Genomic DNA, 56,187 nt, shown 5'->3' with positions numbered 1-56,187 from the left:
CGGCGTGCGGCTGTCCGGCTCCCTCGAGTTCCATCACCAACGGCTCGACTACACCCATGTGACGACCGAGGTCAGGGTCGACGTCGACAACACGTGGCCCTTCAGCGCGGATCTGCTGTTGCGCCCGGGCACGCCGGCGTATGTCCATGCGATGGGCTGCCTGCTGCGTGGCACCGGCTACGCCGAGGCTGACCGGCCTACGGAGTGGCGTCGGGCGTCCCCGACCGTGCTGACCCGTGGGCGCGCGGGCGTGAGCGTCGACTACCAGGCGGAGGACTGGCTCAACGGTGACTCGGACGTCGACATCGGTTTGTGGCACCTGAAGTTGGTGGGTACCACCCGCTGGACCGCGGAGCTCGTTCCGCCCGACACCCTGCGTGGCGGGGTGTGGACCAGCGTGCGCGTGGATCTGGGCGGACCTCGTCCGGACTACGCCCGGCCGCGACCGTCCTCGGTCACCGACCGCGACACGATGGGGTGGTCCTGGGCCGGTCCGCTGTCGGGTTCTCGGGCTGTGGAACCGGTGAGCCTCGGATTCCGGCCGCCCAGGGCGCAGGCCTACGCAGCCGCCGGTTCGAGCGATGACATGCAGTACATCGAAGGGGCGGCCGGTGCACTGTGGGATGTCGCGGCCCTGGGGGTGGTCGCCTTCGCGCTCTGGCCGTTGCGTCGTCGGACCCCCGGCAATCACCCCGCCATGACTGACGGTCAGCGGACGGCTGTCACCGTGACGCGGCAGTGGGCGATCCTGGTGGCTGTCGCCGCCGTCTTCGTCTACCTCAGCCACCCCCTGTCTCTCGTGGCACAGAATTACCTCCCGGACGGGAACGACGCGCGGGGGGTGCAGCGATGGGTGTGGGTGTGGAGTTCCGAGGAAGCACGGTGGACGGCCCTCCAGGCCGCGGTGCTCGGTCTGGCGCTGTGCCTGTTCGGCAGGCCGCGGCGCAGTGTCCTGATCGCAGCGGCCGTGACGGCGGTGGGAGTGGCAGCGGTGGCCGTACGGCCGTCGTTGGCGGGCCTGTCGCCTGACTTCTCGCTCCCCGATGGAGCGGGGGAGGATCCGGCGATCGCCTGGCTGCTCGCCGTCGACGCCGGCACGGTCTTCTTGTGGCTGATGGCCCTGACGGCCTGCATCCAGCGCGTCTGGTGCGCTGCGCGGGTCGAGGGCCTGGAGTGGCGGAACCGGAAACGGATGGCGACCGGGCTTCCGGTGCCCACGTCGGCCGCCGAGGAGGCCCGCAACAGGCGGTTCCGGCTACGCGGCACCGGGCTGGCATTCCTCGCTGTGGCCGGGGTCGTGGCCTTGTGGGCGTGGGTCGTGGCGGAATGGAACTGGCGTCGCTTGGCGTGGCTCGATGACACGTCCGCGGCTGACTACGGCCAGCGCCACGCGCAGCAGGTGATCGGGGACATGGGCTGGTTCGCCTGGGACTGCCAGGACTGGCTCTTCGGCAACGACTGGATCGTCACCGGGCTCGCCCTGGCAGCGGTACTCGCCGTCTTCGGGACGCCGGTGGATGCGGACGACGCCACCGCCACCGCTCCCGCGCCGCCTTCGGCTCCGAATCCAGGGCTTCCGGCGACGGCAGAGCAGCCGTGGCCATTGACCCGGGTCGCCGTAGCATTCGGAGCCGTGACATTCGTCAGCTATTTCGGTCCCTATCTGGGAATTCCACTGGGCTGGGTGTCACTGCTGCTCGCGGCAGGGGTTCTGTCCCTGCTGCTTGCATGGGGTCGCAAGCGGGCCGTGCTCTGCACCCCACTGCAGCCGCGCGGGCCACGGGTCGTGAACGTGATACGCGAGTCCGACCGCCGCCGCTGGCTGGAGGCCGCGCGTAGCCACCTCGAACTCCAGCAGGAACTCGGTAGGCTGGATCGCGACGGGTCGGAAAACGCGCTGGAACGCAAGCGCCGGGTGCAGGAACTCATCACCCGCCGGCACCGCTGGAACGTCGGTTCTCGTTACCCGCGTCCGGCACTGCGGCTGCCCCCGGGCGTCACGCCGGTGGATGTGGCTCTCGCCTGGGGGCCGCGGCCGACCTGGTTGGGGAACGCCCTGTACGCGGCCCGTGTCGCCGCGGTCGCCGGGATTCCCGGTACCCTCCTGGTCCTCACGGTGGCCAATACCGACGCCTCTGCCTGGAGTTCCCTGCTGGGTACTCGGTTCCAGTTGCCGGAGATCCCGATCGACTTCATCGCGTGGGAGTTCACCTGGGCCTCGGTCGGGTTCTTCTTCGGCGCCATGCACCGGGCGCTTCCCGGCCGGCGCGGCTACACGCGCGCGTTGGCCATGTGGTTGGCGCTGCTCCTGCCCGTGGTCGCCGACAGTTGCATCACCTATGTGCTCGCGGAGGATCCGGACCGCTCCTGGTTGCTGAGCGTGGCGGCCTTGCTGCCGATACTGACGGTGACCGGTATGGCGATGGACCGAGAGACCTTCAAACGCGATCGACCGTACTGGCGCTCCACTCCCGGCCTGCTCCTTTCGGTCTACCAACTCCGGTCGACATCCGTACAGGCCGCGTTCGCCCTCGCGCAGGTGGCCGCCGTGGTCGGCCTCTGGCAGCAACTGAAGGGCGGAGGTTCGCCGCCGACGCCCCCCAGCCCGAACTGACGCGAGCGCATGTGGGCGACTGGACGGCGGCCGGCCTGGCCCCCCGGAGCGGGGGGGCCAGGCCGTGAGGGGTGCGGGATCAGCGGCTCAGCATGCGCCGAGGTCCTGCCAGACGCCCCATTCGCCCGTGGTGCCGGGCTCCTCGCCCTGCGTCCACCACTTCGCCTTCCAGTTGTGGCCCTTCCAGGAGACCGTGTTGCCGCCGGTGTAGATCTGCGAGGAGCTCCAGGAGGCGGTGGTGCAGGTCCCGCCTCCGCCGGTCGTGCCGCCGCCGGTGGTGGTTCCTCCGGTGGTGGTTCCGCCGGTCGTGCTGCCCCCGGTCGTGCTCCCGCCGGTGGACGTCCCGCCCGTCGTGGTGCCGCCCGAGCCGCCCGTGTACTGCAGGAACGCGTCGGTGAACGCCAGGCTGCTCTGGCTGATCTGCGTGCATGTGGACAGCGAGTTGGCGGTACCGCTGCACGGCTGGTCGCGGTTGACCGACCAGAACGCCAGCCGTCCGACGCCGTGCTGGGCGGCGAAGCTCTCCACGGTCTGCGCGTCCGCGAGGGTGAAGGTCGAACCGTCGTCGTTCTTGCCGATCATCGGGGTGATCCCGAGGTTGGCGTAGGTGTAGCCGGAGTCGACGGACTGCATCTGGGACAGCGTGGCCTGGGCCGCCGCGACCGACCCCTGGCCCATCTCGGTTCCGGTGCCCGAGTAGTAGTCCATGGTCATGATGTTGACCACGTCGATCTTGATGCCGGCGTTCTTGGCGGCCTTGACGATGTTCACGCCGTCGTTGGTCAGTCCGCTCGCCAGGACCGGCAGGGTCACCGAGAACTTGAGGCTGGGGTTGGACGCCTTGAGGTCCTTCATCGCCTGCATCTGGCGTGCCGCGGCCGCCGTGTCCGCGACCGCCGCGCCCTCGATGTCGAAGTCCAGCTGGGTGACGCCGTAGTCGTTGATCAGGGCCTGGTAGCCGGCGTCGATCGAGCTCTGGGTGGAACAGGTCCACGCCAGCGGCAGGCCGCTGGCGCCGCCCGACGAGATGATGAGGGAGGCGCCCTCGGACTTGGCCTTCGCGATCAGCGGGTCGGTGAAGGAGTCGTTGCCGATCGGGAGCGTGTCGCCCCAGATCTGGTTGCAGCCGGAACCGAGCACGAAGGCCGCGGTGTAGGCCTTGAGGCCGTGCCCGGTGATGGCGGTGTCGAGCATGCCTTCCTGGCTGTTCGACATGTCGACGTAGGGAGCGACGGAGTAGGCGCTGGTCGCGGCGGCGTTGCCGTCGGGGGCCAGGGCGAAGACCGCACCGGCGGTCGCGAGGGTGAGCGCGGAGGCGGAAGCCGCCCATTTCGCAAGGTGCATGAAAGCCCCTCAAGCGTGAAGTGGTGGGGGGAGCGTGCGTCGTCTCGGGCCTGAGTTGGTACGTACCAAACAGCGCGGGGGCCTGCCGCGTCAAGAGGACTAGACCAACTTCCCCATTTCCCGCACGCGTTCCGCCTCCGGCGCGGGAGGGCCGATCGCGTCGCAACCGTGTGCCCGCGCACACCGATCAGCGAGGCCGGTGAAGGCGATGAGGTCTGCCCGCCCGCCTTCGACCGCTACGGCCGGCACGAGGCGCGATCAGAGCTCGGGGAGGCCCAGCGCCTCGCGGAAGTACGGGGCTTCGGCCGGGAGCAGCGCGATGTCGACCAGATCGTCGTCCGTGCGCAGGCGATGAATCACGAGGTCGTGGCGGATGGTCCAGGATTCGCGGGCGGTGGGGGAGCGGACCGACAGCAGCCTGACGCCGTCTCGTCGCAGGACGATCTGTGCGTTGCCCGCCCTGGCGCGCCAGACGACCGTGCCCTGATCGGTTGTGGCTCGGCCCTGTCGCCAGCGTGCCTTGTCCCCGTCGACGATGCGCAAGGCGCAGGGCGCGGAGAGGCTTCCACCGCGACGCAGATTGCGCACGCGTGCTCTGCCTCGCCACTTCAGGAGCAACTGCGCACCGCCGGCCGTCGCCAGCCCGGTGATGAGATCGCTCACCCTGCCCTCCTTTCGATGGCACCGCCCGAGACTCAGGGAATCGTCGCACGTCGGCGACGCGAGGGGATGACGAGGTCCCACGCCGTCAGCTGATGCGGACACCGCCGGACAACCCGTCGGCTCGGGCTCGCGTACCGACGGCGTCTCGTCCCCGGGCCAGCCGTCAACCGGGGCTCACCAGCTGATGGTGGCCGCCACCGGCAGGTGGTCGCTGCCGGTGGCGGGCAGCACCCACGAGTCGTCCGGCCGTACACCCCGGACCAGGATCTGGTCGATCCGGACCATCGGGAAACCGGCGGGCCACGTGAAGCCGAAGCCCGCACCCGCCGCGTCCTGAGCCGAGCGCAACTGTGCGGTGAGGGCGCCGAACGCGCGGTCCTGGGTCGTGCCGTTCAGGTCGCCCAGCAGGACGACCCGCCTGTTCGGATCGGCGGCGACGGCCTCGGCGAGGGCCTGCGCGCCCCGGTCCCGCTGGCCCGCACCGAAGCCCGCCCTGGGGTTCACCCGGACTGATCCGAGGTGGGCCACGTACACGGCCAGCGGACCCCGCTTCGTGGCCACCGTGGCGCGCAGCGCCCGGGTCTCGGCGAGTTTGACGTCGGCCGGCTTGGTGGCCGCCAGCGGACCGTAGTCCATCGCGACGTCGACCGGCCGGATGTCCGACAGCGGCAGCCTGCTCCACAGCCCGACCGTGCCCAGCACCACGTGATATGGGTACGCCTGCGCCAGCGCTTTCTCGTACGTCCCCCGGGCCTGCCCGCTCACCTCCACCAGCGCCAGTACGTCCGCCCGGGACGCGGCCAGCTTGCGAGCCGTCCCGGCCGGGTCGTGGTTGCCGGCGTCGACGTTGTGCTCGGCCACGGTGAGGTCGCCGCCCGGGTGGGACCTGTCGCCGAACACCCCGCCGAAGAGGTGCAGCCACACCACGACGGGCAGCAGCAGCGCGGCTACCGCCGAGGCCGATCGGCGCCACAGCGCCCCCGCCAGCAGCACCGGTACGAACACGCCGAACCAGGGCAGGAACGTCTCCACCAGGCTGCCGAGGTTCCCGAACCCGTTCGGGATCCCGGCGTGGACCATCATGCACAGGCCGAGCAGCAGTGCCAGCGCCGCGAGCACCGGCCCGCGCTTCCACGGCTCGGGCCGGGTGAAGACGCGGACCGCCCGGCGGACACCCGCGCGCCACGCCCGGATGGAGGTGAGCGGGCGGACGGCGTCACCCCGTGCGGTGTCGCGGCGGCTCGTTGTCTTCGGCGAGGGCGGGGCGATCTTCATGGGGCGAGTCAACGGGACGAGCTGTTGCCGGCGCGTATGCCGTTTTCGATACGCCGACGATATGCGGCGGCTCGTAGCATCGCGTGCATGCGTGTGCTGATCGTCGAGGACGAGCCCTATCTGGCAGAGGCCATCCGCGACGGCCTGCGCCTGGAGGCGATCGCGGCCGACATCGCGGGTGACGGCGACACCGCCCTGGACATGCTGACCACCACCGCCTACGACATCGCCGTCCTCGACCGCGACATCCCCGGGCCGTCCGGGGACGAGGTCGCCGAGCACATCGTCGCCTCCGGCAGCGGCATGCCGATCCTCATGCTCACCGCGGCCGACCGTCTCGACGACAAGGCCTCCGGGTTCGAACTCGGGGCCGACGACTACCTCACCAAGCCCTTCGAGCTCCGGGAACTCGCGCTCAGACTCAGAGCCCTCGACCGCAGGCGCGCGCAGAACCGGCCGCCGGTGCGGGAGATCGGCGGTCTGCGGCTCGACCCGTTCCGCCGCGAGGTGTACCGGGACGGCCGCTACGTGGCGCTCACCCGGAAGCAGTTCGCCGTGCTCGACGTCCTGCTCGCAGCCGAGGGCGGTGTCGTCAGCGCCGAGGAGCTCCTGGCACGGGCGTGGGCCGAGAACGCCGACCCGTTCACCAACGCCGTGCGCATCACCGTCTCGGCGCTGCGCAAACGGCTCGGCGAACCCGGAATCATCACCACCGTGCCGGGCGTCGGCTATCGCATCGACGCGCACACGTCGCCCGGGCCCGCGGGCGAGGGCGGCGGGCGTGGCTAGGGCCGGCGAGCATGGCTAGGGCGACGGACAGCGGCCCGGACACGGCATCGGACGGAACGCCGGACCGAGCCCCCGGGATGAGTGTCCGCCTCAAACTCACCCTCAGCTACGCCGGCTTCCTCATGCTCGCCGGCGTCCTGCTGCTGGCCGCGGTGTGGCTGTTCCTCCTGCGCTACGTGCCCGACCGCGCGCTCATCGTCCGTGCCGACACGCCCCTGAACGGTGTCTTCCCCGTCCGCTCCAACCTGCTGCACGTGTTCGCCCCGCGCGCGGCCGCGGTGCTGGCGTTCCTGCTGGTCTTCGGCGTCGTGGGCGGGTGGTTCCTCGCGGGCCGGATGCTCGCCCCGCTGACGCGCATCACGGACGCCACCCGGCGGGCCGGGACCGGATCGCTCGGGCACCGGATCCGGCTTCCCGGCCGCAAGGACGAGTTCCGCGAACTCGCCGACGCCTTCGACACGATGCTGGCACGGCTCGAAGCACACGTCGCCGAACAGCGGAGATTCGCTGCCAGCGCGTCACACGAACTGCGCACCCCGCTGGCGATCTCCCAGGCGCTCCTCGACGTCGCCCGCGCCGACCCGCACCACGACAGCGGCGAACTCGTGGAACGCCTCCACGCCGTCAACACCCGGGCCATCGCCCTCACCGAGGCCCTGCTCCTGCTCAGCCGGGCCGAGCAGCGGTCGTTCACCCGGGAACGCGTCGACCTGTCGCTGCTGGCGGAGGACGCCACCGAAACGCTGCTGCCGCTCGCGGAACAGCGCGGCGTCACCGTCGAGACCGGCGGCGACATCGCCCCCGCCACCGGGTCACACGCACTCCTCCTGCAGCTGACCACGAATCTCGTGCAGAACGCGATCGTCCACAACCTGCCCGATCAGGGCATGGTGTGGGTGCGTACCGGTGCAGGTCCCGACAGGGTGAGGCTCACCGTCGAGAACACCGGCGAACAGGTCACGCCGGAGCTGGCCGCGACGCTCACCGAACCCTTCCGGCGCGGCACCGACCGCATTCACACCGACCACGCGGGCGTCGGCCTCGGCCTGGCCATCGTCACGACGATCACCCGCGCCCACGACGGATCGCTCACCCTCACCCCGCGCCCCGCCGGCGGCCTCCGCGTCACGGTGGAACTCCCGGCGGCGGACGCGCCCGCCGAGCATTAGTGCCCTCGTCCGGCCGTTCCGGGCTCGGCACCGCCGGCCGGCGCCCCGGGAAAAAAGCACGGGTGGCGTGCAACGCGGAGAAGTCCCCGCTCCGTAGAAGGGGTGACCGAGGGAAGTACCGACGCCCGGAGGGTGCGTGTCCGTGAAGCAGACTCCTGAACGCGACCAGGAGTTCACCGAGTTCGTCAGCACACGACGGGCCCAGCTCGTCCGCGTGGCGGTGCTGCTGCTGTCGGGTGACCGGGCCGGGGCCGAGGACGTGGTGCAGACGGCGCTGACGCGCCTGTACCTGGCGTGGCCGCGGGTACGCCTCACCTCCGTGGACGCCTACGCGCGCCGCTGCGTGGTGAACGCGGCGATCGACGACCGGCGCAGCGTGTTCCGGCGGCGCGAACAGGTCCACGCGGAGGTGCCCGACATCACCGCGGTCGAGGCCTCCTACACGGACCACACGACCCTGCTCGCGCTGCTGGCCACGCTGCCCGCACGCATGCGGGCGGCGGTCGTGCTGCGGTACGTCGAGGGGCTCGACGTGGCGACCACCGCCGAGGCGCTCGGCTGCAGCGAAGGCACCGTGCGGAGCCAGAGCACCCGCGGGCTGGAACGGCTGCGCGCGGACTTCCCCCAGCACGCCCACCGATTCGCCAGTTGAAGGAGACGTTGATGGAGGATTCCGAGTTGCACGACGTGATCGAGGCGCTGGGCACGCTGCGCGGCGCCGATGAGCAGACGCGGGTCGGCCCGGACACCGTCGCCTCCGACCTCGACCGCGGACGCCGCGCACTGATCGTCCGGCGCCGCCGCAGGACCGTACGCACGGGCGTCGCCGCGGCCCTCGTGCTGACCGCCGTCACGGTGGCGGTCGTCAGCCGCCCCGGCGGCAGCGGCACCGGCGTGACGGCCCACGCTCCCGCCTCCGCGTCCGTGCACACCGTGCCCACCGTGCACACCGTGCAGTTGGTCGCGTACACCGGCGCCCAGCCCACCGGCTTCCGGGTGGACACCGTCCCGTCGGGCTGGACGGTGAGCTGGTCGGACGCGTTCAGCTTCGTCGCCGTCCCGCCCGGGACCTCGGTCCACCAGAGCGCCGACGACGTCCGTCTGGTCCCCGGCATCTCGGTCTCGCTCCAGGGCGACGCCCAGTTGGACCCGAACGCCGCCGTCACGCGGGTGACGGTGCACGGAAAGCCCGGCCGGCTGGCGCTCACGTCGGACAAGTCAGCCAAGTGGCTCGTCTTCTCCGGCACGAAGGGACAGGACATCCTCGTCCAGGTCCCCGTCGATCTCGGTCTCACCGACGACCAGATCGTCCGCTTCGCCGAGGGCGTCACCGCCACCGGCGAGGCCCGCGCGGCCCTCGGCTGACCTGCCGCCGGGCCGGGCCGCGCACGGCGTCCGCCCCTCCGGGGTGCGCTGTGCGCGGCCCGCGGCGCCTGCCCGGCTCGACGCATCGGTCGGCCGGCGGACTCGGGCCGGGGCCTGTCCGCGACGGGATGCCTTCACGTCTCGGCGCGGCGGAACTCACGGTTTGTGGGTCACCCAGAGCAGTTCCGCCGGCCAGCGGTGGGCCCAGTCGGGTGGGTCGGTCTCGTTGTAGCCGTTGAGTGTTCCGAGTCCGGGCCGCGGCTCGATGAGGTCGTCGATGACGAGACCCGCGCCGCGCAGCACCTTGACCCAGCCGCCGTAGGTGAGCTGGTAACTGGTCGCACCGTCGCCCTCGGCGATGGTGCCGAGCCCGAAGTAGTCCTGCTGCAGCGTCGTGGTCACACGGCCCGCCGCTTCGTCGTAGCACGCTTCGAACCATGGGCTGGCGACGTTGAACACCAGGCGCCCGCCTCGATTCAGGACGCGTGCGGCCTGCGGGACGGCCAGGTGCGGGGGCGCCCAGCTGAGCCCGCCGAAGTCGCAGAACACCAGGTCGAAGCTCTCGGCGGCGAAGGGGAGTTGTTCGGCGCTGCCGTGCACCAGCGGGTAGCGGTTCGCTCCCATCGCGCCGGCCGCTGCGTGGAGTTGGGCTTCGGACAGGTCGAGTCCGACCACGGCGGCGCCCTCGGCGGCGAGCGCCCTCGACCACTGGCCGGCGCCGCAGCCGAGTTCGAGGACGCGCTTGCCGGTGACGTCACCGAGGGCCCGCAGGTCTGCGTCGGGGATGGAGTACATGCCCCACAACCGCGGTGCGGCGCCGATCCGCTGGTCGTGCTTGTGCTGGTAGGCGCCGCTGATCTGGTTCCAGAGCCGCCGGTTGGCCGGGATGCTGTCCACCGGCCGACTCCAGCACTGCCTGCCGGGGGCGGTCAACAGATTTAAGGTCACTTCCAGGGTCACTGCCCGGCCTCAGCCCGGCTCGGCCCGGCCCGGCTCGGCCCGGATCGGTCCGGACGAACTCTAGCGGAAGGCCCGGACGTTGCGTCCGGCCCACGCCGTGAAGGTGGCCGCAGGGCGGCCGAGGACCTCCCGCACGTCGGGGCTGATCCGCTGCTCCGCGGCGAGGGGTGTGCCGAGGACGTCGAGTGTTCCGCTGACGACCTGCTCCGGCATGAACTGCGCCATGGCCGCGTGGGCCTCCTCGCGGGACAGCTCGACGAAGGCCACGTCCTCGCCCAGCATCTCGGCCAGGGCCGCGGCCTGCTGACGCGGGCTGACCGGCTCGGGTCCGGTCAGTTCGTACACACGGCCCGCGTGACCGTCCTCGCGCAGGGCGGCCGCCGCGACCGCGGCGATGTCCGCCGGGTCGACGACGGGCAGCGCCACGTCCGCGAACGGCGCGAAGACCGTGCGTCTGGCACGGACGGTGTCGGCCCAGGCGAAGGCGTTGGAGGCGAAGCCGGCAGGGCGCAGGATCGTGAAGTCCGTTCCCGACGCGCGCAGCGCCTGCTCGAACTCGCGCAGGCGGGCGTGCGAGCGCAGATCGGGGCGGGTGGCGCTGACCTGCGACGAGACCAGGACGACCCGTTCGACGCCGGCGTTCCTCGCGGTGTCGAGGAGGGCGGCCGGGCTCTCGCCCTGAAGGTTGAGCGCACCGCCCAGCAGAAGGAACAGCGCACGGGCGCCGTCGAGGACGGGCCGCAGACCCCCGGCGGTCCCGATGTCGGCCGGGACGCGCCTGACGCCTGCGTCGGTCCTGTCCGGGTGGGTCTGCCGGGACACGGCCACGACCTCCTCGCCCGCGTCGGCGAGCAGCTTGACCAGGGTCCGCCCGACGTTGCCGGTCGCGCCTGTCACGGTGATCACGTCTGTCTCTCTGAAATAAGTTAGCTGACTGACTAAGATGGGACGCTAGCACACGCCAACGCGTCCTTGTCTATAGTGAGTTGGGTGACCAACTCAGTGGATCGGCGGGCGCGTGCCTCGCAGAAGCGGCAACGGCTGACCGCGGCGGCGGCCCGGGTCCTGCACGAGCAGGGAGTCGAACGCACCACCCTCGCGGACATCGCACGGGAGGCCGACGTCCCGGTCGGCAACGTGTACTACTACTTCAAGACCAAGGACGAACTGGTGCGGGCCGCGCTGACCGAACACAGTGCGCACCTGGACGAACTCATCGCCCGGCTGGACCGGTTGGACGATCCGCGGGACCGCCTCCGGGGACTCGTCGAGGCGTGGGTGAGCCGGCGCGACCTCGCCGCGCGGTACGGCTGCCCCACCGGCACCCTCGCCGTCGAACTCGACAAACGTCCCGACGGGACGCTCGACGCCGAGGTGGCGGCGGTCATCCGGCAACTGCTGGACTGGGCCGGACGCCAGTTCCGCGAGCTGGGCCTGGACGACCCGGACGGCCTGGCCCTCACTCTCGTTTCCGGCTACCAGGGCATGTCCCTGCTGGCCAACGCCCTGCGCGATCCGGAGGTCATGACGCGCGAGGGGGACCGGCTCTCACGCTGGATCAGCTCGCTGCGGGCCGAGGGTGACCGGTGACCGCGGCCTCCCGGCGCGCCGCCTGACGGTGCCTCGACCGCCGGCTCGACGACCTCCTGACCGGACGGATCCAATGCGACTGTCTACAGGACTGTAGACATTCATGGACGGGAAGCCTGCCGGCCGCTCTCCGTTCACCTGCCGCCCTTCTCATCACACGGCAGCACCCCGGATTCCTCCGACTCGTGGAGAACCATGAACAAGGCAACACGACTTGCCACGGCCGTCGCCGTCCTCGGCCTGACCGCGGCAGTCGTCCCCACCGCGTCCGCCACCGCCGGGAACCAGCACCACGCGCCCGCGCGGCACGTCCTTCTGCTGTCGGTCGACGGCCTGCACCAGTCGGACCTCGCCTGGTACGTCGCCCAGCACCCCGACTCGGCTCTCGCCCGCCTGGTGGGGAACGGCACCGAGTACACGCACGCCCGCACGACCGTGCCCTCCGACTCCTTCCCCGGCATGATCGGGCAGTTGACCGGCGGCAACCCCGGGACCACCGGTGTCTACTACGACGACACCTACAGCACCGCGCTCCTGCCCGCCGGAACGACGGACTGCGCAACGGCCAAGCCCGGCGCCGAAGTCGACCTGACCGAGGACCTCGACAAGAACAAGGACGCGCTGGACGCGGGGCAGGGCCTCACCGGGCTCCCCGGCAGCATCATGAACCTGACCGGCGACGCGCGGTCGCTCCTCGACCCGTCGAAGCTGCCCGTCGACCCCAAGACCTGCAAGCCGGTCTACCCGAACGGCTACCTGCGGGTGAACACCGTCTTCGAGGCGGCCCGCCAGGCCGGTCTGCGCACCGCCTGGTCGGACAAGCACGCCGCGTACAGCATCCTCAACGGCCCCTCGGGAACCGGGATCCAGGACCTGTTCGCGCCGGAGATCAACAGCCAGGCGATCGGCTACCCGGCGGGCGAGGACTGGACGAGCGACAACGCCGCGACCCAGCAGTACGACTCCTACAAGGTGAAGGCCGTCCTCAACGAGATCGACGGCTACGACCACAGCGGCACCCACAAGGTCGGCACCCCCGCCGTCTTCGGCATGAACTTCCAGTCGGTGTCCACCGCCCAGAAGCTGCCCACCTCCGACGGCCTCAAGGGGGGATACGCGGCAAAGGGCGTCCCGGGGCCGCTGCTCGCCAGGAGCCTCGACTACATCAACGCCCAGGTCGGCGCCCTGGAGTCCGAGATACACCGGCAGCACCTGGACGGCAGCACGACCGTCATCCTGTCCGCCAAGCACGGCCAGTCGCCGACCGACCCCACCGCGCTGACGCGGATCGACGACGGTCCGCTCCTCGACGGCCTCAACGCCGCCTGGAAGGCCGCCCACCCGGGCGCCGGCGACCTGGTGGTGCACTCCGTGGACGACGACGCCATGCTGCTGTGGCTCAGCGACCGCTCGCAGGCCGCCGCCGACTTCGCCAAGACGTACCTGCTGGCACAGTCGGGCACCGGCAACGACATCAACGGCGCGCCCAGGGCCTTCAGCGCCTCCGGCCTCAGCACGGTCTACGCCGGCGCTGATGCCGCCCGCTACTTCGGCGCGACGCCCGGCGACTCCCGGGTCCCCGACCTCTTCGGGATCACGCGTTACGGCGTCGTCTACACCGGCAAGAAGAGCAAGATCGCCGAACACGGCGGAGCGCTCGCCGACGACCGCGACGTTCCCCTCGTCGTCTCCGGGGCCGGCACCGGCAGCGGCAAGCACGTCGCCGCGCAGGTCGAGACCACGCAGATCGCGCCCACCGTCCTCAGCCTGCTGGGCCTGGACCCCGACGCCCTGCAGGCCGTCCGGATCGACCACACGCGCGTGCTGCCCACCTCCCGCTGACTCCCGCCAGGACAGCTCCCCGCGGCGTTCGGCCCGCGTCGCGGCACTCTCGTCGGTGCCGCAGCGCGGGCCGGATCGCGCGACCTTCGACGTCACCGGGCGAAAGACGAAAGGGGCACGAGACCGGCACGATTCGGCGGCATGACCAAAGGCGCTGTTTCCGGCGCCGCCGGGCGACCTCGACCTCATCCCGTCCGTGTACCGCACGGGATGACGCTCGTGCGGAAATCGCGTTGTGCGTTCCGGTCGCACCGAGGGACCATCCGGGCATGGAAGAGCCTGCCGAGACTCTCAGCGCCGACCTGGCCGAGCTGCGCCGGTGGCGGATGGCCGACGCCGACGCCCTGGAACGGGCGATCGGCGAGTCCCTGGACCACCTCGTGCCGTGGCTCCCGTGGGCGGCCGACCACGGCAGGCACCAGACCGTCGAGTTCCTGGCCCGAAGCCACGACGAATGGCGGACCGGACAGGCCTACGGCTACGCCATCACCCTCGGCGGCGCCGTGATCGGCGGGTGCGGCCTGCATCGCCGTATCGGTCCGGGCGGCCTGGAGATGGGCTACTGGATCCACCCCCGCCGGACGGGGCAAGGCCTCGCGACGATGGCCGCGGCGGCCCTCGCCGGGCAGGCGTTCCGGCTGGCGGGCGTCCACCGTGTGGAGATCCACCACGACGCCGCGAACCGGGCCAGCGGCGCCGTCGCGCGGCGCCTGGGCTTCACCGAGGTCGAACGCTTCCGGGTGGCGGGCGGTCCCGCCGCCCCGGGCGAAGTGGGGATCGACGTCATCTGGCGGATGAGCCGGGAGCGTTGGGAGACGGGAGCGCCGGATCGCGCTAGCGTCGTGTGATGAGCGCTGACCGCCCCTCCGTGCTGGTCGAGGTCCGCAAGTACGACGGCACGCTGAGCGGACGATGGACCGCCGCCCGTCTCGGTGAGGACGAGTACGGCGTGTGGCTGGGCACGCCGGAAGGGGCCCGCGTCGCTTCGGACGGCGGCGACTGGACGAACCGGTGCGCCTACGTGATGGCCGTCCCGCGCGGTCAGTGGTGGATCGCCTCGTTCTGCACGGAGCCGGGTCCGGAGATGTACTGCGACGTCTGCACCGTGCCCGAGTGGAGTGACGCGGGGACGGTCCTGCGCACGGTCGACCTGGACCTCGATGTCGTGCGGTCCCCGGGCGGCACGGCCTACAGCAAGGACGAGGACGAGTTCGCGGAACACCGGGTGCGGTTCGGCTACCCCGACCTCGTCGTCACCGAGGCCGAGCGGACGTGCGCGTGGCTGATGGAGGCGGGCCGGCGCGACAGCGAGGGCGCCGAACCCTTCGCCTCGGTGTACCGCCACTGGCTCGCCCGCTTCGTGACCGGCTCCGGCTGAGGGTGGGGCGCGCTCGGCCGCGGCTCTCCCGGTGCCGACGCGCAGGAGGGCCGCAGAGCACTGCTCCCTGCCCGCGTCGAACAGGCGTGCCTCACGGCTGTAACCTCCCTGAGTGAAGTTCTTCCGGTCTCGCGACCGAGTCGCCGCCGATCAGAAGCAGCGGACCAGAGCCTCGCTGACCCGGGCCACCACCCTGTACACGGCCGGGCGCTTCGCTGAGGCGGAAGCCGAGGCCCGCGCGGTGGCCTCGGACTGGTCCTGGCCGCGGCACCAGGATCGGCCGCTCGCCCTGCGCCTCGCCGCGGCCGCAACCAGCGCCCAGGGCCGCCACGCCGAGGCCCTCGCCGCGTACGACCGATTGCTGTTCGACTTCCGCAGGGAGTTCGGCGCCAAGGATCCGCGGACGCTGATACTGCGCTCGAACCGCGCCCAGACGTTGGCCTTGCTCTCCCGGTACGCCGAGTGCGAGGAGGAGTGTGCGGCCGTCGCGCGAACGGCTGCCCGCGGCAAGGGTCGGGAGATGCCGTACATCCTGGCGGCCGCCCGGAACGGACTGATCTACGCGTTCAACGGGCAGGGCCGCCATCAGGAAGCCGAAGCCCTCGCGCGCGAGGCGCTCGGAGCACCTCCCGGGGCCGACCGGCTGGCCTCGGCGTTGAGGCTCGGCCTGGCGCGGAGCCTCAGCGGACAGGGCAGATACGAGGAGGCGCTGGCCGAGGCCGAGCGGACGGCCGAGTCGCGTTCCGCCCTCTCCGAAGCGATGCGGTACCTCGAGACGGGCGCCGTGGATCTGGCATCGGCCACCGCCCTCCTGGGACTCGGCCGCGCTGCCGAGGCCCGGGTCCGGGCTTCGGCAGCCCACGACGCCTGCCTGAGCGCCTTCGGCCCGGATCATCACCGCACCAGCGAGGCGCTGGAGTTGATCCGACGCATCGACAGCGCCTGAGTCTGCCGGCAGGGGTCATCTCTGGCACCGCCGCACCGCCGCACCGCCGCACCGCCGCACCGCCGCACGGCATCCGGCCGGGGAATCCCGCTCGGCGCCGCAGGTACCAATCAGGTACCATCGGGGTATGCCAGCCTTGAACGTCACCTTCACCGACGAAGAGTTCGAGGACGTGCGGGCCGCGGCCGCGGCGGAGGGCAAGAGCCTGAAGCAGTACGTCCACGACCTGCCGCTGCGCGAGCGCCAGCGGACCGTCTTCGTCCGCTATGCGGCGAGCTTCGGTGACCAGCACCGGGCCGAGTTCGACGAGGCGTTCCCGGACGAGGTCCCGCCGTCCGCCGGGCACGGGACCGAAGCAGCCTGATGCCGCCCGCCCTCCACATCGACGTGGCCTGGCTGCTCGACGTCCAGGAGCAGGCCCTGCCCGAGGACGTCTCGGTCGCGGACTACTCCGCGATGGTCGCAGCCGTCGCCCGCCACAAGACCAAGATCCCCCGGCACGACACCGCCACCCCCGATCCGGCCTGGCGGGCCGCCGCCCTCCTGCACACGCTGGTGCGCCTCGAGCCTCTGCCGTACCGCAACTCCCTGTACGCCTGCCAGGTCGCCGCTGCCTACATGCACGCATCCGGCGAGGGCATCGACCCTCCGTACGGCGCCATGGTGGACCTGGTCCGCGACATCCAGTCCAGGAAAGCCGGCCTCTTCGACGCCGCCGACCGCATCCGCACCTGGCGGATCTGAGGCCCGCGCCCACCCTGAGGCCCGGCGCCCGGTGCCGGCGGGCACGTTCTCCCGACCGGCCGGGCCGAAGGCGCACCCCGGCTCGCCGGGGCATGATCCCTCGGGCCGCGGATCGAACGCATCTGCGGGTGTGACCGGAGGCGCACTTCGTTCGGTAGCCATCACGACGCGTCGTGCCCCGACTACCAGCGGAGTGAAACCATATGACCTTGACGGCCGAACACGTCCACGTTCACGCCGACACCGACCCGGCCCGCTTCCTCGCGGCCACCGTCGAAGTCGACCGCGGCGAGAGCCCGTTCGGCTGGAGCGACCCGGCCTGGCCCGCCGAGGAGGCCGGCAGATGACCTGCGCCGCCGTACCGCCGCGTCAGGTGAGGCGGCGCCGGAGGGCCGCTTCAAGGTTGTCGAGTTCGTAGTGGCGATGAGAGCGGTGCTGGCGTGTCCAGGGCTCGTCATGGAGGGGGTCGACGGTCATGAACACGTTCGTGCGCTCGCCCGCGGGCACGATGTCGACGGTGGTCAGGTGGTCGTACGGCTCGCGGTCGGGCACGAAGTCGATCAGGGACAGGAAGGCGAGACGGGTGGGCGCCACCACCTCGGTGAAGGTCTTGCAGAGTTCGCTCGTGAGCGGCACCCCGGCGTCGCGGAGGAACGAGATCTGCTCCGGAGCGGTCGCGGTCATGGTGTACCGCAGCAGACCGCCCGGCCTGAGATCGAGGCTCGTCACCCGGGTCTCGAAGCCGTCGGTGGTCCACCACTCCTCGAGACCGGCGACGGTGCTGCACAGTTCCCAGACGAGTGCGGCCGGGGCGTCGTAGAGGCGCTCGAGCCGTGCGGCCTCCGGGCTGTGCCGGAGTTGTGTGGTCATCGCTGCTCCTCGGTGCGTCGGCGGGAGGGGGAGAGGCTCCGTGTTCCGGACCTCGGGGATCGTCCGTCGCCGGCCGTCCGGGCCGGCGGCGGCTGATTCCACGTTAGGCAGCGTGACGCGGAAGGACCGGTTACGACGCGGCACCGGGGCAGAGCGCGCGGGCCCCATGCACGGCCGTCACCGGGCGGGTGGCGGGACGGTGCAGGTCGCGCGGCCGTAGGTGCCGTAGGCGGTCGCGTGCTGGACGGGTTTGCCGTGCAGGGTGAGGGCGCAGGTGGCTTGGCCGCCGTCGGCGCCGAGCACGATGGCGACCGCGGCCCGGCTGCTGCTGCCGCCGAGGGTGGTGGTCTGCTGCCAGGGCAGCTGCGCGGTGACCGTGTGGCTGGTGCCGTCCGGTGACGGCGGGCCGGCTTCCGTCCGCTTCTGCCGGCCGGCTGGATTTCGCGATATTCAAGGACATTCCTTTCCTGTACGACGGTCGCATCGGGAGGACGACGTCGTTTATACCCACCCGGATTGTTTTCCGGCACCTCGGCGCACGAATCCGACATTTGGGCTGACGGACCGTCGGTCGTCGCGGGCGATGGAACGAATCATTCCGCGTGAAATGTCCGGACCGAAGTCAAGGTTGAGTAATGCTTCGCTCATGGGTGATCACAGCTTGGCGCTGCTCGCATGCCTCGAAGTGGGTCAAGCCGGACGGAAAGCGTGACGCTGTGTGCTTTCTGTGTCCGTTTTGATGGCTGTTCGTGCGTGGTGTGTGGGTGGTTGACCACGGGCTGGTAAAAAACCTTGAATCCGCGATCGGTCGAGCATGTGTGGCGTTGCCACGCGTGTTTCACGGTCATGCGGCGAATTACTCCACGGGCACGGCCCGATGTGGCGTGCGTATCCGCATGGCCTGGTTCCGGCTGCCTTTTTGCCGGCCGATTTGGGGAGACTGGGTATGCGGGCACGGTGGGTCAGACGGTTTGCCACGACGGTGGCGGCGGGGTCGCTTCTGACGTCGTTGGCGTACGTTCCGGCGGTGGCGTCCGAGCCGGCCAAGGCGGGGTCGGGGGCGGCGCCGCCGGGGTTCTCGCACGAGCATCATGTGCCGGATCCGGTGAACGGTCCGGCGGGGGCGATCGCGGAACGGCAGAAGCTGCCTACGGGTAAGAAGGCCGCTCCGGCGCACCGGGTGCGTGAGCTGACGGGCCGCCGGACCTCGTCGTCGCGGTTCTGGCAGATGTCGGACGGGACCACGCAGGCCGAGGTGTCGGCGGTGCCGACGTCGTACCAGGCGGGGTCGGACTGGAAGGCGATCGACACCGCGGTGGGCTCCTCACCGCGCAAGGACTACCGACTGGCGAACACCGCGAACCTCGCCAAGACCTACTTCGGTGGCAGCGGCGGCCAGTTGGTCCGGTTCGAGGCGGACGCCTCGCACGCGGTGTCGCTGCGGCTGGAGGGGGCCGCGGCGACATCGACCCCGTCGGCGAAGGGCGACGTGGTCAGGTATCCCGGGGTGCTGCCGGGCGTGGACGCCACGTACACGGTGGGCCGCGGCGCGGTGAAGGAGAATCTGGTCCTGGCCGGCAAGCCGGCGGGTCCGGTGTCGTTCACCTTCGATCTCGATGCGCAGGGGCTGACGCCCAGGCAGCAGGCGGACGGGTCGATCGCCCTGTACGGCGGGGACGAGACGGGCCGGCCGCGGGTGGTGATCCCGGCCGCGGTGATGTTCCAGGCACCAGCAAACTCGGATGCCCCGGTGGCGGACCTGACGCACGGCGCGGTCGCGCAGAAGCTGATCCGGCATGGGTCGGGCTGGCAGATTCGTCTGACGCCGGACAGTAAGTGGTTGTCGGCGCCGGGGCGTCGTTTTCCGGTGTCGGTGGATCCGACGATCGTGCTGGCGCCGACGCCGTCGACGTCGCAGGACGTGATGGTCGACTCCACTCAGCCGACGACGAACCTGAACGGGACGTGGCAGCTGGGCGTGGGCAAGACCAGCACGACGGGCACGCTGCGGTCGCTGCTGAAGTTCCCGCTGACCGGGATCCCGGCGAACACGAAGATCACGTCGGCTCAGTTGGGCGTGTACTACAACCAGGTCCACACCTCGAACATCGATCCGGTGGTGATCGAGGCGCACCAGGCGACCGGTTCCTGGACCGCGACGGGTGCGACGTGGAACAACACCAGCGCACTGTCGGGGCCGCTGTCCGGTACCACGATCCAGCTGGACAACGGCGCCACCGGTACGGCGGCGAAGGGCTCGTGGCCGGCGTCGACGAACACGCAGTACACCCCGTACGCGATCAACCAGACGTACCAGTACAACAAGGACACGGTCGCGGGTGACACGTACACGTGGCAGCCGACGGTGGCGCAGGCGGGTAACTACCGGGTGGACGTGCACTCGATTCCGGCGTCGGACCGGGCGACGAACGCGCCGTACACGGTGACGTACAACGGCGGCACCTATAACGGGACGATCGACCAGTCCCTGGGCAACGGAGGGGTGTGGCGGTCGCTGAACAACGGGACCGCGTTGCCGTTCGCGGCGGGCACGGCGGGCAAGATCGTGCTGGGCGACGGACCCGCTTCCGCGACGACGTCGGTGATTGCGGACGCGGTGCGGCTGGTGGAGCCGGGTACGACGCTGACGAAGGCGGCGGGCTCCTACGACCAGTGGCACAACTTCGCGGTCACCGACACGGTGCAGAAGTGGGTCAACGGCACGGCGAACAACGGGTTCGTGCTGCAGGCTGCCGACGAGTCGTCCACGGCGAGTCTGGGTGGTCCGCTGTACGAGGCGTCGGAGTTCGGCTACGGCGGTGAGACCGCGACGTACCCGAAACTGACGATCACCTACGGCACGGTCGGTGTCGCGGTGAACGCGCCGACGGTGATCCACGCGACCGGCGCCGAGCTCTCGTGGCCGGCGTACACCAACACCACCGGCGACCCGGCGAACGACCTGGCGGAGTACCAGGTCCACCGCTCGGTGTTCCAGGGCTTCACGCCCTCGGCGGCGACGCTGGTTGCCCCGGTTGCTGCGGGGACCACCAGCTTCACCGATACGACTGCGGTTCCGACGGCGGCGGATGCTACGGATCCGTTCCATGCGGTGTATTACGAGGTCGCGGTAAAGACCAAGAGCGGTCAGGTCATCGGCGGCCCGGTGCAGTTGGCGGAGTTGCCGAAGGCCGGGCAGACCACGCAGATCATCCAGGCCGGCCAGACCGACACCACCCTGTCCTCGACCCAGCCGACAACCGCGCACGACACCATCGCCTCCGACGGCGTGAACCAGAAATGGCTGTCGGTCGGCAACAACTCCGGTACCTACGGCACGACCCGCGCGGCGCTGAAGTTCCCCACCACCTCGCTGCCCTCGACCGCCCGCGTCATCAGCTCGCAGCTGCAGGCCTGGTCGACCATCACCACCAACACCGGCGGGGGCCAGGCCACCTACGAACTGCACGGCCTGAACCGGGACTTCGACGAGGCGACGGCGACCTGGAACAACGCCACGTCCACCACGCCCTGGACCACGGCCGGCGGTGACTACTCCGCCACGGTCTCCGACACCGTGGCCGGTGTCACCAACGACCCGGTGCGGCACTGGTGGGACGCCACGTCCCTGACCCAGGGGTGGATCAACTCGCCCACCTCGAACCACGGTGTGCTGCTGAAGGCCGCCAACGAGTCGACCACGTCCGGGGCCCAGGAACGCACGATCTTCGCGTCCTCGGAGACCTCCGAGCCGCAGTTGCGTCCGCAGTTGGACGTCACCTACGTGGACGCCACGACGGATTCCACGTACTACGCGGCCACCACGCCGGCGCGGATGACGCCGGGCACGACATACAACGTCGACGTCACGGTCACCAACACCACCAACGCCACCTGGAGCGCGGGCAGCGAGGTGCTGTCGTACCGGTGGACGCTGCCGGACGGCACGGATGTGACCAACGGCGGCAACCAGATCCAGACCGCCCTGCCCCAGGACCTCTCGCCCGGCGAGAGCGCGATCGTGCACGCGCAGGTCAAAGCGCCCACCAACGCCGACTCGGGCAACCCGACCAACGCCCGCACCGCGTACACGCTGACCTGGGACGCCTACAACAAGACCACCAGCACCTGGAACTCCGCCACGGGCGTGGCCGGCCTCGCACAGGCCGAGACCATCGAGGACCCGACCTCCGACACGATCGGGCTGGAGAAGTTCTACTCCTACGCGGGCAAGAACACCGGTGCCGGCTCCACGGTCATGAACAACCTGGCCTCGGGCAACGCGGTGTGGTCGTACAACGCGTTCACCAACCCCGGCCGCGGCCTGGGGACGTTCGTGCGGTTCGCGTACAACTCGCTGGACACCTCGGACACGGTGATGGGTCCGGGCTGGTCGGCGCAGGCGTCCGCGCCGATCCGGCTGGGTGCGGCGCTCGACTTCCACCCCAACCCCAACCCCACGACGGTCACGCTGACCGACGGTGACGGCACGGCCTCGGTGTTCACCAAGCAGTCGGACGGGACGTTCAAGGCGCCGGCGGGCGTGCACTACCAGTTGGTCGCGCAGAACGCGGCGAACTGCACGCCGAACAAGGACGACGCCTCCGACGCGTGGGTGATGACAAGCCCCGACGGCACCCGGTTCTTCTACGACTGCGACGGCTACACGACGTCGATCGTGGACAAGAACGGCAACACCGAGACGTTCACGTACGCGGAACGCAAGTCCAACAACAAGCCGGTGAAGTTCCTCCAGTACATCACCGACCCCACCGGCCGGCAGACCCTCACCGTCACCTACTACAGCAAGGGCGACGCGTACTCCTACGTCGACGACAACGGCGTCGTGCAGTCGGGGACGAACCTGACCAACCCGAAGATCATCGACCATGTCGCGTCGATGACGGCGCTGGCCGACGGGACCAACCCGGCACGCAAGCTGACGTTCCTGTACACCACGCAGGGCCTGATGGCCCAACTCACCGACGGCGCGGGCTCGTCGCAGCCGAAGGTGTTCGCCTTCACCTACGACGCCACGCAGGGCACCAAGAACGTCAAGCTCGTCAAGATCACCGACCCCCGCGGCCACGCCACCCAACTCGCTTACAACGCACCTCAGAACGGCGACAACCCGAAATACCACTGGTGGACCAAGACCATCACCGACCGGCTCACCCACGACACCGGCTTCACCTACGCGGCTGACACCGGCACGCCGGCGTTCACCGACACCACCGTCACCGACGCGCTGCAGCACGCCTCCACCACCGTCACTGACGACTTCGGCCGGCCGGTGCAGAACACCAACGCCAAGAACCAGATCACCAAGCTCAGTTGGGACGCGGACAACAACGTCACCCAGCAGGTTGAGGACAACGGCGCCACCACCAAGTGGACCTACGACCCGAAGACCGGCTACCCGCTGACGATGCAGGACGCGGAGGCGGTCAAGAACGCCTGGCCGGCCACCGTCTACACCTACCAAACCCGCCTGGACGGCTACTCCGCCGACCTGCACACCAAGACCTCGCCCGAGGGCCGCGAGTGGCTCTTCGGCTACGACACCTTCGGCAACCTCACCTCGGTCACCGACCCCAAGGGCGTCTCCACCGCCACCGCAGGCGACTACACCACCACCTACGCCTACGACCAGTACGGCGAGCTGACCACGGCGACCGACGCCGACCAGCACAGCACCACCTACAGCGACTTCGACCCCAACGGCTACCCGAGGACGACCACCGACGCGCTGCAGCACTCCTCGACAGCGGTGTACGACGCGCGGGGCGAGGTGACCTCGGCCACCGACGAGCTCGGCCACACCACGACGCAGGCGTACGACGTCTACGGGCGTCCACTGGAGAAGAAGGTCCCCAAGGACCAGGCCAACGGCGTATACGTCACCACCCCGGCGGCGGTCTACGACGCCGACGACAACGTCACCCAGTCCACCGCCCCCAACGGCGCGGTGTCCACGGCCGTGTACGACGCAGCAGATGAGATCAGCTCGGCCACCGCGCCCAAGGACCACAGCACCGACCCCGACCGTACCACCACGTACACCTACGACCCGGTCGGCGAGCTGAAGACCACAACCGAGCCCAAGGGCACCCTGACCACCACCGACGCCACCGACTACGTCACCACTGAGAGCTACGACCCCCTCGGTGAGATCACCGACGTGGTCAACCCGCAAGGCGACAAGGTCAGTTACCAGTACGACGACGTCGGCAACGTCACCGAGGTGATCGATCCGGTCAAGAACGCCACGGCTGACACCACCGACTACACCACCAAGACCGTCTACGACTTCGACCACCGGGCGACCCAGGTAACCGACGCGGCCGGTTCCAGCTCGAAGACTGGCTACGACAAGGACGGGCTCAAGACCACCCTCACCGACCCCGAGGGCAACACCACCACCACCTTGTACGACGAGCGGGGCAAGGTGTCCCAGGTCCAGGCGCCCTACCAGGGCACGGCCGGCGCACCGACCTACCGCACCACCAGCTACGAGTACGACCAGGTCGGCAACACCACCAGGACGATCTCCCCGCGGGCCAACGCGGCCGGGACGACGACGGCGTTCACCACGCAGTCGGTGTACGACGAGCTGAACCGGGTCAAGGAGACCATCGCGCCCTACGACCCGAGCGACGCGACGTTCAACACCCCGGTCCCGACCTACACGTTCTACGACGCGGCGGGCCGGGTCTCGAAGACCTCTGCACCTCCATCGCACGGGCAGACCGTCCGCAACGACACCACCTTCACCTACTACGACGACGGGCAGACCAAGGCCTCGACCGACCCGCAGGGGATCACCACCAGCTACGACTACGACGAGCTCGGAGCGCAGACCGCCCGCACCCTGACCTCCGCCGGCGGCTCCTCGTCGCGGACCATGGGCTGGTCTTACTACCCCGACGGCTCCCTGGCGTCCCGTACGGACGACGGCGTCCCGGTCGGCCTGCAGGTCGTGCTGGCCGACAACTCCGACACGCAGAACACCAGCTCGACCGGCACGTGGGCGACCGCGTCCAACGGCGACCCGACCACTGAGCAGGGCTACGACTACCGCACCCACCCGGCCGGCAGCGGCACCGACGCCTTCACCTGGCAGCTGTACGTGCCGCAGGACGGCACGTACACCATGTACGCCCGGTACCCGCAGGTCAGCGGCGCGTCCACGGCGGCCGTCTACACCCTGCACCACGACGACGCGAGCACGACCACCTCGACCGTCGACCAGACCAAGAACACCGGCACCTGGGTGTCCCTTGGGTCGGCGGCCTTCAAGCAGGGCAACTCCTCGTCGATCTCGCTGGGGCAGAACGCCGGCGGCACGGTCGTCGCGGACGCGGTCAAGCTGGTGCGCGACCACACCGGTGACATCGACACCGAGAAGCACGCCTTCACCTACTCCTACGACCCCAACGGCAACCTCACCCGGATCGGCGACTCGTCTCCGGGCGCCGCCGTGGACACCTACGGCATCGACTACAACGGCGTCAGCGAGATTTCGAAGGTCACGGAGTCGGCCGGCGGCACGGAGAAGACGCACACCTCCTACTCCTACGACCCCGACGGCAAGCCGGCGACCGTCGACCACCCAGGCCAGTACTCCTCCTACACATACGACTTGCGGGAGCTGGTCAAGACGGTCGAGGTCGGGGACTCGGCCACAGACTCCTCGCCGAAGACCACCAGTTATACCTACACCGACCGCGCACAGCAGTTGCGGCAGACCAAGGCCAACGGCAACACCGTCGACTCGACCTACTGGCCGTCCGGCGAGGTGCACACCACGACCGAGAAGAACTCGGCGGGCACCCTGGTCGACAGCCACACGCTGAGCTGGGACCCCAACGGCAGCAAGGACGAGGACGCCGCCGACAAGCAGAGCGCCGACGACCACGCGACGTACCTGAAGTCGACGACCGACTACACCTACGACCCGGCGGACCGACTGGCGCAGTCGGTCAAGACCGGCAACGGCGCGACGACCGAGACATACGTCCACGACGACAACGCCAACGTCATCTCGCAGACTGTCCAGGGCACCGCCACCACCTACAACTACGACCGCAACAGACTGCTGTCGTCGGCCGCCGGTGGCACCACCGCCACCTACAACTACGACCCGTTCGGTCGCCTGGACACCGTCACCAGCGCCGGGACCGTCGTCGAGCGCAATACCTACGACGGCTTCGACCACGTGGTCAAGAACACCAAGGTCGCCTCCGGCGGGGCGTCCACGACCACGGCCTACACCTTCGACCCGCTGGATCGCACCACCTCGGAGACGGCCAACGGCAAGACCACGGACTTTTCCTACTTGGGCCTGTCCGGCCAGGTCCTGGACGAGACGGTGGCCGGCCAGCTCACCAAGTCCTACCAGTACAGCCCCTGGGGTGAACGCCTCTCCCAGATCAGCCACAGCGCCGACGGAACGACCTCGGACAGCTTCTACGGCTACAACAGCCACACCGACGTCGAAACCCTCACCGACGACTCCGGCCAGACCAAGGCCACCTACGGGTACACCGCCTACGGCAGCAACGACACCTCCGAGTTCACCGGCATCGACAAGCCGGACGCGGCAGACCCGACGAAGGAGCCCTACAACGCCTACCGCTTCAACGCGAAGCGGTGGGATGCCACTACCGGTGACTACGACATGGGCTTCCGGACCTACGACCCGGGCCTGAACACCTTCACCACCAGGGACATGTACAACGGCGCCCTGTCCGACATGAACCTGACCACCAACCCGCTGACCGGCAACCGCTACGCCTTCGGCGGTGGCAACCCGACCACCAACATCGAACTGGACGGCCACCTGTTCGACCCGGAGAAATTCCTGGGCACGGTGGCCAGTGACGCCGGGAAGGTGCTGGACGGTGCCGGGTCCGCCGTCGAGGACGGGGGATCCTTCCTCGTCGACGGTTTCGAGGCGGCCGGGTCGGACGTGGTCCCATGGCTGGCCGCCGCGGACACGTTCCTGAACACACTGGGATGGAACTCCCCCACGGCCGCCAGCGGCACCTACTCCACGCCCGGTGCGAAGCCGGACACCAGCAAGGGCCTACTGGTCACTGAGGACAAGAAGCAGGAGTTCCAGCCGGGAGACACCACCCTCCCCGACGAGAGCGACCAGTCCAACTGCAAGGCTGGCGGGCCGAGTTCGGTGTACTACATGCCGCTGGACTCGCAGGGGCGCGCTCAGGGCGTCGTGGCCTGCCTGAGTAAGAACGGGTTCAACTACACGCATCCGAAGACCGGTGACCTGATGAAGAGCGGAACCGGTGATACGAACATCATCGGATCAGAACCGCCGTTCCCGCCATACAAGCCGGGCTACGACACCAGCCAGCCCAAGGGCTGGGCCCTGGGCAGCGGTTTCGAACGGGGTCACCTCCTGGCACGGCAGCTCGGCGGGGTCGGTAACGACGTCCGGAACCTCGTGCCGCTCTACCCGAAGGCGAACGATCCGGGAATGAAGAAGTGGGAGGACATCATCGCCGCGGCGATCAACGCGGATCAGACCGTCTACTTCACCGCGACGCCTCAGTACAGTGGGAACAGCCCGATACCCACCTCGGTGGACATGACGGCCGTCACGTCCACCGGAGTCCCTATCGTCTCCCAGAACGTACCGAACGTGCCATGAGCCGGACAGCGGACCATCCCGGAAAGGAGCGGCGGCAGTGGAGTGGCTTGACCGCCTGCAGGAGGCCACGGGTTGGCAGGGTCCCCGGCACGAGCACGACTGGGCGAGTGTCGAGGCCGAACTGGGCACCGAACTGCCGAGGGACTGGAAGGAACTCTGGGCCCGCTTCGGGCCGGGATCGTTCTCCTACTACGTGTTCGCCCTTCCCGACGGTGAGGGCGCGGGCTCACTGCTGCACTGGTGGCGCGACCTGCGCGAGCAGGGCGAGCGGGATCCCGAGTGGATGACCACGTACTTCGATCCCTACGCGCTGTACGACCAGGCCGAGCGGAAGGGCCTGGTCATGTGGGGCCGGTCTGAGACCGGAGGCCGGTTCTACTGGCTCGCCGACGGCACGGCCGACCCCGCCACCTGGCCCGTAATCGCGCGAGCGCAGGGGGACGAGCCCTGGGAGCGGCACGCCATGTCCGTCCCCGAGTTCGTCTACCGTTCGATCGCTGATCCTGGGTTCGAGCCCTTCACGGTCGCGGATCCCCAGTTCCCTCCCGCTTTCCACCCTACGGAGGAGAGCACACCGGACCCGCGACCGGAATGACACACGGCCGTCCGTCCGGCCCGGCCCGGAGTACACCCACCCGGCCATGAGCGGTGAGGCCCCGCCACCCCGGCGGGGCCTCACCGCTCACCCCGGCACCGCGGACGCCGTGTGCCGGCGCCATCGTCGAGGAGCCGAGCACGTCACCGCACCTCCCGCGCCGTGTGCCGCCGATGGAGCGCGCGGGCGTCAGCCCTGTTGGCACAGCTCCGACCGCCCGTCCGCGCTGTGACGGAAACGGGCGCTGGGCTGGGTCCGCCGGGCGAGCAGTGCGGGCGGCGGTGTTCCACGGGTGGAGCTGTACGAGCTCCGCGATGGCATACGCGTCGTCGACGCCCCGGAAGACAGCACCAGTGCCTTGTCGGGGCCGCTGTCTGGTGCGACGGTGCAGTTGGATGACGGTGACGCGGGGACGGCGGCGAAGAGCTCGTGGCCCTACTCCGGCAACACCGCGTACACGCAGTACGCGGTGACCGGTGACTACGCCTACAACAAGGACACGGTCGCCGGTGACACGTACACCTGGCAGCCGACGGTTCCGGCCGCCGGTTCGTACCGGGTGGACGTGCACTCCGTCCCGGCCTCCGACCGGGCGACGAACGCGCCGTACACGGTCACCTACAACGGTGGCACGTACAGCGGGACGGTCGACCAGTCGGCCGGTACCGGTGGGGTGTGGCGGTCGCTGAACAACGGCACACTACTGGCTGGCCGACCCGGAAAAGGACTCCTCCGCATGGCCGGTCGTGACCCGCGCAGACCCACTGGAGCCTTTCCATGTTCTCGAGACGTCCGCGACGGAGTTTCTCTACCGCGTTCTGACCGATCGTGATTTCCACCCCTTCACCATCGCGGACAGAATGGAAAGGCCCTACTTCCAGGCGTACTGAGACCCTTTCGGGCTGCTCCGCGACACCCCCCCGGGTGTGCGGGGCAGCCCGGTTCCGTTGCGAAACCCTCGACTGGCGGATGTGGCCTCCGGCAGGGAATGGGCAGGCTGACCAGGACCGAACGGCAGCCTCACGGGAGAGCGGCGGAGACATGAAGATCGACCTGTCCGGCAGGACGGCACTGGTCACCGGCTCCACCCAGGGCATCGGCATGGCCATCGCGGCCGGTCTGGGCCGGGCCGGCGCCCGCGTCGGCGTCAACGGCCGCAGCGCCGGGTCGGTGGACGCGGCGGTCACCCGTCTCACGGAGGAGACCGGCGGCGGGGAGTTCGTGGCGGTCCCCGGCGACCTCGCCACCGACGAAGGCGTCGCCGAGGTCGTCTCCGCCCTTCCCGAGGCCGACATCCTCGTCAACAACCTCGGGATCTTCGGCGCCGCCGAGCCGCTGGAGATCAGCGACGAGGAGTGGCGCCGCTACTTCGAGGTCAACGTGCTGACAGCGGTGCGGATGATCCGCGCCCACCTGCCGGGCATGAAGGACCGCGGCTGGGGGCGTGTCATCAACCTCGCCAGCGACTCGGCCGTGGTCATCCCCGCGGAGATGATCCACTACGGCATGACCAAGACCGCGCTGCTCGCGGTGACCCGCGGCTTCGCCAAGGACGCCGCCGGCACCGGCGTCACCGTCAACTCGCTGATCGCCGGTCCGACCCACACCGGCGGCGTAGAGGACTTCGTGCGCCAGCTGGTCGGCGACGAGCTGCCCTGGGACGAGGCGCAGCGGGAGTTCATGCGCAAGCACCGCCCGCAGTCGCTGCTGCAGCGGCTGATCGAGCCGGAGGAGATCGCCAACATGGCCGTCTATCTCAGCTCGCCCTACGCCTCCGCCACGACCGGCGGCGCAGTCCGCGTGGACGGCGGATACGTCGACTCGATCCTTCCGTAAGGCGGAGCGGCGTCCGCAGTGCGGCCACACACCTGCCCCGACCGCAGCGCGTGAAAACGACGTCACTCCCGGTAATTCCGCATGTTCGGGTGATCCCTGGGCAGGCCGCCTGCGTAGAACATGCGGCAGGACCACGAGTCCGGTGACCCCGAGCCTGCTGCCCGCAACGGCAAGGACGGTGGTGCATGAGCGCGACATCCACACAGCAGGGCGGGGCGACGGGTACGCCCTCGCACAAACCCGGGCTACGACGGGACCTGGGCCGGGTCAGCCTCCTCTTCGCCTGCGTCGGCTCGATCATCGGCTCCGGCTGGCTCTTCGGCGCGCTGAACGCGGCACGTGAGGCCGGACCGGCCTCGGTGTTCTCCTGGGCGCTCGCCGCGGTCATGATCCTGCTGATCGGCCTGTGCTTCGCCGAGCTGGGCACCATGTTCCCCCTCTCCGGCGGCGTCGTACGCTTCCCGCACCTGTCCTTCGGGTCCTTCGCCAGCTACACGATGGGCTGGATCACCTGGATCGCGGCGGCCACCGTCGCGCCCATCGAGGTGGAGGGGGCGCTGCAGTACGCCACGAAATGGGCGGACTTCACGGTGGCCCACCCGGCGACCGGCACCCATACCCTGACCGGCCTCGGATACGCGGTCGCCGTGGTGGCGATGGCCTTCTTCGTGACGCTGAACTACTTCGGCATCCGCTGGTTCGCCCGGGTCAACAACATCCTGGTGTGGTGGAAACTCGGCATCATCCTGCTCGTCGTGGTGGCGTTCCTGGTCACGGCCTTCCACGGGCACAACTTCGACGCCAAGGAGTACGGCGGCTTCGCGCCCGGCGGCAGCAAGGGCATCTTCACCGCCATCTCCACGGCCGGGATCACCTTCTCCTTCCTCGGCTTCCGGCAGGCGGTGGAGCTGGCCGGTGAGACCGACAACCCCAAGCGCAACGTGCCCTTCGCGGTGATCGGCTCGGTGGTGATCACCGCGGTGATCTACATCATGCTGGAGGTCGCCTTCCTCGCCGCCGTCCCCGGCCACGACCTCAACTCCTCGCACGGCTGGCTGAACCTGCAGTTCGCCAACGACTTCGGCCCGCTCGCCGCGATCGCCAGCGCCATCGGCCTCGGCTGGCTGGCGTACCTGCTGTATGTGGACGCGGTGATCTCCCCGGCCGACACCGGCCTGATCTACACCACCGTCACGGCGCGCATCTCCTATGCCATGGGCCGCAACCGCAACGCGCCCGAGGCGCTGGCGCGCACCACCCCGCGCGGTGCGCCGCTGATCAGCCTGATCGTGACGTTCGTGCTCGGCCTGATCGTGTTCCTGCCGTTCCCCAGCTGGCAGCAGCTCGTCGGTTTCATCACGTCCGCCACCGTGCTGTCGTTCGGCTCCGGCCCGCTGGTGCTGGCCGCCATGCGCCGGCAGATCCCCGACCACCCGCGGGTCTTCCGGGTGCCCGGCGGGGACGTCATCCCGTTCCTCGCCCTGTACTCGTCGAACCTGATCGTCTACTGGGCCGGCTGGAACACCAACTGGAAGCTGTTCGCCACCATCGGCCTCGGCTTCGTCCTGCTCGCCGTCTTCGAACTCACCGGCGGCGACCGCGCCCCGAAGCTGGACCTGCGCGCCGGTGCGACCTGGGCGCTGCCCTGGCTGGGTGGCCTGGCGCTGACCAGCTGGGCGGGCGACTACGACGGCGGTCGCGGCTGGATCGGCCTGGGCTGGGGCTTCATCGTCAACCTGGGCCTCGCCGCGATCGTGTACCTGCTGGCGCTGCGGGTCCGGCTCCCTCAGGCCCGGGTGGAGGAGCACATCAGGGAGGCGGAGGACGAGTCCCGCCACGAGGAGGAAGAGCTCGGCTCGGCGCCCTGACCGCTCGGTGCGGAGGGCTGACCGCAGCTACGGCGCCGCGGGACCACGAGGTGGTCCGGCGGCGCCGTCGTCACGGCCGGCGCCCGATGCCGGTCGAACGGTGGCCCGCCGCGACTGCGGGCCGCGTCACACCCGTTCGCGGTGCCTTCTGGCGCCGGCGATCATCGCGTCGAGGGAGTCGCGGGTCTGCAGCAGGTCGGTGATGTGCTGGGAGAGCCGCTCGCGTTCCAGCGCCATCCGCTCCAGGGCGGCGTCGGAGTTCTCCTTGCTGGGCGCGTCCACGCACGGCAGCAGTGCGGCGATGGTGCGGCTGGACAGGCCCGCTGCGTACAGCCGCTGGATGAACGTGACGCGTTCGACCTCCTGGTCGGTGTAGTGCCGTTGCCCGCTGGAACTGCGGACGCTGGCGAGCAGGCCCTGCTCCTCGTAGTACCGCAGCGACCGGACGCTGACTCCGGTGCGGGTGGCGAGCTCGCCGATGCGCATGGCACTCCTCCTGGCGTGGCCTGCGTCACAGGACTTGCCTCTGACATCCATGTGAGGTTTTAGCGTACCTGGCGTGGCCGGGGGTTCCGGGCCGCGAACCTTCGCCCCTGGACGGAGTCCTCACATGACGAGCCTTTTCGACAGCCACCGCCTCGGAGACCTTCTGCTGCCCAACCGGGTGGTGATGGCGCCGATGACCCGGGTGCGTGCGGCCGCCGGCGGCCTGGCGACCCCCTCGATGGCGGCCTACTACGCCCAGCGTGCGACCGCCGGCCTGATCGTCAGCGAAGGCGTGCAGCCCAGCCTGGTCGGGCAGTCCAATCCCGGGACGCCCGGGCTGCACACCGACGAGCAGACGGACTCCTGGCGTCCGGTGACGGCCGCCGTCCACGCCAACGGCGGCCGGATCTTCGCGCAGCTCATGCACGGTGGCCGCGTCTCCCACCCCGACACCACCGGCCTGCAGCCCGTGGGCCCCTCGGCGGTGGCGGCCACGGGCGAGGTCTTCACCCCGAACGGCCCGCGCCCGGCGCCCGTTCCGCGGGCTCTGGCAACGGCCGAGGTGCCCGAGCACGCCGCCGCATACGCCCGGGCCGCCTCCCGGGCGATCGAGGCCGGCTTCGACGGAGTGGAACTGCACGGGGCCAACGGCTATCTGATCTCGCAGTTCCTGTCGTCGAACGCGAACGTCCGTACCGATCGCTACGGTGGCTCGGTGGCCCACCGGATCCGGTTCGCCGTGGAGGCGGCGGCAGCGACGGTCGACGCCGTGGGGGCCGACAGGACCGCGATCCGGCTGTCGCCCGGCGGGACCTTCTGGGGCGTCGAGGAGAGCGACGTGCCCGCGCTCTACGACGCGTTGCTCGGTGAACTGGCCCGCCTGGACCTGGCGTACGTCCACGTCGAGGCCACCGCCGACGAGGACGTGCTGCTCGGGCTGCGGCGTGCGTGGCCCGGCGCCCTCGTCGTGAACCCGGTCATGCCGATGGGGCCGAAGCAGACCGGCCGCGCGGAGGCCGACCACTGGCTGGGCCTGGGCGCCGACCTCATCAGCTTCGGCCGCGCGTTCCTCGCCAACCCCGACCTCGTCGAGCGCCTGCGCAACAACCTTCCCGTCGCGCCCGCCGACGAGTCGACCTACTACCAGGGCGGCGACGCGGGGTACCTGACGTATCCGACGTACCAGTACGCGAGTTGACGTCCCGTCAGGTGAGAAGGGCCTGTCCCGCCTCCTCGTGCGCGGCTCCGGGGCCGGAGAGCTCCGAGACGTGCACGGTCTTGCCTACGTCGTGGGTCGCGGCGCCGAAGAGCACGGCCGCGCGGTCGACGGCGACGGCGGGGCGGTGCTCCTCGAACCAGTCGACCAGCCGGTGCGCGACGTCGTGGACCGCCCGCAGGTGGGCCGCCAGCCCGGGGTGGACACCCCAGGCCGGACAGCAGCTCGGCGACGCGGTCCGGCAGCGGCAGCAGGGGCAGGTCGGCGGCGCCGGTCATGGCTCTCGACAAGGCGGTGTCGCTCGTCACCGCGTCAGGGTACTGACCGCGGTCCGCCCTTGTCCGGGCCGGGTCGTGGCCGACGCGCGGCGCCGGTCGCCTCGACCCGCCGCGAGTGGTCACCGGACCGCCCGGTCCTCCAGGACGGGCGCGGGCTGGCCGGCGACCGCCGGCTGCCGCATCTCGTTCCCCCGGGTCTTCCGGGTGTGGACGGCGAGGATGACGACGGCGAGCCCGAGGAAGCCGAACCCGCTGCCGACGACACCCGCCCAGCCCCAGGACGCGAAGAGCGCGCTGGCGACCGCGGTCCCGATGGCGCCTCCTGCGAACACGGAGAACATGTAGAGGGTGTTCAGCCGCGCACGGACCTCGGGACCGGCGGTGAAGATGCGTACCTGGTTGGCGATCTGACCACTCGTCGTGCCGTAGCCCAGCAGGTTGCACCCGATCAGCAGCGCGACCAGGGAGTCGCCCGCGATCAGGAACATGGCCAGGGCGAGTGCCACCGAGACGAGGGAGACGGCGTTGACGGCCGTCGGTCCCCACCCGTCGGCCATGCGCCCGGAGTAGCGGGCGGCGAGGGCGCCGGGAATGGCGGCGATGCCGAACAGCCCGACCACCGCGGACCCGAGCCCGATCGGCGCTTGCGTGAGGTGGAAGGCCAGCGTGGCCCAGAACCCGGAGAACGCGGCGAAGACCAGCCCTCCCAGCGCCGCCGACAGGCGCAGCGGGGCGTACCGGCGGAAGAGACCCGGCAGGGACCCGAGGAGCCGGGGATAGCTGAGGGTCTCGGCCTTCCGTCCCGTACCGGCCGGCATGTACCGGGGCAGGATCAGCAGCATGGCCGCCGTGGCGACGGCTGCGAGGAGGAATCCGGAACGCCAGGTGCCGGTGGCCTGGGCCAGGACGCCGGAGACGCTGCGCGAGACCAGCGCGCCCATCGTGAGCGCGGTTCCCACCGCCCCCAGGACGCGTCCCGCCTGGCCCTTCGCGGCCATGGACACCGCGGTGGGCATGATCACCTGCGGCAGCACGGTCGTGGCCGACAGGACGAGAGCGGCCATGCTCAGCAGGGCGATAGAGGGCGCGAACGCCCCGGCGACGAGCGCGAGCGCGGTCACGGCGAGCAGAACGGCGGAGAGCCGCCGCAGTTTGGCCCCGTCGGCGAGCGGGACGATCGCGACGATGCCCAGGGCGTAGCCGATCTGGCCGGCGGTGGCCACGAGGCCCGCGGCCGCCGCGGAGATGTGGAAGCTGCGGGCGATCTGTTCGAGCAGGGGCTGGGTGAAGTAGATGTTCGAGACGGTGACTGCGGTGGCCGTGGCGAAGACGGGGATGGTTCCGCGCCTGGCGTTCGGCATGGCAGCTGCGGCTGTGGTCACGAGGTCCTTACGACGGCTTCGGGTGCGGGACGGTGGGCGGGGACGGCCTTCGCCGGTCCTCCTGCTCAGCGCTTTCCTGTCACCAGGTCAGTCAGTTCGGCGGTCGTCACGATCGCGTGCGCGAAGGTCGGGCCGTTCAGCTCGTGGGCGGCGTGCATCATCTCCGGCTTGAACGCCGCGGTCGCGTCGCGTACGAGCGTCACGTGGTAGCCGAGCTCCATCGCGTAGCGCCCCGTGGACTCGATGCAGGTGTTGGCCAGCAGCCCGGCGAGGATCACGTGGGTGATGCCGTGCTGCTTGAGCTGGAAGTCCAGGTCGGTGTTGGGGAACCCGCTCTGGCCCCAGTGCTCCTTCACGACGACGTCGCCCTGAGCGGGCTGGAAGTCCGGGTGGAACTCGCCGCCCCAGGTGTCCCTGGCGAACGTGTGGCGCTGGGCTATGAGCCGCTGCGTGGGGTTGGGGTGGTCCCAGTTGTCGTAGTCGCCCTCCTGCCAGCGGCGGTGGGGGACGAAGACCACCTGCATCCCGGCCCCGCGGCCGGCGGCTACGACGTCGCGGAGGTTGTCCAGCAGACCGACCTCGGTGGCGATGTCCTCCACCAGGGGCCAGATCTTGCCGCCCTCGGAGAGGAAGTCGTTGTAGGGGTCGACGAGCAGGACGGCGGTTCGGGTGGGGTCGTAGACGGAGGTCATGGTCATCCCTTCAATGTGGAGTATCTTCGTCATCCACATTCAGGATGATGACTGTCATCCACAATGTCAAGCGAGCCGAGCCGGGCTTCGACGTGATGTGTATGATGGTCATCATCCAGATGTGCCGTCCAGATCATGTGCCGGCTGACCGGCCCGGCAGCGCAGGAAGGGGCAGCGATGGGCCACTCACAGGCCGAGAAGGCCGAGTCGCGGGCGCGCGTGCTGCGCATCGCGGCGCGGCGAATCCGGGAGCAGGGCATGGAGCAGCTGGGAATCGCGGAGCTGATGAAGGAGGCCGGCCTGACCCACGGCGGCTTCTACAAGCACTTCAGCTCCCGCGAGGACCTGATGAACCAGGCCGCGGCCCTGGCCCTCGCGGACGGCGAGGAGAAGATGGAGCGGGCCGCGCAGGCCGACCCCGACCTGCCGCGCACCGGCCTGATCGACGCCTACCTCAGCGCCCACCACCGCGACACTCCCGGCACCGGTTGTGCCCTCGTCACGCTCGGTGAGGCCGCCGGGCGCGGCGGCACCGAGATGAAGGAGGCCTACGAGAAGCAGGTACGCAGCTACCTGTCGCTGATCGAGGGCATCCCCGCCGACGGGTCCGGCGAGCGCGCGGACGCGATGGTCACCCTCAGCGCGCTGGTGGGAGCGGTGCTGATGGCCCGGGCCGTGGCCGACCCCGAGCTGTCCGACGAACTGCTCGGCACGGTCGCCGCGCGCCTCAAGGACGGTTTCGGCACGGCGTGAGGCCGTGAACGCGGCGCGGGCGCCGCTGTCGCGGCGCGGCGCCCGGCCGCGGCCGGGCGTGCGTCACGGCGCGACCGGCTCAGCGCCGGTCAGGCCGCGCCACGTGTCCTCCTCGCCCTCGTGGGAGCCGCCGACCGTGGCGGACACCACGGGTTCCCCCTCCACGCGCCGGCCTCCGCGCGTCCGGAGAGCCAGCGGCCACACCGGCACCCCGGACTGCCCCTGGGGAGACCGCCAGCTCCAGGGATGGGCGAACCGCCAGGTGGCGCCGTCGGCGTCCGCGACCTCGTCGCCGGCCTCCATGAACGCGTAGGGCCGGAACAGCAGCCCGAGTTCCATCGGCTCTTGGCCGCCGGGATAGAGGACGCAGCCCTGATCGTCGAGCTCGGGATCGAACGACTGCCCGTGCCGCAGCACATGGAGGCCGGGTCCGGCCTCGGCAGCCAGCCCAGATCCCGCGGCGGATCGAAGTGTTGCACCGACAGCAGGGCATCGGGCCTCCTCGGCAGCGTGGCAGCGCCAAGGTATCCGGCTCGGGGCGCGCAGGGGTGAGGGCCGGCGCAAGTCGTCGAGGGTGGGCGTCAGGAGGGGGCGAGAACGCAGAACTCGTGGGACTCCGGGTCGGAGAGGCAGGTCCAGGGGACGTCGCCCTGGCCCAGGTCGAGGTCGATCGCACCGAGGGTCCGCAGCCGGGTCACCTCGGCGGCCCGGTCGTCACCGGGGGAGGGGAGCAGGTCGAGATGGACGCGGTCCGGCGCGGTCTTCGCGTCGGGTGTGCGGAGGAACTCGAGGTACGGACCGGCGCTCTCGGGGGAGCGCAACCTGGCGATATCGCCGTTCACCTCGTGCGGGGTCCAGTCCGTCGCCTCGCCCCAGAACCGGGCCATCGCCCGCGGGTCCGCGCAGTCGACCACCACCGCGGCGATCGGCCCGGTGTCCCGGTAGATCTCCCGCGGCTCAAGCACGCAGAACTCGTTGCCCTCGGGGTCGGCGAGGACCGTCCACGGCACGTCCCCCTGTCCCACGTCGGCGGGCGTCGCACCGAGGGCCCGCAGGCCTGCGACCAGCTCCGCCTGATGGGCGCCGGAGGTGGTGGCGAGATCGAGGTGGATCCGGTTCTTGACCGCCGTCCTGGGTTCCGGGACGGGGACGACGTCGATGCCGAGCCCGGTCGGGTCCGGCCACACGAGCCCGCCGCCGGGCCCGACGTACGTGGTCGCACCGGGGCTGTACGCACTCCAGCCGAGCGCCGCCGCCCAGAACCGGCCGACCGCCGGGGCGTCGAGAGCCTTGATGTTCACCTGAACAGGTCGCAGTGCCATGCCGGCGGTCCCGGGGTCGCCTCAGTACTCGCCCTTGATCACGAAGAAGGAGCCGCGGATGACGCCGGCCAGTTTCGACTTCTGGCGCGCGAACTTGAAGCGGGAGGCCAGTTCCTCGGGGACCTCCATGCCCTCCGAGAGCTTGAAGCCGACCGCGCGCTTCTGGCCGTCCTCGATGGTGTACATCACGTTGACCGACAGGCCGGATTCGTAGAACACGTAGGCCATCCGGATGCCCGCGACCTCGAAGGACGTCACCTCGAGCGGGCGCGCGGCGATGACGATGTCGCGCTCCTCGGAGAGGATCCGGTTCACCCAGTCGAGCACCTCGGGCGCCTCGGCCGCCGGGCTGACGGTGAACGCGTGGTCGTACTTGTTGCGGTAGTAGCGCGCCTCGTTGGCGCGCAGCCCCGCCAGCGCGTCCGCGACCGGGCTCGATTCCAGGCCGGTCGTGGAGACGTTCTCGAAGTCGACGGTGTACGGCATGCGCCCTCCTGGTGCCCGTTCGCGCACATCATCGCAGAGGGCGTCCCGCCGGGCAGCTTTTCCGGGCCGTGGCCCGGCCCGCGTCCCATGGGGCGCGGACCGGGCACTCGCCACGGCCGCACACAGCGTGTTCCGCGGCCGACGACGGACCTCAGCCGTTGGGCAGGATGACCGCGCGCCCGTTGACGGCGCCCGCGTGCAGCCGCTCGTACGCGCGCGGCGCGTCGTCAAGGGAGAACGTCTCGGTGTGGACGGAGACCGCCCCGGCGCGGGCCAGGGCCAGCACTTCCTGGAGTTCGCCGCGCGACCCCCAGTAGGGGGCGCTGACCGAGACCTCGAATGGGAGTACGCCGAACCCGACCGGCAGCGTGCCGCCGCCGATCCCCACCAGCGACACCTCGGCCTCGACCCCCGCCACGGCCGCGGCGATGCGCACGGTGGGGCCGGCGCCGACGAAGTCGAAGACCGCCTGGGCGCCCAGGCCGCCGGTCAGTTCGCGGACGGCGTCGGGGGCGCCGTCGTCGGAGAGCACCGTCTCGTGGGCGCCGACCTGGCGGGCCAGCCGCAGCTTGTCCTCGCTGACGTCCAGGGCCACGACCCGGGCCGGGGTCAGCGCCCGCAGCAACTGGATCGCGACGTGCCCGAGGCCGCCGGCGCCGATGACGACCGCGGTGGAGCCCGGGACCAGCTTGGGCAGCGCCCCCTTGACGGCGTGGTACGGCGTCAGGCCCGCGTCGGTCAGCGGGACCGCGGCCACCGGGTCGAGTCCGTCCAGGGGGACGAGGTGGCGCGGGTCGTCGACGAGCAGGTACTCGGCGATGGCGCCGGGCGCCCCGAGGCCCGGCGGGCGGATGCCGAGCTCGTCGGCGCGCAGGCAGTAGTTCTCCTTGCCCTCGGCGCACTTGGCGCACCGGCCGCAGCCCCAGGGGCCGTAGACCGCGACGGCGTCGCCCTCGCTGACCCCGGTCGTGCCGGGGCCGAGCGCGGCGACCGTGCCGACGCCCTCGTGGCCGAGGGTCAGCGGCAGCGGGTACGGGAAGCCGTCGGCGGGCCAGCTCATCACGGCGATGTCGGAGTGGCAGACGCCTGCGGCCGTGACCTTCAGGAGCACCTGGCCGGGGCCGGGCTCGGGGTCGGGGACGGTCACCACCTCGGGGGCGGCGCCGATGGTGCGGTACTGCAGTGCCTTCATGATGGTCTCCTCTCCCGGGCTCAGACGGCGGTGTAGGCGCCGTCGACCAGGTGGTAGCCGCCGGTGACGAACGAGGCGCGGTCGGAGAGCAGGAACGCGATCAGCTCGGCGACCTCCTCGGGCCGCCCCAGCCGCCCGGCCGGGTGCAGCGCGACGAGGGCGGCACGCGCCTGCTCGTCCATCTGCCGCAGCAGCGGGGTCTCGATGAAGCCGGGGCCGACGGCGTTGATCCGGATGCCCCGGGCGGAGTACTCGGCGGCGGCGGTCCTGGTGAGCCCGACGACGCCGTGCTTGGCCGCCACGTAGGCGGGCGAACCGGCGAAGCCGACGGAACCGAGGATGGAGGCCACGTTGACGATCGCACCGCCGCGGCCGGCCGCTTCGATGGCGGGCAGTTCGTGGCGCAGGCAGTAGAAGACGCCGTCGAGGTTGGTGCGGATGACCCGGTCGTACTCCGCGACGTCGTACGCGCCGGTGGGTGAACTCGGCCCGCCGATACCGGCGTTGTTCACGGCGAGGTCGAGGCCGCCGAAGGTCTCGACGGTGAGGTGGACGGCCGCCTCGGCCGATTCCGGGCGGGTGACGTCCAGCGCCGTGGCCGCCGCCCGCCGTCCCGCGGCGGTCAGTTCGGCGGCGGCCCGCTCGGCGCCGGGGACGTCGAAGTCGGCTATGACGACGTTGGCGCCGCCGGCCGCCAGCAGCCGGGCGGTGGCCAGGCCGATGCCGGACGCGGCCCCGGTGACCAGGGCGGTGCGGCCGGTGAACTCGGCGGTGTCGGCGGTGGGGTTGGGGGTGGTGCTCATGTGGTCTCACTCATCGGTAGTGCGGGGTGGTTCGGTGGTGCGGTGGGGGGCCGCGGAAGCGGCCTCCCGGGACAGGGCGTCGTAGGCCCGTTCCACGAGGTCGGCGAGGTCGGCGCCGGTGTCGCCGTCGTGGTCCTGTGGTTCCGGGCCGCGGGCCCAGGCGCGCAGCGCGGCGGTCAGGACACCCGCGGCGGCCTCGACGACGACGGCCGGGCGCAGGTCCCGGAGGTCATCGGTGCCGAGGCGGCCGGCGATGATCCGGATCGACTCCTCCTGGGCGTCGACACGGATGCGCTCGTACGCGGCGAACAGGGTGGGTTCGCCGTTCAGGAGGCCGATGATCCGGCGCATCCTCGGGCGCAGGTGCCGGGCGGGGGTGTCCCGGTCGGCCAGCCAGGCGCGGACGGCCCGGCGGTAGGCCAGCAGCGGCGGTTCGCCGGCCGGCCGCGCGCGCAGCAGGGCGTTGATCCGCTCGCCGTCGTCGCGGACGAAGCCGAGGGCGGCGTCCTCCTTGCCGGTGAAGTACCGGCTGAACGTCCGCCGGGTGACGTCCGCCCGTTCGGCGACGGCCTCCACCGTGGTGGCGGCAAGCCCGCGTTCCAGGATCAGGTCGACGGCCGCGGTGGCGAGCGCCTCGCGGGTCCGGAGCGCCTTCAGCAGCCGCCGGTCCGCCACGGCTTCGCCGCCGCCCGGTTCCGATTCCTCGGCGTCCATGTCCATGCCCCCGACCGTACGCCGGTGATGTCCCCCTGGGACAGATGTCCCAATGAGACATATGTCCCACCGGGACATCGCGGTGTTCGTGACGCCGGCGGAACGGCGTCGCGGCAGGGCCGCGGGCCTCGGGCCCCGGCCGCGCCGCGCGCCCTCCCACAGCGGACACCCCGTCCGGGCGCCTCGGGCCGCGCCCGACAATGCGTCCGCCCGGCGGGTGCCATGGGACCGGATCGCCGGCGTCGCCTACGCGCGGCGCGGCGAGGTGGTCGTCCGGTGCGAGCGTCCGCAGGACGACCTCCACCTGGGCTCTCTCGGCATTCCTCCCCTCGAGCGGCTGCTGCGGCAGCCGGGTGGGGCCGCGGTGGCGGCCGCCGGAATCGACGCCATGGTCCGCGACCCGCGCCTGCGGCCGGTCGCCCCCTGTGCGGCCCGGTCAGCCGCCCGCGCCGCCGACCGGCCGCCCTCTGGGTGAAGGGTGTGGTGCCGGCAGGTGATCGGGACGGGGGCGGCCAGAACTCCGCGTACGTGAGCGCCAGTTGCGACCGCTGGGTGGCGCAGGGCTTCGCCACGGGGGCAAGGACGGCTGGGTCTACGCGATCCAGGCGCCCGGCGGGATCGACGTCAACGCCACCGCGCGGATGACCCGGCGTCCCGCTGAGACCCCGCACCAGGCAGGCGCAGGGGGGATGCGCGCGGGCGGCGAGGGCTGTCGGACGCCACCGGACTAGCAGAGGCACAACCGTTCCGCAATGGCCCTTGCATGGCAGAAGTCGCCACGGAACGACCCGCCCGCGCGTCGCCGCCCGCGCCTAGAAAGACGCCACACGGTCCGCGCACCGGTGCACTTCGCTCCGGCCGCGCGGACCGGCTGCCCCGCCCCGTCCGACACACCCGGGGGTTCCTGTGGCGCTTCCGCACCTGCCCGCCCTCAACGACCGTTACCACCGCGATCTGGCCCGCGTCACCGTCCTGCGCTGGTTCGGCATACGCGCCGACGCCTCGCGCAACACCTGGAACCCGCGCGACAGCGCGCCGTTCCTCGTCGTCATCCTCAGCCCGCTCCTCCTCGCCGTGCTGCACCAGGTGTTCGGGCATCCGACCACGCAGGGGCGCGGTGCCCACTTCTTCTGGCTCGGCTACTACGTGGGCATGGACCTGCTCAACGTCTTCTCCCAGTGGGCCGGCTGCCGGGGCTTCCACCGGGCGCTGCCGAGCGTCGACATCATGCTGACCCCGCGCGGCGCCCGCCAGGTGCACGCCTGGATCGACCGCGGGTTCCGGCCGTGGCGGCAGGAGAAGTGGATGCTGGTCGGATCGGCCATCTCCTGCGGATCCCTGTTCGCGCTGTCCACGATCCACCAGGTGACGCGCCACATGTACGTCGACACGTCCTCCTACCTCACGGTGGTCATGAGCGGCGCCATGGGAGCCAACAGCCTCTTCTGGCTCCTGCGGGCCTCACGGCTGGCCCGGATCATCACCAAGCCCGAGCATGTGCACCTCGTCTGGTCCGCCCCGGCCCGGACCCCGGGCATCGAGGCGCTCTCCCGGTGGCACCGCTTCGTGACCCTGGTCTGTGTGTTCGGATGCGCGGTGGCCTTCGCGCCGTGGGTGTGGCTCGCGCCCTACGTCGCCCACGACGGCGCCTACCTGGTGACCAAGTGGATCGTGGCGACCCTGGCCCTGGTGGCCCTCGTCCTGTTCGGGCTCTACTCGCAGTGGCGGCTGTCCCAGGCGGTGCTGGACAGACGCACCGCGGTCCTGCACGTCCTCGCCCGCCGGCTGCCGAAGGAACCGCCGGCGACCGGCGTCCTCACCGACGGGGAGGCCCAACTCGTCGACCTGTACGACAAGGTCGCCGGCAGCCCGTCCGGCGTGATCGACGGCCAGACCGTGGCGACCACGCTGCTCACCGTCGCCGCCGTGCTCGTCCCCCTCGCGGTCGCCGTCCTCGTGCGATGACAGCCCGATCGCCCCGGCCGATGCCCGGCCGGGGCGGACCCGCGTCCGCCCCGGAATCCTCAGAAGACGCGGATCGGGATCTCCGCGGGCGCCCCGAACAGGTCGACGAGTTCGTCGTCCAGGCGGACCAGCGTGACGGAGACACCGGCCATGTCCAGGGAGGTGCAGTACTCGCCGACGTAGGAGCGGTGGACCTCGATGCCGCGCTCGGCGAGCTGCTTGTGGGCCAGCCCGTAGACGAGGTACAGCTCACCGATCGGCGTTCCGCCCAGGCCGTTGACCATGAGGGCGACCCGGTCGCCGGACTCGAACGGCAGGTCCTCGGTGACGGCGGTCACCAGTTCACCCACCATCTCCTTGGCCGTCCGCAGCTTCTCCCGGCGCCGGCCGGGCTCGCCGTGGATGCCGACGCCCATCTCGACCTCGTCGTCGGGCAGTTCGAACAGCGGCGAGCCCTTCGCCGGCGGCGTGCAGGCGGTCAGCGCCATGCCCATCGTGCGGGCCACGGAGTTGACCTTCGTGCCGATGCGGTGGACCTCGTCGAGGTCGGCGCCGCGCTCCGCCGCCGCGCCGACGGCCTTCATCACGAAGAAGTTGCCCGCCACCCCTCGGCGGCCCACGGTGTACGTGGAGTCCTGCACCGACACGTCGTCGTCGATGAACAGCGTCCGCGCCTCGATCCCGTCGGCCTGGGCCAGCTCCTCGGCCATCTCGAACGCCATGCGGTCACCGGTGTAGTTGTTGACCAGCAGCAGGACGCCCTTCGGGGAGGCGACCCGCTTGACCGTCTCGTACACGAAGTCGGCGGGCGGCGCGGCGAACACGTCGCCGGGACAGGCCGCGTCGAGCATGCCCTTGCCGACGCTCATGACGTGGGAGGGTTCGTGCCCCGAGCCCGACCCCTGGACGATCGAGACCTTGTTCTCCTGGGGCGCGTCCGCGCGCATGATCAGGTTGTACTCGGGGACGTAGCGGAGGGTGTCGGGGTTGGCGAGCGCCAGCCCTTCCAGCATCTCGGCGACGAAGTCCTTCGGGTCGTTGACGAACTTCTTCATGGGGGCTCCAGGTGGTCGTAGCGCCAGGGGGATGGGAGGAGTCAGCCGCGGGACTCCCAGGTGTCGGCGATGCGTTCCGCCATCACCGCGACCGCGACCGCGCCGGGGTCCGGCGAGCCGATGCTGCGTTCCCCGGTGTAGCTCTGACGGCCCCGCATGGCCTGCATCGGCGTGGTCGCCTCGGCCGCCGCCCGCGCGCTGGTGGCGGCCACCCGGGCGACAGCGGCACCGGACGCGCCGCCCCCGGCCCCGAGTTCCTTCTCCACCGCGTCGGTCATCGGGATCAGCGCGTCCAGCAACGTCTTGTCACCGAGGTCGGACCGGCCCCGGACCTTGATGCCCTCGGCCGCGGCCCGCAGCATCGCCACCGCGTCCTGCCCGCTCAGCCCGGCCAGGTCCGGCCGCTCCTTGACCGCCCCGGCCGCCCGCAGGAAGGCGGTGCCCCACAGGGGCCCCGACGTCCCGCCCACCCGCTTGGAGATGACCATCGCGACGCGCTTGAGGAAGTCCGAGGGCGACCCGCGGTCGAAGGTCTCCCAGTCGGCGAGGACGATCTCGAAGCCCCGCGCGAGCGAGTAGCCGAAGTCGCCGTCGCCCGCGACGGCGTCCAGATCGCCGAACTGCTTCTCGTTGTCGACTGCCGTCCGGGCGATCGTGCGGACCACGAACTCCAGGTCGCTTCCTGCTGTCGATGGCGATGACATGCTCTCTCCTCACCGGCGTGGCGTCAGTGCTGCCCGGCGCCCGTACCGCCGCCGGCCTCCAGCACCCGTCCCAGGTGCTCCAGGCGGACGAACGGCCGGGGGTCGAGGCCCAGCGGGTCGCTCAGGACCTCCGTCACGGTCTCCTGCGGTCCGGGGTCGCCCAGCGAGGACACCACCAACGACGCCCCGGCGAAGTCCTCCTGAGCGGTGTAGGCGCTGACGGTGACGACGCAGGCCAGCCCGGCGGCGAGCGCCGCCAGCATCCCGTTGCGGCTGTCCTCCACCACCACCGTCTGCGCGGGGTCGAGCGCGAGCCGGTCGACACAGAGCTGGTAGATGTCCGGCGCCGGCTTCTTGTGCTCCACCACGTCGCCCGCGAACACGTGCACCTGCGGGGCCAGTTCGGGGCCTGCGGCGAGGTCCAGCACGCTGCGCACGGACGGCTCGGCCGATGTCGACGCGACCGCGAGGGTCCAGCCCGCGTCGTGGGCCTCGGTCATCAGCCGCCGCACGCCCGGGCGCGGCGGGATGGTTCCGCCGCTGATGATGCCGGTGTAGATCTCGGTCTTGCGGCGGTGCCAGCGGGCGACCTCGTCGGCGAGCGCCTCCTGGTCGTCGGGCAGGCCCGCCGCTTTGACGAACTCCGGCGTCAGCAGCGTCTTCATCCGCTCCTTGCCGCCGCCGACCTTGACCTTCTCGGCGTACTCGGCGTCGGACCACTGCACGGGCAGCCCGAACTCCTCGAAGGTGCGGTTGAAGGCGGGCAGATGCCCGTAGCGCTCGGTGTCGGCGAGCACGCCGTCGCAGTCCCAGATCAGGGCGGGCATCGATCAGCCCGCCTTGCCGGCGCTGCCGAACAACGTCATCAGGGACCCGGCCATCTCGACCACGTCCGCGCGCACCGCGCGGAACAGGGAGGGCGGATCCCACTTCCCGCGTTCGGCCGCGGACTGCAGGAAGGCCAGGTTGGACTTCATGTACGTCTCCTTGAGGGCGGTCGAGATGTTGACCTTGGCGCACCCCCGGGAGATCAGCTCGTGGAACTGCTCGTCGGACATGCCGCTGCCGCCGTGCAGGGCGATCGGCAGCGGGTACGCGGCGACGATGTCCGAGACACGCTGGAAGTCCAGCACCGGCGCCTGCTTGTACGCGCCGTGGGCGTTGCCGATCGCGGGGGCGAACACGTCCACGTGCGTGGTCCGCAGGAACTCCAGCACGACCTCCAGGCTCTGCCGTTCGGCCTCGGTGTCGGAGCCGACGCCGTCCTCCACCCCGGTGATGGACTCGATCTCGCCCTCGACGTGGGCGCCGTACCCGCGGGCCTCGGCGACGACCTCGACGGTCTGCCGCATGTTCTCCTCGACCGGCATCTTGGAGGCGTCGAACAGCACCGAGTTCCAGCCGCGGGCCAGGCACTCCGAGATGACCTCGCGCTCGGGGCAGTGGTCCAGGTGGAGGGTGACCGGGACCTCGATGCCCGCCGTCATCGCCGTCCACATGGCGTAAAGCACGTCGCTGCCGATCGAGCGGACCGTCTTCACGGAGGTCTGCACGATCAGGGGCGACGACTTCTCCACGGCCGCGGCCAGCACCGCCTCCAGCGTGAGGTCGTTGACGATGTTGATGGCCGGAACGCCGTACCGCTTGTCGAAGGCGTCGGACACGATGGTGCTGAGGGGTACAACGGGCACGGTCCCTCCAGGGCTCGGTCTCCCCGTCCCATTGCACGCCCGCCTCGCGCGGCCCGCCACTCGGCCGCCCGTGGCCGGCGGTCGCCTCCGCCCACCCCGCTTCCGGGCCCGGCACGCGCCTGACCAGCGCGAACGCGGCAGCGCAAGCGCCGGGGCGCCGGTTGCTCGGCGCGGGCGGCCCCGGGGCGAACACTTTCCGGGGCGGACGGTGTCCCCACAGGCAGGGCGGGCGAAGGGACACACGAATCCCGGATCCCGTAGGCGCCGGCGAAGGAGGAGCGGATGGCAGGCACGTTCAGCGGTACGGGCGGTACGGGCGGTGCGGCGCGGGGCGACGGGTTCGACCGCCGGATCGAGCCGTTCCGGGCGGAGCTGCTGGCCTACTGCTACCGGATGCTCGGCTCGGCCCACGACGCGGAGGATCTGGTCCAGGAGACGTACCTCAGGGCCTGGCGGGCCCGGGAGCGGTACGACGACTCCCGCAGTTCCCTGCGCACCTGGCTGTACCGGATCGCGACGAACGCCTGCCTGACCGCCCTGGAGGTCCGCGGCCGCCGGCCCCTGCCGTCGGGAATGGTGGCCGCCTCGGACCCGCGCGGACCGCTCGTCCGCGGAGAGAACGTCGCCTGGCTCCAGCCGCTGCCCGACGCGACGCTGACCGGCGGCGATCCGGCCGGAACGGTGATCGTCCGCAGCAGCCTGCGCCTGGCCTTCGCCGCCGCGCTGCAGCACCTGTCCGCGCGCCAGCGCGGCGCCCTGATCCTGCGGGACGTGCTGGGTTTCTCCGCGGCTGAGAGCGCTGACGTCCTCGGCACCACGGTCGTGTCGGTGAACAGCTCACTGCAGCGGGCGCGGACCCGCATGAATCAGGCCGGGATCCGGCAGGAGGGCCTGCGTGAGCCGCCCTCGGGCGACCAGCGCGCCTGGGTCGACCGCTACATGACGGCGTTCGAGCGTGCCGACGTCGAAGCGCTCAAGCGGCTGCTCACCGAGGACGTGCTCATGGAGATGCCGCCGATGCTCAACTGGTTCACCGGCCGTGCCGACTACGGCCTGTTCATGGAGTGGGTCTTCGACAAGGCCGGGACCGACTGGTCCCTGCGGGCGGTCGGGGCCAACGGCCAGCCGGCCTTCGCCGCGTACCGGGGCGTGGGTGACGGGTACGAGCTGCACACCCTCCAGGTCTTCACCGTCACCGCCGACGGCATCAGCCGGAACTCGGTCTTCCAGGACGCCGAGGTCTTCGCGTCCTTCGGCCTGGCGGCCCGGCTCGACGCGCGGGGCCGCGCCGACGGCGAGCGGGAGAAGTTTCCGTCGGCGCGATGAGTTCCGGCCCCGCCGCCGGTATGTAGGGACGAGTTCGCCGGAACACCCCGCGCGAGCCGCTCAGCAGGAAGAGACATCCCATGTCAGAAAGCCGTGCGCACGACGAGGCCGCCATCCGGGCCGTACTGGCCGACTCCTCCGAGGCGTGGGAGGCCGGTGACGCCGAGGGCATGGTCGCGGACTACACCGCGGACGCGACCGCCATCCTGACCGGCTCGCTCCGCGACAGCCGTGACGTGATCCGCGAGAGCATGGCCCTGGCCTTCCAGGGTCCGCTCAAGAACACCTCGACCTGCGGCAGGGAGCTCAGCCTCCGCTTCGTCGGCCGGGACGCCGCGATCGTCGTCAGCGAGTCCGGCATCCTGTTCCCCGGCCAGACCGAGGTCCCGGACCCGGCCAAGGTGAACGCGACCTGGGTCCTGGAGAAGCGGGACGGCCGGTGGCTGATCGCCGCCTTCCACAGCAGTCCGGTGCTCGCCCCGCAGCAGTGACCGCGTGCCGGGGCGCCCGGCCCCGTCGGCCCGTCCGCGCCCCGGCCCGCTGCTGACCTGGCTGCCTTTTTACCAAATCAAGGATGGATTCATGTGATCTGATGCATTCCTGGAGACTTGGTCCGGGTATCTCTCTATGCGTTTGCGAGCAAGCGCCGGGCGGTCACCTCCGGCGCTCCGACCGCCGGCCCGCGAGGACGAGGGAAGCGCATGCGCCCGATCACCCGGAGAAGTCTGCTCGGCCTGACCGCGGGCGCCACCCTCGGGGCCGCGACCGGGTGCGGGTTCGGCGACGACCGGACGAAGACGGTCCTCATCGGTGACGGCTCGACCTCCGACACCGGCGCGCAGCCGCACCAGCCGGCGGCCGAGCGGCTGGAACCGGGACGGACGCCACCCCAGTTCGTCATCTTCTCCTGGGACGGCGCGGGTGAACTCGACAACGGCCTGTTCTCCCGCTTCCGGAACCTGGCCCAGGAGCACGACGCGAAGATGACATTCTTCCTGTCGGGCCTGTACTGCCTGCCGGAGTACAAGAAGGACCTCTACCGGCCCCCGAACAACCCCGTGGGCGCGTCCGACATCGGCTACTTCGCGGACGAGCACATCAGGACGACCCTGGACCAGGTGCGCCTGGCCTGGCTCGAGGGTCACGAGATCGGCACGCACTTCAACGGCCACTTCTGCTCGGGCTACGGCAGCGTCGGGAACTGGACCCCGGCCCAGTGGGAGAGCGAGATCGAACAGGCCATCGCCTTCGTCACGACCTGGAAGACCACCACCGGCTTCACCGACGTCCCCTCCCTGCCCTTCGACTACCGCAAGGAGCTGACCGGCGGCCGCACCCCCTGCCTGCTCGGGCAGGAGCAGTGGCTGCCGACGGCCGCCAAGCTGGGCCTGCGCTACGACGCCAGCGGACCCGGCGGCAGCCAGGTCTGGCCGTCCAGGAAGCAGGGCCTGTGGGACCTGCCGCTGCAGCTGATCCCGTTTCCCGGTCACACGTTCGAGGTCCTGTCGATGGACTACAACATGCTGGCCAACCAGTCCCACGCGGCCACCACATCCGACCCGGGCAACTACCCGGCGTGGCGGCAGCAGGCCACCGACTCCTACATCGCCGGCTTCCAGCGGGCCTACGAGACCAACCGGGCGCCCTTCTACATCGGCAACCACTTCGAGCAGTGGAACGGCGGCATCTACATGGACGCGGTCCAGAACGTCCTGGAGCACATCTCCGCACTGGGTGCCGACGACGTCCGCATGGTCAGTTTCAAGCAGTACGTCAACTGGCTCGACGCGCAGGACCCCGCGCTGCTCGCCAAACTCAGGACCTTGGACGTCGGGCAGCAACCGACCGAGGGGTGGGCGGAGTTCACCCGTTCCGCATGACGCCCGTCAGCGGATCTCGTACGTACCGTCCAGGCGGGCGCGGCCGATCACATGGCCGGCGACGGCCGCCGTCACCTCGCCGAGGGTGCGGCCGGCGGCCGGTCCCGTGGCCTGGTCCAGCGCGAAGAGCTGGAAGACGTAGGCGTGGGGTCCGTGCGACCGGATCGGCATCGGGCCGGCCCAGCCGCGGCGCCCGAGCCCGCCCTTCCCGTGGCGGACGCCCGGAACCGGGCTGGGGTCGGTCAGGGCGTTCTCCGGAAGCCCCTTGAACGCGGGGTCGATGCCCAGGGTCAGGGCGTGGGTGGCGGGCTTCGCCATCGGGACGTCCGGGTCCTGCACCACGAGGACGAGTTCGACGGTGCCCGCAGGCGGCTGCGTCCACTCCAGGGCCGGGGAGACGTTCGCGCCGAACAGCCTGCCGCGGTACTTCTCCGGCAGGGGCGCGCCGTGGTCGAAGGCGGGGCTCGTCAGGGTGAAGTTCTCCGGCGCCTGAAGGTCGGCGCGTGCCCAGACCAGGGTGTTCTGGCCGGCCCGGCGGTTGCGCAGCGCGACGCCGAGGGGGTTTGCGGGCATGACGGCGACTCCTTGCTTAGGTATAAGAAAGATCTGTTTAGGTACACTAATGAACCATGGGAAAGGACGCAACCGAAGTGCAGCGGCCCGCCGTCGCCGCGGAGACCGACCTGGGCGGACAGCTGCGCGCCGCCGTGGGACGCATCTACCGCCGCTTCCGCAGCGAGCGCCCCGACGGCAGCCTCGGAGACGCGGCACTCGCCGTCCTCACCCGCCTCCACAAGCACGGCCCGCGGACCCTCACCGAACTCAGCGCGTACGACCGGGTCTCGCCTGCCTCCATGAGCCAGACCGTGAACCGCCTGACCTCCGCCGGCTACGCCGTCCGCACCCGCGACGCGAACGACCGCCGCAAGGTGCTCTTCAGTGCCACCGCCGAAGGCGACCGACTCGCCGTCGCCGCACGGGCGCAGCGCAACGCGTGGCTCGACGAGCGGCTGGGCGCCCTCACCGCGGACGAACGCGCGGTGATCGCCAGAGCCACCGACCTGCTCCTGCGCATCGCCGACTCGTGAGCAAGGGGACCGCGGGGGAAGGGCGCGGACCGGCCCCGAAACCATGTGGTCCGCAGGGGGAATCGCCCCTACGATCACCGTCAATGCCCGGACGTAGCGCAGAGGCAGGCGGCGTGCGGAATCTGCTGCTCGGCACCGACGGCCTGGGCGACGAGGGGGCCGCGGCCGTCGTCGAGCACAGCGCGGGCACCGCCGTGGAGACCCTGTACCCCGGCTGCAACGGCACCACGGCCGCTGGGGCCTGCGCGATCGCCGACGGCCTCCGCGCCTCGCAGCACGTCGTGACCGGCGTCTGGCTCAAGCGCAACCCGCTGGGCACCGGCGGCGGCCGGGCGGCCGCCGAACTCCTCGTCGCCGCAGATACGTTGCGCACCCTCGACCTGGTGCAGACCGGCCTCGACCCGGCCGGAGCGGCCGTCCTGGCGGAGGCCGTGCTGACGGCCGTGGCACGGGGGCGGCGGATCGACGGCTCTACCTGAGCGGCAACCCGCTGGGCAGCGCGTGCGCGGCGCCACCGGCCGCACTGGTGTCGGCCGGCGCCGTTGCCGAACTCTACGCATCCGCCTGCTTCCTGGGCGACGACGGCGCGGAGTTGCTGGCCGCCGCCCTCGACCGCGCACCCCATGGCCGGCTGGCCCGGCTGTCCGTGGCCGGCAACGGGATCGGGCCGCAGGCAGTCGCCCGGCTGGCCGCCGCCGCGGCCGGGGCAGGAGTGGAACTGCTGGACTTCGGCCGGGTCAGGGCGGCCGGAACCCTCGCCGCCGACAACCACGTGGACGCCGAGGCCGCCTCGGCCATCGGCCTGACCCTGGCCTCCGCACGGCACCGGCTGACCCACCTGGTGCTGTCCCACACCGGCATGCGCAGCCGGGAGGCCCACCGTCTGCTCGACTCCGCGCCCGCGGCACCGACCGCGACCCGCTTCGTGCCGGGCAAGGGCCTCGCCACCTCGGTCCGGCGACGCCTCGACGCGCTCAGCGCCCACCTGCCGTCGCCGGCCGTCGCCGCCGACGTCGCGGCCGTCCGCAGCGTCCACCGCACGGCGCCTCCCGAGCGCTGACGGTCGTCGCCGACGGCCCGCGTCGTCGTCCTGGGCCGGACAGGTCAGCCGATGGCGATGACGGGGTGGTCGGCGGGGTTGATCCACTGCATGATCTGGGTCATGAACGCGGCGGGGACGGCGACGCAGCCGGCGGTGGGGCCGGCCTGGGGGCCGAGGTCGTGGAGGAAGATGCCGGCGCCCCGGCCCTTGACGGCGGGGTTCATGTTGAAGTCGATGACCAGCGCGTTGTGGTACTGCGTGGGGTAGTTGATGAGGTGTTCGCTGCCGTCGTCGCCGGACTCGGTGAGGTGGAAGCCGCCCTGGGTGTCGGTGCGCATCTGGTTGTAGTACGCGGAGGTCGGGTCCTCGACCCACCAGTCGTGGCTGGTGACCTGGTGGTAGGGCATGGTGGTGCCGGGGTTGGGGCCGACGCCGAAGCCGCGGGTGATGGTGTAGGTGCCGGTGGGGGTGGTCGAGGTCCCCTGGGTGCGCGTGCCGCCGAAGGTGATGCCGTGCGCGCCCACGCGGGCCGCGGTGGTGGCGGCCACCTGGTGCCAGCCGACGGCGGTCTTGTCCCACAGGGCGACGCGCGCGTAGCTGCCGGACGCCTTGACGGTGATGACCTGGCTGGCATTGCCGATGGCGACCCTGACGGGGAAGCGCTGCGGGGTGGGGATGTAGGAGCCGGCGGGCAGGGTGAGGTGCTGTCCCGGGCGGATCACATAGGGCGCGGCGATGTGGTTGGCGGCGGCCAGCGCCGTCCAGCCGTGGGGGACGTGGTCCCTGGCGGCGATCGCGGACAGGGTGTCACCCGTGACGACGGTGTATCCGGTGACGGCTGTGGTGCCGGGCGGAGTGGTGGCGGCCTGGGCGCTGCCCGCGGCGGTGACCGCGGTGACGGCCGCGGCGGCGCTGAGCGCGCCGGTGGCCGCGGCGCGGCGGGCGAGGGGTGTGCGGGGTTTGGCGTGGCGCCCAGCAGAGGCGGTCATGGTCTCTTCCGTCGAGGGGAGCAATGACGGGTGGTGCGACTCCGCCGAACGGGCCCGCACCACCACGTGTGCGTCCCAGGATGGACGCATGTGCCGCCGGAGCGCGGCGATTTGATCAGTTGATGACCTGCCCATGGGGAATCGGCTCAGCCGTGGTGGCCGCCGCCGCCGTCGAAGCCACCGTGACCGCCCCCGTGTCCGAAGCCGCCATGGCCGTGACCGAAGCCCCCGTGGCCGCCGCCGTGGGCACCCCCATGCCCACCGTTGAGCCAGCCCGCGTCGTGGCTGTGGCCGTGGTGGCTGTGGTGCCCCTGGTTGTGGTGCCGGGCCGCGGGGGAGGCGGGCAGGTCCGGCGCGGTGTCGTCGACGGTGCTCGTCCTGCCGGAGGACAGACGGTGGTCGGTGCCGCGGCCGTGCCCACGAGCCGCCCTGAGGACTATGCCCACCGCCATCAGGACGGCGAACACCGCGATGACCAGGACGATCACAGGTGCGTCGGAAATCATTATGCCCCCTTTACCGTGCCGAGCCTCAAGGATCGGTCCGGCCGTCCGCGGTGTCCCGCCACTTGACGCACTTCTGAGCTTGACCGGGCGTCAGGCCGTGCGATGCCCGTCGGGGGAGGGCACGGCTCGCAGCGCCATGTCGACGGTGGCGTGCAGGGCCTCGCGCCCCGCGCCGGCGGCCGCGTGCACCGCGTTGCCCTCGCTGACGACCATCACGTAGCGGGCCAGCACGAGCGGATCGGTGCCGGCGGGCAGATCGCCGTCCTCGACGGCGCGGGCGAGGCGGTCGGCCAGCGCCTGCTCACCGGTGAGGCGGCTGTCGGCGAGGAACTTGGCGATGTGCCCGTTGTCGCCGCCCTCGGCGAGTCCGCCCTGCACGGACAGGCATCCCGGCGGGCGGTCGGACCGCGTCAGCGCGTCGGCGTTGGCCCGCAGGAACGCCTCGATGACGGCGTATCCCGTGGGCTGCGTGAGCGCGTCGCGGGCGTAGGCCATCTCCGCGAAGGCGTAGCGGGCGACGGCGCGGCGGAACAGCTCCTCCTTGTTGCCGAACGCCGCGTACATGCTCGTGCGGTTGATGCCCATGGCGTCGGTGAGGTCGCTCAGCGACGCGCCTTCGTACCCCTGGCGCCAGAAGACATCGACCGCGCGGTCGAGCGCCGCGTCCGCGTCGAAGCCCCGGGGCCGTCCGCGTTCCGCCATCGTCACCCCCTGTCCCAGGTCGCTCCTCAATCTTAACCGAACGGTACGGAAATAGTTCGGGAGGCACCGCCGTTCTTCAGTACCGAACGGTACAGAAATGGAGGGGTCATCATGAGCGAGCTGCGCGAGAACCTCGGCCGGGTCGGACTGTGGAGCATGCAGCTGCGGTCTGCGGGCCGCCCGCAGGTACGCGAGGCCGTGGCGGAACTCGACGATCTGGGCTGGCGGGCGATCTGGATGCCCGGGCTCGACGGCGCCGGCGCACTCGACGACGTCGGCCGTCTGCTGGCCGCTGCGCCGCACAGCACCGTCGTCACGGGGGTCCTCAACATCTGGGGCCAGTCCGCCGCCGAACTGGGCGCCGGCGTCGCGGCGTTCGACGCCGCGTACGGGCCGCGCACCGTCATCGGCCTGGGCGTCGGAAACCGTGCGGGAGCCGCGGCCCGCGGGCAGCACTACGGGGATCCGGTCGACTCGATGAGCCGCTACCTCGACGAGCTGGGCGCCGCCGTCCCCGCCGGACGGCTGCTGCTCGGCGCCCTCGGCCGCAGGATGGCCGATCTGGCCGCGGCCCGCACCGCCGGCTGGCACCCGTTCCTGGTGACGCCGGAGTACGTGGCGGCGCAGCGAGCCCGGGTCGGCGCGACGCCGTTCCTCGCCCCGCACCAGGCCGTCGTGCTCGAGTCCGATCCGGCGGTGGCCCGCGAGACGGCGCGGGCGGGCATCGGCGCGTTCATCGGGTTCCCGGCCTACCGGGCGAACCTGCGGCGGCTCGGCTTCACCGACGACGACCTGGTGCCCGGTGGCAGTGACCGGCTCATCGACGCACTCGTCGCCCACGGCAGCGCGGACGACGTCGTCCGACGGGTACGGGAGCACCTCGGCGCGGGCGCGGACCACGTCGCCCTGCACGTGATCGACACCCCCGGCTCTTCCGGCCTGCCGCTCGCCCAGTGGCGCGAACTGGCCTTCCTCGCACGGTGATCGGCGATCCGGACACCCACCGCGCCCGCGGGAACGGCGCGCGGCCCACCGCGGGCAAGCCGCCCCTGCCTCTTCGTACGGCTTCAGGGCTTCTGAGGACCAACCCCCCCGCACCACCCATCCCGCACCACCGGTCCCCACTCAAGGAGAAACGATCATGGGACAGCTCGACGGCAGGACCGCCCTCGTCACCGGCGCCACCTCCGGCATCGGCCTCGCCTCCGCGCGGCGCCTCGCGGCGGAGGGAGCGCACGTCTTCCTCACCGGCCGCAGGCAGCAGGCCCTGGACGAGGCCGTGGCCTCGATCGGCGACCGCGCCACCGGCGTGCGCGCCGACGTCGCGAACCTCGACGACCTCGACCGGCTCTTCGCGGTCGTCGCGGAGCACGGAAGCCTCGACATCCTCTTCGCCAACGCAGGCGGCGGTGAGTTCGCGGCACTGCCGGACGTCACCTGGCAGCACTACGCCGACACGTTCAACACCAACGTCGGCGGCACCCTGTTCACCGTGCAGAAGGCGCTGCCCCTGCTCACACCCGGTGCCTCCGTCATCCTGACCAGCTCCAACATCGACACCAAGGGCGCCGCGTCGTTCAGCGTCTACGCCGCCAGCAAGGCGGCGCTCCGCTCGCTCACGCGCAGCTGGGCCGCCGAACTGGTCACCCGCGGGATCCGCGTCAACAGCATCGCGCCGGGGCCGATCGAGACCCCGGGACTGAGCGGCCTGGCGGGCGACCCGGCGGCCGCCGAACAGCTCCTCAAGGGTCTGGCGGCCGGAGTGCCGATGAACCGCCTCGGCCGCCCGGAGGAGATCGCCGAGACGGTGCTGTTCCTGGCGTCCGACGCCAGCGGCTACATGACCGGCGCGGAGATCTACGTCGACGGCGGCGCCAGCCAGATCTGACCTCCGGCCGATGATCCAATGATCCCGACACCGGGAACACGCGGGGCGCCGGCCGGCACGACCACACGGCCGGCCGGCGTCCCGCGGCGCCCCGGAGGAACGAGGAGCAGCACCATGAACAGCGTGACCGACCTGCTGGCCGCCAATCTGCACGAGGTCTTCGGCAACCGCGATCCCGGCTCGCGCCGCGCGGCGATCGAGCGGATCTACACCGAGGACATCGTCTTCACCGATCCGGAAGGCGTGACCACCGGTTGGGACGCCCTTGAGGAGAAGGCGAGCACCCTGCTGGAGAAGGTTCCGCCGAACTTCGTCTTCGCCGAGGACGGCGAACGCTACGCGGGCCCCGGCAACGGGGCGCTCGCCTGGGCGTTCGGCCCCGCGGGGGAACCGGCGGTGCGCGGCATCGACGTCATCACCGTCCGGGACGGCAGGATCGCCGCCGTGCTGACGATGTTCACGGCCTGATCGCGCCGTTCACGGTCTGAGACCACTGCCGGGGTTCC

The 56,187-nt window shown here is 71.0% G+C and carries 55 protein-coding genes and 1 pseudogene (1 of these 56 only partly in view); 31 read left to right on the top strand and 25 right to left on the bottom strand.

The annotated features are described in order from the left end of the window. Positions 1-2,614: the 3' portion of a DUF6185 family protein gene (locus tag K7862_RS00270; protein ID WP_222959365.1), read on the top strand. Its footprint begins 107 nt before the window's first position; the window shows 2,614 of its 2,721 coding nt (coding positions 108-2,721); the start codon falls outside the window, past its left edge; its stop codon occupies positions 2,612-2,614. Between the two features lie 87 nt (positions 2,615-2,701). On the opposite strand, the gene K7862_RS00265 is transcribed toward K7862_RS00270, so the two are convergent. The 3 genes from K7862_RS00265 to K7862_RS00255 form a co-directional block, all read right to left on the bottom strand. Beyond that, the gene (locus tag K7862_RS00265) at positions 2,702-3,958 is read right to left on the bottom strand and encodes a chitinase (RefSeq protein WP_222959364.1); all 1,257 of its coding nucleotides are present in this window, start codon (positions 3,956-3,958) and stop codon (positions 2,702-2,704) included. 258 nt (positions 3,959-4,216) lie between these two features. Beyond that, positions 4,217-4,621: a DUF2550 family protein gene (locus K7862_RS00260; RefSeq protein WP_222959363.1), complete on the bottom strand. Its 405-nt coding sequence runs from the start codon at positions 4,619-4,621 to the stop codon at positions 4,217-4,219. Between the two features lie 174 nt (positions 4,622-4,795). Continuing rightward, complete coding sequence (locus tag K7862_RS00255; protein WP_222959362.1) at positions 4,796-5,896, bottom strand: endonuclease/exonuclease/phosphatase family protein; 1,101 nt, start codon at positions 5,894-5,896, stop codon at positions 4,796-4,798. Between the two features lie 87 nt (positions 5,897-5,983). On the opposite strand from K7862_RS00255, the gene K7862_RS00250 reads away from it, so the two are divergent. From K7862_RS00250 to K7862_RS00235, 4 genes are all read left to right on the top strand, one after another. Beyond that, complete coding sequence (locus K7862_RS00250; RefSeq protein WP_222959361.1) at positions 5,984-6,685, top strand: response regulator transcription factor; 702 nt, start codon at positions 5,984-5,986, stop codon at positions 6,683-6,685. A gap of 77 nt (positions 6,686-6,762) precedes the next feature. After that, positions 6,763-7,854 carry a sensor histidine kinase gene (locus tag K7862_RS00245; RefSeq protein ID WP_222959360.1) on the top strand — a complete coding sequence of 364 codons (1,092 nt, stop codon included), beginning with the start codon at positions 6,763-6,765 and terminating at the stop codon, positions 7,852-7,854. 142 nt (positions 7,855-7,996) lie between these two features. Further along, positions 7,997-8,506: a SigE family RNA polymerase sigma factor gene (locus K7862_RS00240; protein WP_222959359.1), complete on the top strand. Its 510-nt coding sequence runs from the start codon at positions 7,997-7,999 to the stop codon at positions 8,504-8,506. 11 nt (positions 8,507-8,517) lie between these two features. After that, positions 8,518-9,219, top strand: a complete 702-nt coding sequence (locus K7862_RS00235) for a hypothetical protein (RefSeq protein ID WP_222959358.1) — start codon at positions 8,518-8,520, stop codon at positions 9,217-9,219. Positions 9,220-9,375: 156 nt separating this feature from the next. Here K7862_RS00235 and K7862_RS00230 read toward each other — a convergent pair whose 3' ends face one another. Continuing rightward, entirely contained in the window at positions 9,376-10,116 is a 741-nt protein-coding gene (locus tag K7862_RS00230; protein WP_222959357.1) for a class I SAM-dependent methyltransferase, read from the bottom strand. Positions 10,117-10,239: 123 nt separating this feature from the next. Beyond that, complete coding sequence (locus K7862_RS00225; protein WP_222959356.1) at positions 10,240-11,085, bottom strand: SDR family oxidoreductase; 846 nt, start codon at positions 11,083-11,085, stop codon at positions 10,240-10,242. 84 nt (positions 11,086-11,169) lie between these two features. Between K7862_RS00225 and K7862_RS00220 the strand changes: the two genes are divergently transcribed. From K7862_RS00220 to K7862_RS00185, 8 genes are all read left to right on the top strand, one after another. Further along, positions 11,170-11,769 (top strand): TetR/AcrR family transcriptional regulator, encoded by a 600-nt coding sequence (locus tag K7862_RS00220; protein ID WP_222959355.1) that lies wholly within the window; start codon positions 11,170-11,172, stop codon positions 11,767-11,769. Positions 11,770-11,964: 195 nt separating this feature from the next. Continuing rightward, the gene (locus K7862_RS00215) at positions 11,965-13,611 is read left to right on the top strand and encodes an alkaline phosphatase family protein (RefSeq protein ID WP_222959354.1); all 1,647 of its coding nucleotides are present in this window, start codon (positions 11,965-11,967) and stop codon (positions 13,609-13,611) included. Positions 13,612-13,880: 269 nt separating this feature from the next. Next, positions 13,881-14,459 carry a GNAT family N-acetyltransferase gene (locus tag K7862_RS00210; protein ID WP_222959353.1) on the top strand — a complete coding sequence of 193 codons (579 nt, stop codon included), beginning with the start codon at positions 13,881-13,883 and terminating at the stop codon, positions 14,457-14,459. Next, positions 14,459-14,989 (top strand): DUF402 domain-containing protein, encoded by a 531-nt coding sequence (locus K7862_RS00205; protein ID WP_222959352.1) that lies wholly within the window; start codon positions 14,459-14,461, stop codon positions 14,987-14,989. Before K7862_RS00210 ends, K7862_RS00205 begins: the two co-directional genes overlap by 1 nt. A gap of 112 nt (positions 14,990-15,101) precedes the next feature. Continuing rightward, positions 15,102-15,935 carry a tetratricopeptide repeat protein gene (locus tag K7862_RS00200; RefSeq protein WP_222959351.1) on the top strand — a complete coding sequence of 278 codons (834 nt, stop codon included), beginning with the start codon at positions 15,102-15,104 and terminating at the stop codon, positions 15,933-15,935. A 127-nt stretch (positions 15,936-16,062) separates the two neighbouring features. Beyond that, complete coding sequence (locus K7862_RS00195; protein ID WP_222959350.1) at positions 16,063-16,299, top strand: type II TA system antitoxin, ParD family; 237 nt, start codon at positions 16,063-16,065, stop codon at positions 16,297-16,299. Then, positions 16,299-16,679 (top strand): toxin Doc, encoded by a 381-nt coding sequence (locus K7862_RS00190; protein WP_222959349.1) that lies wholly within the window; start codon positions 16,299-16,301, stop codon positions 16,677-16,679. The genes K7862_RS00195 and K7862_RS00190 overlap by 1 nt, the downstream gene beginning before the upstream one ends. A 209-nt stretch (positions 16,680-16,888) precedes the next feature. Next, positions 16,889-17,026 carry a hypothetical protein gene (locus tag K7862_RS00185; RefSeq protein WP_222959348.1) on the top strand — a complete coding sequence of 46 codons (138 nt, stop codon included), beginning with the start codon at positions 16,889-16,891 and terminating at the stop codon, positions 17,024-17,026. Between the two features lie 22 nt (positions 17,027-17,048). Here K7862_RS00185 and K7862_RS00180 read toward each other — a convergent pair whose 3' ends face one another. Both K7862_RS00180 and K7862_RS37195 read right to left on the bottom strand, forming a co-directional pair. Further along, positions 17,049-17,549, bottom strand: a complete 501-nt coding sequence (locus tag K7862_RS00180) for an SRPBCC family protein (protein WP_222959347.1) — start codon at positions 17,547-17,549, stop codon at positions 17,049-17,051. Positions 17,550-17,726: 177 nt separating this feature from the next. Continuing rightward, on the bottom strand, positions 17,727-17,852 hold the full coding sequence (locus tag K7862_RS37195; RefSeq protein ID WP_262412446.1) for a hypothetical protein: 126 nt from the start codon (positions 17,850-17,852) through the stop codon (positions 17,727-17,729). A gap of 1,621 nt (positions 17,853-19,473) precedes the next feature. Here K7862_RS37195 and K7862_RS00175 point away from each other — a divergent pair. From K7862_RS00175 to K7862_RS00155, 5 genes are all read left to right on the top strand, one after another. Beyond that, the gene (locus tag K7862_RS00175) at positions 19,474-27,222 is read left to right on the top strand and encodes a golvesin C-terminal-like domain-containing protein (RefSeq protein ID WP_443611926.1); all 7,749 of its coding nucleotides are present in this window, start codon (positions 19,474-19,476) and stop codon (positions 27,220-27,222) included. A 37-nt stretch (positions 27,223-27,259) separates the two neighbouring features. After that, on the top strand, positions 27,260-27,817 hold the full coding sequence (locus K7862_RS00170) for an SMI1/KNR4 family protein (RefSeq protein WP_222959345.1): 558 nt from the start codon (positions 27,260-27,262) through the stop codon (positions 27,815-27,817). Positions 27,818-28,202: 385 nt separating this feature from the next. Beyond that, positions 28,203-28,649, top strand: a complete 447-nt coding sequence (locus K7862_RS00165) for a golvesin C-terminal-like domain-containing protein (RefSeq protein ID WP_222959344.1) — start codon at positions 28,203-28,205, stop codon at positions 28,647-28,649. A 209-nt stretch (positions 28,650-28,858) separates the two neighbouring features. Further along, positions 28,859-29,653 carry an SDR family NAD(P)-dependent oxidoreductase gene (locus K7862_RS00160; protein WP_222959343.1) on the top strand — a complete coding sequence of 265 codons (795 nt, stop codon included), beginning with the start codon at positions 28,859-28,861 and terminating at the stop codon, positions 29,651-29,653. 185 nt (positions 29,654-29,838) lie between these two features. Continuing rightward, complete coding sequence (locus K7862_RS00155; RefSeq protein WP_262412445.1) at positions 29,839-31,521, top strand: APC family permease; 1,683 nt, start codon at positions 29,839-29,841, stop codon at positions 31,519-31,521. Positions 31,522-31,647: 126 nt separating this feature from the next. On the opposite strand, the gene K7862_RS00150 is transcribed toward K7862_RS00155, so the two are convergent. Next, positions 31,648-32,007, bottom strand: coding sequence for a MerR family transcriptional regulator (locus K7862_RS00150; protein WP_222959342.1), 360 nt, complete (start codon positions 32,005-32,007; stop codon positions 31,648-31,650). Between the two features lie 124 nt (positions 32,008-32,131). Between K7862_RS00150 and K7862_RS00145 the strand changes: the two genes are divergently transcribed. Further along, positions 32,132-33,205 (top strand): alkene reductase, encoded by a 1,074-nt coding sequence (locus K7862_RS00145; protein WP_222959341.1) that lies wholly within the window; start codon positions 32,132-32,134, stop codon positions 33,203-33,205. Between the two features lie 13 nt (positions 33,206-33,218). Here the strand turns inward: K7862_RS00145 and K7862_RS38395 are convergent. From K7862_RS38395 to K7862_RS00135, 3 genes and pseudogenes are all read right to left on the bottom strand, one after another. After that, positions 33,219-33,501 (bottom strand): annotated as a pseudogene (locus K7862_RS38395) (phosphohydrolase); the annotation flags it as partial. Between the two features lie 119 nt (positions 33,502-33,620). Continuing rightward, positions 33,621-34,883: an MFS transporter gene (locus tag K7862_RS00140; RefSeq protein WP_308011760.1), complete on the bottom strand. Its 1,263-nt coding sequence runs from the start codon at positions 34,881-34,883 to the stop codon at positions 33,621-33,623. Positions 34,884-34,948: 65 nt separating this feature from the next. Further along, positions 34,949-35,581 carry a cysteine hydrolase family protein gene (locus tag K7862_RS00135; protein WP_308011759.1) on the bottom strand — a complete coding sequence of 211 codons (633 nt, stop codon included), beginning with the start codon at positions 35,579-35,581 and terminating at the stop codon, positions 34,949-34,951. A gap of 171 nt (positions 35,582-35,752) precedes the next feature. Between K7862_RS00135 and K7862_RS00130 the strand changes: the two genes are divergently transcribed. Continuing rightward, positions 35,753-36,328 carry a TetR/AcrR family transcriptional regulator gene (locus tag K7862_RS00130; protein ID WP_222959340.1) on the top strand — a complete coding sequence of 192 codons (576 nt, stop codon included), beginning with the start codon at positions 35,753-35,755 and terminating at the stop codon, positions 36,326-36,328. 63 nt (positions 36,329-36,391) lie between these two features. On the opposite strand, the gene K7862_RS00125 is transcribed toward K7862_RS00130, so the two are convergent. The 6 genes from K7862_RS00125 to K7862_RS00100 all read right to left on the bottom strand — a co-directional run bounded on the left by K7862_RS00125 (position 36,392) and on the right by K7862_RS00100 (position 40,845). Next, on the bottom strand, positions 36,392-36,745 hold the full coding sequence (locus tag K7862_RS00125; protein ID WP_222959339.1) for a hypothetical protein: 354 nt from the start codon (positions 36,743-36,745) through the stop codon (positions 36,392-36,394). Between the two features lie 164 nt (positions 36,746-36,909). Further along, positions 36,910-37,650 carry a VOC family protein gene (locus K7862_RS00120; protein WP_222959338.1) on the bottom strand — a complete coding sequence of 247 codons (741 nt, stop codon included), beginning with the start codon at positions 37,648-37,650 and terminating at the stop codon, positions 36,910-36,912. A gap of 21 nt (positions 37,651-37,671) precedes the next feature. Beyond that, complete coding sequence (locus tag K7862_RS00115; RefSeq protein ID WP_222959337.1) at positions 37,672-38,136, bottom strand: DUF8821 family protein; 465 nt, start codon at positions 38,134-38,136, stop codon at positions 37,672-37,674. Positions 38,137-38,287: 151 nt separating this feature from the next. Beyond that, a complete protein-coding gene (locus K7862_RS00110) occupies positions 38,288-39,328 on the bottom strand; it encodes an NAD(P)-dependent alcohol dehydrogenase (RefSeq protein ID WP_222959336.1) in 1,041 nt (346 codons plus the stop codon). Between the two features lie 20 nt (positions 39,329-39,348). Continuing rightward, complete coding sequence (locus K7862_RS00105; protein ID WP_222959335.1) at positions 39,349-40,131, bottom strand: SDR family NAD(P)-dependent oxidoreductase; 783 nt, start codon at positions 40,129-40,131, stop codon at positions 39,349-39,351. Between the two features lie 6 nt (positions 40,132-40,137). Next, positions 40,138-40,845, bottom strand: a complete 708-nt coding sequence (locus K7862_RS00100) for a TetR family transcriptional regulator (protein WP_222959643.1) — start codon at positions 40,843-40,845, stop codon at positions 40,138-40,140. 217 nt (positions 40,846-41,062) lie between these two features. On the opposite strand from K7862_RS00100, the gene K7862_RS00095 reads away from it, so the two are divergent. Further along, a complete protein-coding gene (locus K7862_RS00095; RefSeq protein ID WP_222959334.1) occupies positions 41,063-41,320 on the top strand; it encodes a hypothetical protein in 258 nt (85 codons plus the stop codon). 431 nt (positions 41,321-41,751) lie between these two features. Next, the gene (locus K7862_RS00090) at positions 41,752-42,810 is read left to right on the top strand and encodes a hypothetical protein (RefSeq protein WP_222959333.1); all 1,059 of its coding nucleotides are present in this window, start codon (positions 41,752-41,754) and stop codon (positions 42,808-42,810) included. A 59-nt stretch (positions 42,811-42,869) separates the two neighbouring features. On the opposite strand, the gene dhaK is transcribed toward K7862_RS00090, so the two are convergent. The 4 genes from dhaK to K7862_RS00070 are packed head-to-tail and all read right to left on the bottom strand — an operon-like array spanning position 42,870 to position 46,260. Next, the gene (gene dhaK, locus K7862_RS00085; protein ID WP_222959332.1) at positions 42,870-43,865 is read right to left on the bottom strand and encodes a dihydroxyacetone kinase subunit DhaK; all 996 of its coding nucleotides are present in this window, start codon (positions 43,863-43,865) and stop codon (positions 42,870-42,872) included. A gap of 41 nt (positions 43,866-43,906) precedes the next feature. Next, a complete protein-coding gene (dhaL, locus tag K7862_RS00080) occupies positions 43,907-44,569 on the bottom strand; it encodes a dihydroxyacetone kinase subunit DhaL (RefSeq protein WP_222959331.1) in 663 nt (220 codons plus the stop codon). A 23-nt stretch (positions 44,570-44,592) separates the two neighbouring features. Then, the gene (locus K7862_RS00075; RefSeq protein WP_222959330.1) at positions 44,593-45,396 is read right to left on the bottom strand and encodes an HAD-IA family hydrolase; all 804 of its coding nucleotides are present in this window, start codon (positions 45,394-45,396) and stop codon (positions 44,593-44,595) included. A gap of 3 nt (positions 45,397-45,399) precedes the next feature. Beyond that, on the bottom strand, positions 45,400-46,260 hold the full coding sequence (locus K7862_RS00070; RefSeq protein ID WP_222959329.1) for a class II fructose-bisphosphate aldolase: 861 nt from the start codon (positions 46,258-46,260) through the stop codon (positions 45,400-45,402). Positions 46,261-46,542: 282 nt separating this feature from the next. Between K7862_RS00070 and K7862_RS00065 the strand changes: the two genes are divergently transcribed. The 3 genes from K7862_RS00065 to K7862_RS00055 all read left to right on the top strand — a co-directional run bounded on the left by K7862_RS00065 (position 46,543) and on the right by K7862_RS00055 (position 49,466). Continuing rightward, positions 46,543-47,586, top strand: coding sequence for a sigma-70 family RNA polymerase sigma factor (locus K7862_RS00065; protein WP_222959328.1), 1,044 nt, complete (start codon positions 46,543-46,545; stop codon positions 47,584-47,586). An 80-nt stretch (positions 47,587-47,666) separates the two neighbouring features. Continuing rightward, positions 47,667-48,077, top strand: coding sequence for an SgcJ/EcaC family oxidoreductase (locus K7862_RS00060; RefSeq protein ID WP_222959327.1), 411 nt, complete (start codon positions 47,667-47,669; stop codon positions 48,075-48,077). A 210-nt stretch (positions 48,078-48,287) separates the two neighbouring features. Further along, a complete protein-coding gene (locus tag K7862_RS00055; protein WP_222959326.1) occupies positions 48,288-49,466 on the top strand; it encodes a polysaccharide deacetylase family protein in 1,179 nt (392 codons plus the stop codon). Positions 49,467-49,472: 6 nt separating this feature from the next. On the opposite strand, the gene K7862_RS00050 is transcribed toward K7862_RS00055, so the two are convergent. Beyond that, positions 49,473-50,039: a YbhB/YbcL family Raf kinase inhibitor-like protein gene (locus K7862_RS00050; protein WP_222959325.1), complete on the bottom strand. Its 567-nt coding sequence runs from the start codon at positions 50,037-50,039 to the stop codon at positions 49,473-49,475. A gap of 56 nt (positions 50,040-50,095) precedes the next feature. Between K7862_RS00050 and K7862_RS00045 the strand changes: the two genes are divergently transcribed. The 3 genes from K7862_RS00045 to K7862_RS00035 all read left to right on the top strand — a co-directional run bounded on the left by K7862_RS00045 (position 50,096) and on the right by K7862_RS00035 (position 51,614). Next, on the top strand, positions 50,096-50,554 hold the full coding sequence (locus K7862_RS00045; protein WP_222959324.1) for a MarR family winged helix-turn-helix transcriptional regulator: 459 nt from the start codon (positions 50,096-50,098) through the stop codon (positions 50,552-50,554). Between the two features lie 83 nt (positions 50,555-50,637). Then, positions 50,638-51,033: a leucine-rich repeat domain-containing protein gene (locus tag K7862_RS00040; protein ID WP_222959323.1), complete on the top strand. Its 396-nt coding sequence runs from the start codon at positions 50,638-50,640 to the stop codon at positions 51,031-51,033. A gap of 47 nt (positions 51,034-51,080) precedes the next feature. Continuing rightward, a complete protein-coding gene (locus tag K7862_RS00035; protein WP_222959322.1) occupies positions 51,081-51,614 on the top strand; it encodes a hypothetical protein in 534 nt (177 codons plus the stop codon). A gap of 44 nt (positions 51,615-51,658) precedes the next feature. On the opposite strand, the gene K7862_RS00030 is transcribed toward K7862_RS00035, so the two are convergent. The 3 genes from K7862_RS00030 to K7862_RS00020 form a co-directional block, all read right to left on the bottom strand. Then, positions 51,659-52,585 (bottom strand): L,D-transpeptidase family protein, encoded by a 927-nt coding sequence (locus tag K7862_RS00030; RefSeq protein WP_262412444.1) that lies wholly within the window; start codon positions 52,583-52,585, stop codon positions 51,659-51,661. Positions 52,586-52,731: 146 nt separating this feature from the next. After that, complete coding sequence (locus K7862_RS00025; protein ID WP_222959321.1) at positions 52,732-53,091, bottom strand: hypothetical protein; 360 nt, start codon at positions 53,089-53,091, stop codon at positions 52,732-52,734. Between the two features lie 90 nt (positions 53,092-53,181). Further along, positions 53,182-53,793 (bottom strand): TetR/AcrR family transcriptional regulator, encoded by a 612-nt coding sequence (locus K7862_RS00020; RefSeq protein WP_222959320.1) that lies wholly within the window; start codon positions 53,791-53,793, stop codon positions 53,182-53,184. 111 nt (positions 53,794-53,904) lie between these two features. On the opposite strand from K7862_RS00020, the gene K7862_RS00015 reads away from it, so the two are divergent. From K7862_RS00015 to K7862_RS00005, 3 genes are all read left to right on the top strand, one after another. Then, positions 53,905-54,777, top strand: a complete 873-nt coding sequence (locus tag K7862_RS00015) for a TIGR03620 family F420-dependent LLM class oxidoreductase (RefSeq protein WP_222959319.1) — start codon at positions 53,905-53,907, stop codon at positions 54,775-54,777. Positions 54,778-54,934: 157 nt separating this feature from the next. Beyond that, a complete protein-coding gene (locus K7862_RS00010) occupies positions 54,935-55,681 on the top strand; it encodes an SDR family NAD(P)-dependent oxidoreductase (protein WP_222959318.1) in 747 nt (248 codons plus the stop codon). 114 nt (positions 55,682-55,795) lie between these two features. Beyond that, a complete protein-coding gene (locus K7862_RS00005) occupies positions 55,796-56,149 on the top strand; it encodes a nuclear transport factor 2 family protein (protein WP_222959317.1) in 354 nt (117 codons plus the stop codon). Positions 56,150-56,187: the final 38 nt, after the last annotated feature.

This window comes from Actinacidiphila acidipaludis (assembly GCF_019890725.1).
In the GTDB taxonomy this organism is placed as follows: Bacteria; Actinomycetota; Actinomycetes; order Streptomycetales; family Streptomycetaceae; genus Actinacidiphila; species Actinacidiphila acidipaludis.
The sequence above is the reverse complement of the archived record's forward strand: the minus strand, read 5'-3'. Positions and strand labels throughout refer to the sequence as shown.

Excerpts from the sequence above, each read along its gene's own strand:
- K7862_RS00265 (WP_222959364.1), bottom strand. The coding sequence starts at position 3,958 with ATGCACCTTGCGAAATGGGCGGCTTCCGCCTCCGCGCTCACCCTCGCG.
- K7862_RS00255 (WP_222959362.1), bottom strand. The coding sequence starts at position 5,896 with ATGAAGATCGCCCCGCCCTCGCCGAAGACAACGAGCCGCCGCGACACC.
- K7862_RS00250 (WP_222959361.1), top strand. The coding sequence starts at position 5,984 with ATGCGTGTGCTGATCGTCGAGGACGAGCCCTATCTGGCAGAGGCCATC.
- K7862_RS00245 (WP_222959360.1), top strand. The coding sequence starts at position 6,763 with ATGAGTGTCCGCCTCAAACTCACCCTCAGCTACGCCGGCTTCCTCATG.
- K7862_RS00235 (WP_222959358.1), top strand. The coding sequence starts at position 8,518 with ATGGAGGATTCCGAGTTGCACGACGTGATCGAGGCGCTGGGCACGCTG.
- K7862_RS00215 (WP_222959354.1), top strand. The coding sequence starts at position 11,965 with ATGAACAAGGCAACACGACTTGCCACGGCCGTCGCCGTCCTCGGCCTG.
- K7862_RS00210 (WP_222959353.1), top strand. The coding sequence starts at position 13,881 with ATGGAAGAGCCTGCCGAGACTCTCAGCGCCGACCTGGCCGAGCTGCGC.
- K7862_RS00205 (WP_222959352.1), top strand. The coding sequence starts at position 14,459 with ATGAGCGCTGACCGCCCCTCCGTGCTGGTCGAGGTCCGCAAGTACGAC.
- K7862_RS00195 (WP_222959350.1), top strand. The coding sequence starts at position 16,063 with ATGCCAGCCTTGAACGTCACCTTCACCGACGAAGAGTTCGAGGACGTG.
- K7862_RS00190 (WP_222959349.1), top strand. The coding sequence starts at position 16,299 with ATGCCGCCCGCCCTCCACATCGACGTGGCCTGGCTGCTCGACGTCCAG.
- K7862_RS00180 (WP_222959347.1), bottom strand. The coding sequence starts at position 17,549 with ATGACCACACAACTCCGGCACAGCCCGGAGGCCGCACGGCTCGAGCGC.
- K7862_RS00175 (WP_443611926.1), top strand. The coding sequence starts at position 19,474 with ATGGTCGACTCCACTCAGCCGACGACGAACCTGAACGGGACGTGGCAG.
- K7862_RS00160 (WP_222959343.1), top strand. The coding sequence starts at position 28,859 with ATGAAGATCGACCTGTCCGGCAGGACGGCACTGGTCACCGGCTCCACC.
- K7862_RS00155 (WP_262412445.1), top strand. The coding sequence starts at position 29,839 with ATGAGCGCGACATCCACACAGCAGGGCGGGGCGACGGGTACGCCCTCG.
- K7862_RS00150 (WP_222959342.1), bottom strand. The coding sequence starts at position 32,007 with ATGCGCATCGGCGAGCTCGCCACCCGCACCGGAGTCAGCGTCCGGTCG.
- K7862_RS00145 (WP_222959341.1), top strand. The coding sequence starts at position 32,132 with ATGACGAGCCTTTTCGACAGCCACCGCCTCGGAGACCTTCTGCTGCCC.
- K7862_RS00135 (WP_308011759.1), bottom strand. The coding sequence starts at position 35,581 with ATGACCATGACCTCCGTCTACGACCCCACCCGAACCGCCGTCCTGCTC.
- K7862_RS00130 (WP_222959340.1), top strand. The coding sequence starts at position 35,753 with ATGGGCCACTCACAGGCCGAGAAGGCCGAGTCGCGGGCGCGCGTGCTG.
- K7862_RS00120 (WP_222959338.1), bottom strand. The coding sequence starts at position 37,650 with ATGGCACTGCGACCTGTTCAGGTGAACATCAAGGCTCTCGACGCCCCG.
- K7862_RS00115 (WP_222959337.1), bottom strand. The coding sequence starts at position 38,136 with ATGCCGTACACCGTCGACTTCGAGAACGTCTCCACGACCGGCCTGGAA.
- K7862_RS00110 (WP_222959336.1), bottom strand. The coding sequence starts at position 39,328 with ATGAAGGCACTGCAGTACCGCACCATCGGCGCCGCCCCCGAGGTGGTG.
- K7862_RS00105 (WP_222959335.1), bottom strand. The coding sequence starts at position 40,131 with ATGAGCACCACCCCCAACCCCACCGCCGACACCGCCGAGTTCACCGGC.
- K7862_RS00100 (WP_222959643.1), bottom strand. The coding sequence starts at position 40,845 with ATGGACGCCGAGGAATCGGAACCGGGCGGCGGCGAAGCCGTGGCGGAC.
- dhaK (WP_222959332.1), bottom strand. The coding sequence starts at position 43,865 with ATGAAGAAGTTCGTCAACGACCCGAAGGACTTCGTCGCCGAGATGCTG.
- dhaL (WP_222959331.1), bottom strand. The coding sequence starts at position 44,569 with ATGTCATCGCCATCGACAGCAGGAAGCGACCTGGAGTTCGTGGTCCGC.
- K7862_RS00075 (WP_222959330.1), bottom strand. The coding sequence starts at position 45,396 with ATGCCCGCCCTGATCTGGGACTGCGACGGCGTGCTCGCCGACACCGAG.
- K7862_RS00065 (WP_222959328.1), top strand. The coding sequence starts at position 46,543 with ATGGCAGGCACGTTCAGCGGTACGGGCGGTACGGGCGGTGCGGCGCGG.
- K7862_RS00060 (WP_222959327.1), top strand. The coding sequence starts at position 47,667 with ATGTCAGAAAGCCGTGCGCACGACGAGGCCGCCATCCGGGCCGTACTG.
- K7862_RS00055 (WP_222959326.1), top strand. The coding sequence starts at position 48,288 with ATGCGCCCGATCACCCGGAGAAGTCTGCTCGGCCTGACCGCGGGCGCC.
- K7862_RS00050 (WP_222959325.1), bottom strand. The coding sequence starts at position 50,039 with ATGCCCGCAAACCCCCTCGGCGTCGCGCTGCGCAACCGCCGGGCCGGC.
- K7862_RS00045 (WP_222959324.1), top strand. The coding sequence starts at position 50,096 with ATGGGAAAGGACGCAACCGAAGTGCAGCGGCCCGCCGTCGCCGCGGAG.
- K7862_RS00040 (WP_222959323.1), top strand. The coding sequence starts at position 50,638 with ATGCCCGGACGTAGCGCAGAGGCAGGCGGCGTGCGGAATCTGCTGCTC.
- K7862_RS00030 (WP_262412444.1), bottom strand. The coding sequence starts at position 52,585 with ATGACCGCCTCTGCTGGGCGCCACGCCAAACCCCGCACACCCCTCGCC.
- K7862_RS00025 (WP_222959321.1), bottom strand. The coding sequence starts at position 53,091 with ATGATTTCCGACGCACCTGTGATCGTCCTGGTCATCGCGGTGTTCGCC.
- K7862_RS00020 (WP_222959320.1), bottom strand. The coding sequence starts at position 53,793 with ATGGCGGAACGCGGACGGCCCCGGGGCTTCGACGCGGACGCGGCGCTC.
- K7862_RS00015 (WP_222959319.1), top strand. The coding sequence starts at position 53,905 with ATGAGCGAGCTGCGCGAGAACCTCGGCCGGGTCGGACTGTGGAGCATG.
- K7862_RS00010 (WP_222959318.1), top strand. The coding sequence starts at position 54,935 with ATGGGACAGCTCGACGGCAGGACCGCCCTCGTCACCGGCGCCACCTCC.
- K7862_RS00005 (WP_222959317.1), top strand. The coding sequence starts at position 55,796 with ATGAACAGCGTGACCGACCTGCTGGCCGCCAATCTGCACGAGGTCTTC.